Consider the following 57,671-nt stretch of genomic DNA (forward strand, 5'->3'; position numbering starts at 1 on the left):
TTCAAGATTATATTTACCTGAATCAAAAAAAGAGATTAAGCAACATAAAGTTGTCGCTTAATCTCTAATTACAGCATCAGTCCTATTTGACATAGAACCTAAATTATTTAAACATACCTGTGATTGGTCCAAGTGGTAAGTGCACGCCCAATCCAATTGTAATTAGCGCAACTAAAATCACGATGTAGAAGAAGTTTCTTGATGGTTTCTTCTTTTTCTTACGCGCTAAAGTCACTTCCATTAAGCCAATTGTTGCCAAACCTAATAAAAACTTAAACCCATACATCATTGCGTCTGCATTCATTGCTTTGAAGAAGATATAACCTCCACTTGCTAAGGCAAGTAAAGCAAAGATACGTAATAACATCATCAGTGGTTTAAAATATTTGCTTGGTCCTAAACGATCTGAGAAGTTTTCATATGCTGCAAAAAAGACGATTAATGAAACAACCCAACTCATGATGTGTAAATGTAACATACCAGTGATCATCTTTGTTCCCCCCTATCTATAATACATACTCATATAGTTTAACATATAATTAATATTTTCGTTACTAATGCGTTTAGTTTCTTCACTATTATTAAATTTTTCCGTAGAAAAGACAGTCCGTTTTAAAGACTGTCTCTCTAATAAAAATTCTTATTCTCCAACTGTGTTCATTAAAGTACCGATACCATCGATCGTTACTTTAATTTCATCGCCACGTTTTAAGTAAACAGGAGGATTCATACCTGCTCCAACACCACTTGGTGTACCCGTTGCAATAATGTCTCCCGGGTGAAGCGCAACATATTTTGAAATTTCGGCAATTAAATCATCAATCTTTAATACCATATCTTTCGTATTACCATCCTGACGAATTTCATTGTTAACTTTCGTTACGATATTTGCATTCTCAGGCATAGGTAATTCATCTTTCGTAACGATGTATGGTCCCATCGGACAACCACCAATTAAACTTTTTGAAAGAAATGCCTGTGAATGTGCTTTCTGTAAGTCACGTGCTGTAATATCATTGATAATTGTATAACCATATACATAATCCAATGCCATCGCTTTTGGAATTTTGTGTCCATATTTACCGATAACAACACCCAATTCACCTTCGTAATCCAGTGCATTCGTTACGTCACTATGTGAAGGAATTTCGTTACCATCACCGATTAAACTTGATGGTGCTTTAGTAAATACATATAACTGATCTACTTCATTATTTAACTCAGATGCATGTTCTTCATAGTTACGACCAATAGCAATAACATTATTTGTAGGTGTAACAGGTGGTAAGAACTGAATCGCTGTAAATTCATATTTATAATCAGCTTTATTTTCAGAAGCTTCAACTTTTTCAATTGTTGCACGCACTAACTCCTGAAAATCTACTGTATTATTTTGCTGTAAAGCTTCAAGTAACGTTTTAGGATAATCCCCTTCCTTGAAATCAGCAAATACTTTTACTAAATCCCAGGCTGCATCCTCGCGTTTAACTTTAACGCCATATGTTTCTTTATCGCCAATCTTAAATGTTAAAAACTTCATTCTGCTTCCACTCCTCTTCTGTGTTGCCCTCATTATACAGAATATTGTCATAACTTTCATGCTTTTTAGATTTATCTATGATTATTTTTATAAAGTTGGTCACTCCACTTACTTAAAACAATGAATAATATAGCTATAATAAGTGCTACAATCACTGAATACTGCAATAAATTTACGATAGATGGTGCAGGATACGGTAATTTATATATTCCGGTAAATAAACTATAAATGATTAGCTCTATTATACAAATTGTACTGATATATAGTAATGCATGCATTGTCATCTTTTCTGCCTTATACTGCCTCTCAATGTACCTTACACATAAGATAATTAATAACATTAATCCTATTCCCTGTAGGCTTGAACCGAGAATTGTCAGTGAGAATTGCAGAAAGCTATAACTAAATTTAAAGATAAGTAGCTTTACAGCTGTTCCACTAATTAAAAAAATGAGCGCCTGAATGATAATATTAATTGATGCTTCTCTTATATTGCGATGATACATGCCCATTAACAATCCCGGCATCATTCCGATAAATATCACTACGATATAATGTAATAAATGAGAAATAAATAAGGTAATATTTAAACGTATAAAATCAAACAATTGATGTTTATTATAAATCTCTATAAACTGCTGAAATTGATTTACATTTAAAAATGCTTCATAATCTTTAAACAGAATCATTAATGGAATGATGAAAATCAATAAAAATCCAGCATATATACTTCCAGACAACAATAAATATTGTCTGGAAGATATTTGCTTTCTGCTTAAAAACTTTAATATAAGCAACATGACTGCTAGCCCTATTAGCACACTCATTCTTGTGATAAATAATGAAAATAATAAACTAAATAGTATAAATAATAGCATCGATTTATTATTGAGTTTACTTAAAATAGAAAAACGATATGCAATAATAAATCCAAACATACTAAAACTTACAAAAATAATCATCATGATATATAAAGATAAGGTTGGCATCTCCATTTCATTATAATATTCAAACGGATTAATCAGTTCAATCGGCTGATTGATTAAAAATGCCACACTTAATGTATATAATATAAGTGGTATTGCATATAGCACATGTACTAAAGTTTGTTTCATGCTTTCACCTCTACTAATCCACCTTCAAAGAAATACAGATAAGGTTTTACAGGGACATTTAACACCGTTTCCAATGCTGCTTTATAATAAGTCATCTGAACGCGATATTTCTCTGCCATAGCGTGTATTGTTTCCTCAATCGTTCTGCTTAACCTTGGCACAACTTTATCTGTCTTATAATCTAATAGATAATATTCATCATGATATTTAAATACACAGTCGATCATCCCTTGTACAAGTTGATCGGGATGTGCATCGACTAAATATTGTTTGCCGATAACAAATGGCAGTTCATGATAAACTTCTTCTGCCTCTATTAACATACTGAAAATCTCAGATGACATAAATGTCTTGATATGCGCGATGTTAATATATGCCACATCTTCACGAGCAATCAGTTTCTTATCAACTAAACTTTCAATAAAGTCATGTAATGCGCTATCATCCATTCTCTTCTGTGGTAAGTGCTGCATAACGAGATGCATTAATGTTCCGACTTCCTGCGCTGTTTTCTTCTGTTCAGTCATAAACTTAGGTCGATCAAATTGTTTCTTACCAAGTTTATATTGATTGACATACGTCCACATGGTTAAATCATCTTCTAATTCTGCTTTCTTTATATCAGACACACTTTCTTTTGTCGGTAGCGTAAATTCTTCCTCATATGGATAACGATAATTTTCTAAGTCAGTTAACCATTTTAATTCTTCTATATCTGCATCGACTGAAGGTTCAGTAATATCTGGTTCGTTAAATTCAAGTTCAGTAATCATAGTGACCGGAATATGAAGTGGCGCATCAGGCTGTAATATCGCAGGCAGGATAAATGCTAGAGGCGTCGTAGCATTCATACGATAGAAAAGATCAAGTTTATCGTGCATATCAATATTGTGATACTTCTCTAATGCTTCTTCCGTTCGAACAGAACCAAGTAAAATTAATTTCTCACGTGCACGTGTAAATGCTACATACATGAGACGTAATTCCTCAGATACTTGTGACAATCTGAGCTGATGCTTGAATATACCGTTTAACATTAAAGGGAATGATACATTTTCTTTTGCATCGAAATAATTAATTGACAATCCCATACGTTGATCCAGTAATACATCTGAATTCATATCTCTTAAGTTAAATTTTTTATTTAGACCTGCATAGATTACGAATGGAAACTCTAACCCTTTAGAAGCATGGACTGTCATCATTCTTACGACATCCGCTTCATCCGATATGATATTCACTTCACCAAAATCCTTTTGGTTATTTAACATATTATCGATATAACGGATAAACTGGAACACACCGCGATAACTTGATTGCTCAAAGTTATCAGCTAAACTAAGTAGTTTATTTAAATTTGCTTCACGCTGATGCCCACCAGCTAGTAATAAATATTTCTCAATAAAATGTGTATCCTCATAAATATATGACAGTAGCTGACTTACACTCATCGATTGCTGACAGTTACGATAATCTTCAATATCACTTAATACTTTTGTTACTTTTGTTTTTAAAGTATCATTGCTGCCACTCTCTTTATACTGCAATAAGTTTTGATAAAGATAGATTGAAGTATCGATAGACCGAATCGTTGCAAGGTCATCTGCGCTAAACTGATAGATGATGCTACGTAATATACCTGCTAACGGAATATCCTGCAATGGATTATCAATAACGCGTAAAAAACTCATGATAGACTCAATTTCATCTGTCTTAAAATAACCTTCTTTACTGCTTACATGAAACGGTATGTTATATGCTTTCATCACCTGCATATGCGTCACCGCATTACTAAAACCACGTTCAAGAATCGCAATATCTTTATATGTTGCTTTACGGTATTGTTGTGCTTTTACATCATATACCTGCTCATTTTCAATAATTTGCTGAATACGCTGCGCAATATAATGACTTTCGGGATGTTCTAGCGCAATATGCTCTTTATTGATGACTACCATTTCTGTTGATTGTGGTTCATCGTCAAATGGTGCACCGTAATATAGTTTTTGTGCATCATCGTACTCGATATCACCTATCGTCGTGTCCATAATACGTTCAAATATTGCATTCGTATCATCAATAACAGAAAGTCGTGACCTAAAGTTTCTGGAAAGTTCTACAACTTTTCCGGTTTTCTCTGTTTTAAATTCAGCATATTTTTGCAGGAATAACTCAGGTTCAGCTTGTCTAAATTTGTATATCGATTGCTTAACATCACCAACCATAAATAGATTACCTGAAGATTCCGGATGTTTTTTGATTGCCTGAATAATACTTTCCTGCACACGGTTAGTATCCTGATATTCATCGACTAAAATTTCATGATAATGTTCACGTAAATTTTGTGCAATTTCAGTTGGTTTACCGTCAGATAATAATATTTTTAATGCAAAATGCTCATAATCACTGAAATCAATTACTTTACGTTCGCGTTTTAATATTGCGAAACGCTCAATCACTTGAGCTGTTAGTTCAGTTAGTGCTGATACTTCACCGTACATTGCATGTATATCTTCGGCCATTTCTTGTGGGGGCGCATATAACATACTTTGAAGACTGGCAATAATTCCTTTTACTTCAGCTAGATCTTTAGTGATTAAATCATTCATCATCTTCGCTTCAGGATCATCTTTAGTCTTTACAGTTGGTTTACGTCCAAAATTAATATTCTTAATCACTTCATATTGAGCGTCTAATCCACTCGGCATTTCAAGACTTTTATCGATGTTCTGTAAATAATCTAACGTCTTCTCAAACACTTCATCCATGCAGTAACTTTCTGAACGTCTGATAAGATATCGTGCATGTTTCATCGACGTTTCGATAATCTCAGCTAAACGTTTGAAATTTTCATCTTCTGTGTGCGCATTTCTGTATGCTAATCGAATATTTTGTAACCATAGTAGCGGTTCACTATTAGCGATCGTAAAGTAATATAATCTTGATAGTAAGGCGCGTAATTCATTGTCACTGCGTTCATTTGTTAAATGTAGGATTAACTTTAAATAGTCATCATCCAGACGTTCATACGCCTCTTCTAAAACTTCATCAATGGCCTGCATCAATAATAGTGACATTTCTTCATCGTTTCCTGTCCTGAAAGTAGGATCCAGATCAATTGTATAGTAATATTTCTCGATTAAATTCAAACAGAAACGATGAAGGGTTGATATTTCTGCCTGATGAATTTTAATGAGCTGGCTTTTAAGATGTTCCGTCGGATTATCTTTTAATTCGCTTAATATTCTTGCATGAATACGTTCGCGCATTTCTTTGGCACTCGCATTGGTAAAAGTCACAATCAGCATTTCATCGATATTTATTTTCTGATCGATTATTTTTCGAATAATACGTTCAACGAGAACAGCAGTCTTACCACTACCTGCTGCCGCTGATACTAAAGTATCCTGACCGACTGTTTCTATCGCAAGTAACTGGTCTTTAGTCCACGTCATCGCCATCAGTTTGTTCTCCTTTCATTATTTCTTGAATAGCATCTATCTTCTCATTCTTCACACGTATATCCTGTGCATTTAAGATTGGATCGATATGACATACCGGTTTGAAATCACAAAAATCACACGGTAATTTATTATCATAGGATAACGGTGTAATACTGCAATCTCCTGATAATACATTTTGTGCAGTATTTTTAAAGTTGTTACGATTATGTTCAATAAATCGATTAAGCACATCGACAGGTAATACTTTAGATGCAGCAGTAAATTCTCCTGATTTTTTTAAACTAGCAGGTACAATATCTGATTTATTCGATTCACTTATCGCTTCATCAAAATAACTCACCAGGTCTAAATCATCAATAATATAACCGTCCATCTTATATGCCGCAGCTCTTTTCTTTAACAGATCCTGAGACATTTCATTTTTATGATTCAATTTAAGCTTTGGTTCATAAACATGAAAATACAGCATGCCTGCAGGAAGTGTTGTCTCTTTAAGTCCAAGTGCTGATTTATTTTGTAGGACGACATCCATATAGGTCATCATCTGCATCTGAATGCCATAGTAAACTTTACGTAGGTCAAGTGCAGTAGATCCAGATTTATAGTCTATGACAGAGACATAATCCTGATTCATATGATTTAATATATCTATTCTGTCTATCTGACCACTAATTTCGACCTTTTTTCCAGCAGGTAAATTAATCTTTTGACTTTCAAGTTCTCCGCCTTTACCGAATCGTGTTTCAAACTTAGCCATCTTAAATTTACTCTGTTTCTGATGTGACTGAATCATGCTAAATGTATCAGTCAGCATCGCTTCAATCTTAAGCATCATAAAACGATAATGTTGTTTAGAATACATTATTTCAAACTGTACATTCGGTAAATGTTGTGCTAAATATTGACGTACTGCTTGTCTGATATCCTCTTTAGAGACATTAAATAACTGGTCTTTAAACGTTTCTCCTAAATATGCTAATACTTCATGATAAATATTTCCGAGCTGGAAACTTTGCAGTTCATAATTATCACGAGGTCTTAGTCTTAATCCGTGATCAGCGAAATGTTTAAAAGCACACTGATTATAGCTTTCAAATCGTGACACACTCGCTTTTATTACATCACCATACAATGTATCAATATTTATTTCATTTAGCGGTTTTGTCTGGTTACGATATTTACCTAAATCAAATATATCGCTGTAGCCATTGTTATTGTAGAAGTTAATAATAGCCTGCCACTCAGCATCCTGATAATGGTGTGCTGCAACATTAATACCAGTATTTATCGTCGTTATACGTTCGTTTGGTTTAAATTGTGACGTGTTAACTGTATGTGTAAGACTGATGCCTTTAATATCGTTAATATAAGGTGAAGGGCGCATCGCTTCAAAAGACTGATTCATCAAACAATATGATAGGAAAAGCAATTCAGATGCATTGGTCATTGCAATATACGCAACAAAACGCTCATCTTGCGTCAGTAAATCAGTAGTCGGTGCTAATTTTAAGCCACCAATATCTGAGATGTTCCTTTTTTCATAATCGGTAATAATTGCATCTTCTTTGATTCGACGTGGTAAGATTTCATCGTTCAATCCACAAACAAAAATAACTTTTTTATTTTCAACTTTAGCTAAATCTAAGTTCAAAATTTGTATTTGATCCAAGCCTTGTGGCGCAGCACTGTATTCTAAAGCAACAAGCCCAACATCTAAAATTTCTGTCATTACTTGATAAGGTAAATCTTTATCACGTAGTACTTCAACAAAGTCGTCTAACACTTGATTAATACCTGACAATAATTGATCAAACTCAAGCGCCTTATAATTTTGACCCACTTCATGCATCTTATCACGGCTTGCCATCAAATATTCAGGTAACTGAATATTTAACAGGAATTGATATAAGTGTGTAGCAAATTCATTCGCATTCGTAGCATTCATCAAACTGATTCTTAAAGGCTCAATAATTTCCAGTGTTGCTTCTATGTATTGTAAAAACTGCTCCCACACTTCCGTGGAATACATATCATCTTTAATAAATTGAAGCTTTCTTCTTTGAATCAAGTCTTTATATTGCATACCTCGTGTTATCATTACATTTTCAAGCATATCAACAAACTGTATGTCTATACGTTCAACATTTTTCGTGAGTAAACCTGTTTTTAGTGCTCTAAACAGATGATCGATTTGATAAGTATTTTTAAAGAAATCAAGTAATGAACGAATTAATTCTATGCTATGGTGATGATGCATCACTTCTTTTTTATCCGTATGATAAGGGATCTTCAGTTGATTTGCTCTTTTAATCAAAGCATCCGCATAAGATTGATCTCGATATAACACGGCAATATCTTTATACCTGTATTCAGATTTTCCTAAATTATATATTTTATGCATGATTGCATTCACTTCAGACTGAATGTTATCTGATTCTAATATTTCAATTGAAGATTCAGGATAAACATCTACATGAATTGCATCGAAATTTTCTTCTAAATGGTTTAAAGCAGCATTTTTAAAGCGATATTTCGTAATAAATTTTTTGATTTCAAAATCAATATGAGCAATCTTTAAGTATTCTGTAATATCATGATAAGTTTCTTCTGTTTTACGAAATAAATCGCTTCGCTTTTCCGGATCAATCGTTAATGCAATCGTCACAGATTTTGCATGTCTGCACAGCGCTAAAATAACTAAATATTCGATTGTCGTAAAATTATAAAATCCGTCTATATATATATCAGATTGCTTTATTGATGCAGATGATTCTATCAACTGAATTAAATGATAGAGTGTGTCTTCGGATTGCATAAATTCATTGTTCATTTCATTATTTAAATGATCATAAACAAGTGCAATATCATGCAGCTTATCCTGCGTTCTTACTTCTAAGTTAGCAGTCGATAAAGCTTTTAATTGCTCAACTGTTACATTATATTTTTTTAATTCACTGATCGTCTGACTGAGTTTTTGACTAAATCCATAGTACTGGCTCGATGTCTTGAAACGACGTAATTGCGTTTGTTGCTGCAATAATACGTCATACGTCAACATCTCAATGCCCGCTTTTGAAATCAATGATAAATCCGTGCCACCAAGTTCACTTTTCAGACGCCAATATAATCGATCAAAAGAATATATTGCAGTACGCATACTTCCTTTGATTAATTCATCATGACTTAACGCCTGTTCAATTGAAAATGTACTTTGTCTCGGTGCTATCATAATAATTGGATCACCTAATGCTTGCTCTTTAAGTTTATCTTTAATGGATTCGATAATATAATGCGTTTTACCAGTACCACGTCTACCCATCAAAAATTTAACGGACATAAAATTTACCTCCTAAAAAAAATGCACTTCTTATAATAAATTATAAAAAGTGCGGTAGTTTTTATTTTGAATCAAAATTGTAATGAAAACTATTGAATGGCCAATATCGTAATGCAACTTCTCCGACCACCTGATCCTCTTTAATTAAACCAAAATAACGACTATCTTTACTTACTTCACGATTATCACCTAATACTAATAAGCTACCTTCTGGTATCTTATTTTTACCATCAGCGTTTGCTAAATCTTTGACACTAAAATTTTCAGTTAATAAAATATTTGTTTTTGCAACTTTATTTTCTTCTAGATATGGTTCATCTACTTTTTTGCCATTAACATATAATTGATCATCTTTGTACTCAACTGTATCACCAGCATTACCGATAACACGTTTTACATAGTCTGCTTTTTCATCTGCATGGAAAACAATCACATCACCATTGTCTATATTTCCTAATGTATAGCCAATCTTGTTCACAATAACTTTTTCACCGTCTTTTAAAGTGGGATCCATTGAATCTCCTTTAACGGTATACGTTACAAATAAAAATTGATTAATCACAAATATTAGAGCTACTGCAACTGCTATCGCAATCAACCATTCTACGATTTCCTTCTTCAAATTGCCACCTCTTATTTTTTATTCTGCCAATACGTATAAATCACTTTTCCTAACATTTGATTCCGACTGATACATCCATATGTTCTTGAGTCAGTACTATCATCAATATTATCTCCAAGAACTAAATAACAATCCTGCGGAACAGTACGATATTTTCTCATCTTATCATCCAGCAATAGCTGCATCGACGAATCACTGTATCTTGACTTCTTTCCATTAATATAAAGCGTGTTCTTTGATATTTTTATGTAATCACCCGGCGTAGCAATAATACGTTTTACCATAGTTTCATTTTCATTCAGTTTAAAAAAGTAAACATCATCGATCTGGGGTTCAATTACAATATCAATAAATTGATTAACGAGCACACGATCACCATCATGATATGTAGGTTCCATTGAATGGCCAGTAATGATATAGTTAGAAATAAAAAATGAACGCAAAAATATGATAAAAATCAGTGAAAATATTAACGAAAAGATAATACTTTTAATTTTCATCGTCTGGCCTCGTTTTGTGTAATACTTCTTTCAATAAGCTTTCCAATCATCCATAAAATGAATAAAGCTATAGCTACAATTATACTCTTTTTCGGTTCTCTAACAAAGGAATATATATCATTACCGATAAAACTTAATATGAATAGCATTACTGCTTTTCCACTTAAAACAGCGATAAGGTATTGTTTCAATGAGATCGTGCTTAACCCTGCGACAACGTTTATTACACTTGATGGTGTGAAAGGAAAACACAATAAAATGAATAACGGCATGACACCTTTTTCATCAATACGTCTAATCAACTTCAAAGTATGGGGGTGTTTATTAAGATGCCTCAGAAATTTATGTTGCCCATATTTTCTTACTAATAGAAATACGAAATACGCACCACAAAATGCACCCAACCAGGTGATTATAAACCCCAGAACCAGTCCATATGTATTTACATTAACAACTGCAAATAACGCAATCGGTAATATCGGTAAAAATGCTTCTATAAACGGTAATAAAAAAGCGATGATAATACCGAATGATTCAAAAGTATCAAAATATCCTTTGATCGCTTCTTCACTAAAATATTGCATTATAAAATCCATGACACCACCTACTCTCATCTCATTTTATCGAAATTAAAGAAAAAGTGCATTAAAAAAGCTAAGGCAATACGCCTTAGCTCCATTAGACAACAATATTATTTATTTAAACGCGCTTCAAGTTCAGCCTTTTTATCTTCAAATCCTGGTTTTCCTAATAACGCAAACATATTTTGTTTATATGCTTCAACACCAGGTTGGTTAAATGGATTCACACCTAATAAATAGCCGCTCATTGCAACGCTTAATTCGAAGAAATAAACCATATAACCGAATGTAAATGCATCCAGTTGTGGTACTTCAACTACTAAGTTCGGTACACCACCATCACTATGCGCTAAAATTGTACCCTGGAATGCTTTCGTATTAACAAAATCTAATGTTTTACCTGCTAAGAAGTTTAATCCATCTAAATCATTATCATCTGCTTCAATCGTGATATCCGCTCTTGGATTTTGTACTTTCACAACTGTTTCAAAAATATCACGACGACCTTCCTGAACATATTGACCTAATGAATGTAAATCAGTAGAGAAGTTGGCACTTGATGGATAAATACCTTTAAAGTCTTTACCTTCAGATTCACCGAATAATTGTTTCCACCATTCGTTAAAGTATTGAAGGCTCGGCTCATAGTTGATTAACATTTCAATTGTATAACCTTTGTTGTAAAGTACATTACGAATAACAGCATATTGATATGCAATATTTTCTTCTAAGTTATCTGAACTTAAATCGATACGTGCTTGATCTGCACCTTGCATCATCTCTTCAATATCATGACCACTTGCTGCTATCGGTAATAAGCCTACAGCTGTTAATACTGAGAAACGTCCTCCAACATCATCAGGTACAACAAATGTCTCATATCCTTCAGTTGTTGCAAGTGATTTTAAAGCGCCTTTAGCTTTGTCAGTCGTCGCATAAATTCTAGACTTCGCATCTTCTTTACCGTATTTTTCTTCTAATAATTTCTTAAATACACGGAATGCTACAGCAGGTTCTGTTGTAGTTCCTGATTTTGAGATAACGTTAACTGAGAATTCTTTATCTTTTACATATTCGATTAAGTCGCTTAAATAAGAAGAAGATAATTGGTGCCCTGCAAAGATGATTTGAGGTTTACCTTGTTCAGTTTTTAAATGATCAAACGATTTGTTTAACATTTCAATCGCTGCACGCGCTCCTAAATAAGAGCCGCCGATACCGATAACTACCAGCACTTCACTATCAGACTGAATCTTTTTCGCTGCTGCCTGAATGCGTGCAAACTCTTCTTTATCATAATCTTTAGGTAAGTTTACCCATCCTAGAAAGTCGCTACCTGCACCTGTTCCATCATGAATTGTGCTATGTACATTCTTAACGATCGACTTCATTTGCTCTAATTCGTGCTGACCAAAAAAAGTTTCAGCTGTGCTGTAATCAAATTTAATATGTGTCATCATAAATCCTCCTGTTTGTAATTTCACATTTATTGTACTCTATCCAAACATACATCTCAATGGAATCGCATTTTGTAAGCGTATACATATTTATAATATTTAATTTTTTATGACATTTGATTTTTTCATAGAATACTTGCTATAGAGCGCTTAAATAATAATTAAATAAAATTATTATTCTATATTTATGCACTTTTATGAATAAAAAACTTGAATTCAATTTTCTATTCTGCTATCTTTAATTGTATCTTAATTCATAATAATAAATATTTATTACAAAGGGGTTTTTATTTATGACAAAAGAAAAAGTTGTACTCGCATACTCAGGTGGTTTAGATACTAGTGTTGCTATTCAATGGCTTATTGAAAAAGGATATGATGTCATCGCTTGTTGTCTAGACGTTGGGGAAGGTAAAGATCTTCAGACTGTAAAAGAAAAAGCGCTTACAGTTGGAGCAATTGAATCCATTATGTTAGACCAGGTAGAAGTTTATGCACAAGATTATTTAAGTTATGCGATTAAAGGTAATACTTTATATGAAAATACATATCCTTTAATTTCTGCCCTTAGCCGACCACTTATCGCTAAAGAACTTGTAAAAGTTGCACATCAGTTCGATGCCCAATATATCGCACATGGATGTACAGGAAAAGGAAATGATCAGGTACGTTTCGAGGTTGCAATCCATAGTTTAGATCCGAGTATAAAGACGTTAGCACCAGTTCGTGATTGGGGATTTAGTCGTGAAGAAGAAATTGAATACGCTAAAGTTCATAACATCCCGATTCCAATCAATCTTGATTCACCGTATTCTATAGATCAAAATTTATGGGGAAGAAGTAATGAATGTGGCATTTTAGAAAATCCATATATAGAACCACCAGAAGATGCATACGAATTAACAAAGTCACCCGTTGAAGCTCAAGACAATCCAGTTTATCTCGAAATTACGTTTAAAGACGGACTGCCAACTGCAATCGATGGTGAAACATTACCGCTGCATACATTGATTAAACAACTGAATAAAATCGGTGGGGAACACGGCGTCGGTAGAATTGATCATGTTGAAAATAGACTTGTCGGTATTAAATCACGTGAAGTGTATGAAGCACCTGGCGCTATGATTATTATTAATGCCCATCAGGCTTTAGAAACGATAACGCTTACGAAAGATGTGCAACACTTCAAACCATATGTGGAACAACAATTTGCAAATCTCATCTATAATGGACTTTACTTCTCTCCATTATCAGATCATATTAGAAATATGCTGAATGACATGCAGCAATATGTAAATGGAAAAGTTAAAGTTAAACTGTATAAAGGTAATATTACTGTTGTTGGACGTACAAGTGATAACTCATTATATAATGAGAAACTTGCAACATATACGAAAGAAGATGCGTTTAATCAACAAGCAAGTGTCGGCTTTATTGAAATATACGAATTACCTACAAAATTAGCAACAGAAGTTTACAGAGGTGATTTTAATGAGTGATGCATTATGGGGAGGACGCTTTGAAGCATCCATGGATGCGCTCGTTGAGAAATTCAATCAGTCTATCGATGTTGATCAGACTCTATTTTATGAAGATATTGAAGGCAGTATTGCTCATGTGACAATGCTTGGGGATTGTAATATCTTATCACATGATGAAACGAAGCAAATTAAAGAAGGTCTCGAATCACTTAAGCTAGATCATCAAAACAATGCACTTACTTTTTCATCGAAGTATGAAGATATACACTTGAATATAGAACATCTGTTGACTGAAAAAATTGGATCAGTTGCTGGAAAACTGCATACTGGGCGTTCACGTAATGATCAGGTGGCGACAGATATGCATTTATATACCGTGAAAAAAGTAAAGTTAATGATTGAAGCAATAACGAAACTTCAGAATAGTATTATTCATATTGCAGAAGATAATATCGAAGTCATTATACCAGGCTATACGCATCTACAACGTGCACAACCGATACTATTATCACATCATTTAATGAGTTATTTCTGGATGTTACAACGTGATAAGGAAAGATTAGAGGAAAGTCTATCACGTATTAATGTATCGCCGCTTGGTTCGGGTGCATTAGCAGGAACTACTTATCCAATCAATCAGCAACAGACTGCTGAACGATTAAACTTTGATCACATTTACCCAAATAGTATTGATGCAGTAAGTGATCGAGATTATATTCTTGAGACAATGAACAATATCAATCTCATCATGATGCATCTATCCAGATTATCAGAAGAAATCATCATTTGGTGTTCTCATGAATTTAACTTTATTACGTTGAGTGATGCTTATTCTACAGGATCATCAATTATGCCTCAAAAGAAAAATCCTGATATGGCAGAACTCGTACGTGGAAAATCTGGAACAGTCGCTGGCAATTATATCGGTATGCTAATGACACTTAAATCATTACCCCTTGCCTATAATAAAGATTTACAGGAAGATAAGAAATCATTCTTTGACTCAATCGAGACTTGTTTAGATAGTTTAACAATCTATAGCGGCATGATTGATACAATGCAAATTAATAAAGATACTATTTCAAAAACGCTTGAACAAGACTTTTCAAATGCAACTGAACTTGCGGATTACCTCGTAAGTTTCGGAATTCCATTTAGAGAAGCACACGCTATTACAGGTAAACTCGTCGCTGAATGTATAAAAGAGAACATATATTTAAAAGATGTTTCGTTAGAAAGATACAAAGCAATTCATCCTGAAATTAATGATGAAATTTATATAATATTAGCTCCAAAATCTGCCGTTGAACGAAGAACAAATTATAACGGTACGAGCACGCAATCAGTATTAGCACAAATAGAACAAGGCAAGTCTAAGTTAAATTAGACTCGCCTTGTTTTTATTTTTCATTAGAAATACGTTCGTAAACGTCCGGGTAATTTGTGAATACACCATCGACACCATAATCATTTAAACGTCTCATATCTTCTTCTTTATTAACTGTATAAGGATGTATTTCAAAACCAATTGATTTTAGTAATGCTGTATTTTCTTTCGTTAAGTCCTGAAAGCTTGGACCAAAGCCATCAGCATATGTTTTAATTTGACGTAATGTTGCTTCTGTTGCTGAAGACATAAATCCTTTACTTGTTAATTGTACTAAAGGAACATCTGAATTGAGTTGATGCATTTTTAATAAACTCTCGTTTGAGAATGATTGTACTAAAACATGTCCTTGTTTTAAACGCCCTTCTTTAAGTAAACCATGTTGATCTAGCACTGCTAATAAAGCTTCTTCCATTCCAGGGTATACGTCCGGTGACTTCGTTTCAATATAGTAATTAGCATTTTTCCCGTATCTACTGATCACTTCATCCAATGTTGGTACTTGAGCGCCAACATATGCTTCATTTGCATACTCAGGATACTTTTCATTAAACCATGAGCCAGCATCTAGTTGTTTAATTTCAGCTAATGTATGGTCTTTAACTAAACCTGTACCGTTTGTCGTACGATCTAACTTTTCATCATGCAATGCAATTAAATGACCATCTTTCGTCATTTGTAAATCAACCTCAATATAATCTGCACCAATTTCATAATGCCCCTTGTCATATGCAAAGAACGTGTGTTCAGGTGCGTAACCACTAGCTCCACGATGTGCAACATTCATAAATTCTTCGTGTTTCAACGTTTTTGCATTGACTGAAAGTGGTGTAGTTAAGGTAATACCTAATAAAGTAGCAATGATTATTCGATTTGTTTTTCTCATTGTATAACCTCCGCAAATTTAATTAATGTAACAAATAAATTTTAATAGAAGTTAAGCAATAAATGTGAATTAAGAAATAAACTTTAGAATTTTTACATTTAACTTACAAAATTAATCAAAAAAACTAAAAAAAAAGAAAGCCTATATTAGGCTTTCAAAGATTTATAATGCGGCGTGATAAATTGCCATAATATCTTCTTTTTGAAGTTTATAGAAGTTACCGTAAGGTCCATAGATTAAAGTTTTCTCTGCAAATACTTCTAAGTCTTCTTCTTTTACGCCAACTTCGGATAATTTCGTTGGTGCACCAAGAGAAGTCCAGAAATTAGAAATCGCATCAATTCCGAAATTAATTTTCTCTTCATCAGATAAACTACTATCGACATCAAATACATCCTCAGCAAACTTAATGAATCGCGCTGGAGATTTCTTGCTCACATAACGCATCCATTCTGGGAAGATAATTGCTAATCCGACACCGTGTGGGATGTCATATACAGCACTAACTGCATGCTCTAAATTATGTGTCGCCCAGTCCCCAGCATATCCTAATCGCATGAAACCATTTAATGCAACTGTAGCGCCAAGCATTGTTGTCTCACGTGCTTCGTAGTTTTCAGGTTGTTCCATTGCTACAGGACCAGCTTTCATGATTGCTTTCATTACCCCACTGATCATCGCATCTCCAATTTCAGTATTTGATGCTTCATTGAAATATTGCTCCAATAAATGACTCATACTATCGATAATACCATTGGCTGTCTGATTTTTAGGTAATGTATATAGTAATTCTGGATTTAACAAGCTAAATTTAGGAAATACAAGTGGAGAACCCCAACCAAGTTTTTCATTTGTTTCCCAGTTCGTAATTACACTACCTGAATTCATTTCTGAACCAGTAGCTGAGATTGTAAGAATCGTTCCAAAAGGAACTGCACTTTCAACAGTTGCCTTTCTTGTAACGATATCCCACGGATCAACATCACTTGTTGAAGCAGCAGAGATTAACTTAGTACCGTCAATAACTGAACCCCCACCTATTGCAACAATAAAGTCAATATTGTTATCTTTTACTGCCTGCACACCTTTTTTTACAGTTGAAAGACGTGGATTTGGTTCAATACCAGCAAGTTCAAACACATTGTAGCCTTCTAATAATTTGATAACACGATCATAAAGACCTGTTTTCTTAATGCTACCTCCACCATATGTTAATAAGATGTTCTTACCCTCAGTATATTTTTCAATCATTTGTGGTAATTGGTCAGTACTCTCTTTACCAAAGACTAAAGTCGTTGGATTTTGAAATGTAAAATCGTTCATTTTTTATAATCTCCTTTCTATTTGTGTTTATTGTATTAGAAATATTCGATTTTTGGTATTTATTCGACTTAAATATGAATCATTACATAGAATATCAACTTTTGAAATTGGTGATCCCCCAATTTCAGTCCACTTTTGCCATTCGAAATTGGTGATTCCCCAATTTCAGACTACTTTTGACTTTCGAAATTGGTGATTCCCCAATTTCAGACTACTTTTGACTTTCGAAATTGGTGATTCCCCAATTTCAGAACATATTAATAAAAAAGACACACCCATAAAAGAGTGTGTCTCAATAATCTTATGCCCATCCACGGTAACGTGCAGCTTCTGCTGTACGTTTAATACCTACGATGTATGCTGCTAAACGCATATCTACTTTTCTAGCTTCTGCTATTGAATAAACATTATCAAACGCTTTAACTAATTTTTCACGTAATTTTTCATTTACTTCTTCTTCTGTCCAGTAGTAACCTTGGTTATTTTGTACCCACTCGAAGTAAGATACAGTAACACCACCAGCACTTGCTAAAACATCTGGTACAAGTAAGATGCCACGTTCAGTTAATATTTTAGTTGCTTCTGGTGTAGTTGGACCATTTGCTGCTTCAACTACGATTTCAGCTTTAATATCATGTGCGTTATCTTTCGTAATTTGGTTAGAGATTGCTGCTGGTACTAAAATATCACAATCTAACTCAAATAATTCTTTGTTTGTAATTGTATCTTCAAAAAGGTTCGTTACAGTACCGAAGCTGTCACGACGGTCTAATAAATAGTCGATATCTAATCCATTTGGATCATGTAATGCACCATGTGCATCAGAGATACCTACAACTTTAGCACCCATGTCATATAAGAATTTCGCTAAAAAGCTTCCTGCATTACCGAAACCTTGTATAACAACACGTGAGCCTTCAATTTGTTTTCCACGACGTTTCGCCGCTTCTTCAATCGCAATTACAACACCTAATGCAGTAGAACGATCACGTCCTTGTGATCCACCTAATACAATCGGTTTACCTGTAATAAATCCTGGAGAGTTGAATGCATCCATCATGCTATATTCATCCATCATCCAAGCCATGATTTGTGAGTTTGTAAATACATCCGGTGCAGGAATATCTTTTGTTGGTCCAACAATTTGAGAAATTGCACGTACATAGCCACGTGATAAACGTTCTACTTCGTGAATACTCATTTGACGTGGGTCACAAACGATTCCACCTTTACCACCACCATATGGTAGATCAACGATACCGCATTTTAAAGTCATCCACATTGATAAAGCTTTAACTTCATCTTCGTCAACATCTGGATGGAAACGAACGCCACCTTTAGTAGGTCCTACTGCATCGTTATGTTGTGCACGGTAACCTGTAAAAGTTTTTACTGTTCCATCATCCATCTTAACTGGAATACGCACTGTTAATAAACGTAAAGGTTCTTTAACTAGATCGTACATTCCTTCATCGAAACCAAGTTTATCCAATGCTTCATGAATTATATTTTGTGTAGATGATACTAAACTTGTAGTGTTTTCTGACATGTTATTCGCCCTCTTTTTCATTCTTAAGTACTTCAATTTTTATTGTAACATATTTAAAATCTTTTAAAAGCCCTTTTTGAAAACGCTACCATTTATTTTTCGAATACAGATTTTACTTTTTCAATCGCCCAATCTAAATCTTCTTGAGAAATGATTAATGGTGGCGCAAAACGAATTACAGTATCATGTGTTTCTTTACATAATAAACCTAATTCTTTTAATTGTTCACAATATGGACGTGCATTTTCAGTTAATTCAACACCGATAAATAATCCTTTACCACGAACTTCTTTAATAATTGGATTGTCGATTTCTTTTAATTTAGATTGGAAGTATTCCCCTAATTCTAAAGAACGTTCAGATAACTTCTCATCTACCAGAACATCTAAAGCTGCCATTGAAACTGCACAAGCTAATGGGTTACCACCGAATGTAGAACCGTGACTTCCTGCATTGAATACTTCTAGAATTTCTTTATCTGCTAATACACATGAGATAGGGAATACTCCGCCACCTAATGCTTTACCTAAAATATACATGTCTGGCACTACGTTATCCCAATCAGTAGCAAACATTTTACCAGAACGTCCAAGACCAGCTTGAATTTCATCAGCGATAAATAATACATTGTTTTCAGTACAAAGATCACGAACTTCTTTTAAGAATCCGTCTTTTGGAATATTGATTCCTGCTTCACCTTGAATTGGCTCAAGTAATACTGCAGCTGTATTAGGTGTAATTGCTGCTTTGATTTGCTCAATATCACCAAATTCAACTAATTTGAATCCACCTAATAATGGACCGTATCCACGTTGATATTCTGCTTCACTTGATAAAGATACTGCAGCCATCGTACGACCATGGAAATTACCTTTCATTGCGATAATTTCAGCTTGATCCTTCGCTACACCTTTAACATCATATGCCCAGCGACGTGCTGCTTTAATCGCAGTTTCAACCGCTTCAGCACCAGTATTCATAGGCAATACCATTTCTTTACCAGCAAGCTTACAAATCTTTTCATACCAAGGCCCTAATTGATCACTGTGGAATGCACGAGACGTTAAAGTAACACGGTCTGCCTGGTCTTTTAAAGCTTGAATAATTTTAGGATGACGGTGCCCTTGGTTAACTGCTGAATAAGCAGATAACATATCCATGTACTTATTCCCTTCAGGATCCTTTACCCATACTCCTTCAGCTTCAGAGATAACGATCGGAAGTGGGTGATAGTTTGGTGCACCATAATGATTTGTAATTTCAATGATATCTTGTGATTTAGTCATTATTATTCTCCTTTTTTAGAAAAGCAGTAGTGCCTTGCACTACTGCTATATTTATTTGATTATTTTATTTTCATTTATTTATGAAACAAGTGATTCTTATAACATTTCTGATGATGTTTTACCTTGCATATGAAGTACTAAGTAATCAGGTCCACCAGCTTTAGAGTCTGTACCTGACATTTTGAATCCACCAAATGGTTGGTATCCAACAATTGCACCAGTACATCCACGGTTGAAGTATAAGTTACCAACATGGAAGTCACGACGTGCTTCTTCTAAATGTTCACGATTATTTGTAATGACTGCACCAGTTAAACCGTAGTCAGTATCGTTTGCAAATTTGATCGCTTCTTTGAAATCTTTTGCTTTAGCAATACCTACAACAGGTCCAAAAATTTCTTCCTGCATAATACGATCATCATGTTTAACATCTACAAATACTGTTGGATTCACGAAGTTACCAACAGACTCTTCTGTCGTTCCACCAACTAATAATTTACCTTCTTGTTTACCAATTTCAATGTATTCTTTAATTTTGTTTAAAGATTTTTCGTCGATAACAGGTCCCATGAAGTGTTCGTTAGTTTCTGGATTACCTACAGTTAATTTTTCAGTTTTTTCTTTTACTTTTGCAACAACTTCATCATAAACATCTTCTAATACAATTGCACGAGAACATGCAGAACATTTTTGTCCTGAGAATCCGAATGCAGATTTAACAATTGATTCAGCAGCTAACTCTAAATCAGCTTCGCTATCAACAACGATCGTATCTTTTCCACCCATTTCAGCGATAACACGTTTTAAGTTTAATTGACCTTCGTGTACTTTTGCTGCGCGCTCATAAATATGTACACCAACATCACGTGAACCTGTGAATGAAATGAAACGTGTATCAACGTGATCCACAATGAAGTCACCGATATCACGACTTGAACCAGGAATGTAGTTTACTACACCTTTAGGCATACCCGCTTCTTCTAAAACTTCCATAAACTTATATGCAACAACTGAAGTGTTGTGAGAAGGTTTAAGCAGCACAGTATTACCTGTAACTAAAGGCGCTACTGTTGTTCCAGCCATAATCGCTAATGGGAAGTTCCATGGTGAGATAACTACACCAACACCTAAAGCGATATAATCATAGCGGTTGAACTCGCCTGGACGACTTTCAACTTTAACACCATCTTTAAGACGTAACATTTCACGCCCATAGAACTCTAAGAAATCGATACATTCTGCAGTATCTGCATCAGCTTCGTTCCATGGTTTACCTGCTTCTTTAACTAATAATGCAGAGAATTCAAATTTTCTGCGACGAATAATTGCTGCAGCACGGAATAAAATATCTGCACGCATTGCAGGATTAGTTGATCTCCAAGTTTCAAATGTTTCTTTCGCAATAGCCATAGCCTTCTCAGCATGTTCTTGTGTTGCTTGAGATACATGACCAATTGTTTCTTCTCTATTTGCTGGATTGAATGAACGTAATTTGTTATCAGTCATTATACGTTCTCCACCAATTACTAACGGATAATCTTCTCCTAAATATGCATTTACTGTTTCTAAGCCTTTTAACATCGCTTGTTTGTTTTCCTCGATGCTAAAGTCTGTGAATGGTTCGTGTTTGTACGAAATCATTACATTGCCTCCTCTTTGTTTGTTTAATAGAAAACCCTTACATACTATATAATGACTAATTTTAAGAAATACTTCAACCCTTAATACTTAAATTTTGCAAAATAATTTTTTATGCACAAACATGCATAAATTAAAGAAAGAAACCACTGTACTATTGTAGTTTCTTTCCTTTTTCTACCCATTCTGGCAGTTTTTCTCGTAACGATTCGAAACCAATATTTTCTGGTTGCTTAAGTTCTTCAAGTACTGATTTCTTTTCCTTTTTTCGTTCCTGACGTTTAAAATAATCGTTTTCTTTTAAAGATAAATTTAATTTACCATCTTCAGAAATGTCGAGAATTTTCGCTTTAACAATTTGACCCACTGAGAGAAATAAATTTAAGTTGTGGACATAATCATTCATCACTTCAGAAATATGTATTAATCCCTCTGTATGCTGATCAGCCTCAACAAATGCTCCATATGGTTGTATGCCTGTCACTTTAACTTTAATAAACTGTCCCTTTTTGTACTTTTTATTCATCATATTTATCCCTCATTTTTAATATAATTATTTTACCATAAAAATGAGTATAAAAAAATCATGTAGCTAGTAAGTTGCTACACGATTTCACAAGTTGCACGTAATTTATAAATTTCATTTAAAATATCTTTAATTTCTTGTTTATCAGGTGACTGTTCAAAACTATGCATGAAAATTTCTGATATTCTCTGAATTGTTTCGTCAATAGATAATTTTTGATGTACGATATCCATTATTTCGTAATATTCCATATCTCCTTGAGAAGCATCATCAAGCTGCATTGGATTCCAGTTGTTTAAAATTTTGTACATTGCTATATTAAAATCTGGATTCATGGCGTTCATCCTCAAGTTTTCGCATCACTTCAGCTTCAAATATTTTAAACTTTTCTTCTTGTTTCTGTGAATTTCTTTTAAACAATTTAAAAGAAATATAAGCAAGTGTCATAAAGAATATTAATGATAACACTGCCGGGACATATTCCCACTTATTTTCTGGAAAATATAAAAATTCCATCATCATGCATCACCCCTAATCTAATAAATTATTATATCATTAAAAATTCACAAAAAAAGAATAAGTCATGAACATTTCATGACTTATTCCAGGTCGTTGACAAAGCGTTTAGACGCAAGCAAACTGGAAACAATGTTAAAAAATCGCTCTTTGATTTTGAAAGCATTGTTGAAGTTTGCCTAGCGTCTGCTTTGAAGACGCCGTTTATTCCAGGTCGTCGAACTTGCGTTTAGTCCTAAGCAAAATAAAAAACTTTCCTATAAATCGCTCTTTGATTTAAGGAAAGTTTTGTTTTTGTCGAAAGGACTGCAAGTGAGACGCCGTTTATTCCAGGTCGTCGACAAAGCGTTTAGCCCTATGCAACAATTATTTTAATATGTTAATCTTTTCAATTACTACGTCTTCTAAAGGCTTGTCTTGTGGACCAACCTGAACATTAGCGATTGTTTCTAATACATCAAATCCTTCAACGACTTGACCAAATACTGTATGCTTTTGATCTAACCAAGGTGTTCCACCAACTTCAGCATATTTATCAACAATCTCTTCTGGCCATCCACCTTGTTTTAATTGTGATAACATTTGAGCTGGTACTTGTTTCATTTGAACGATGAAGAATTGAGAACCATTAGTATTTGGTCCTGCATTCGCCATAGATAAAGCACCATATAAGTTGAATGCTTCCATAGAAAATTCGTCTTCAAATTTATCTCCGTAAATACTCTCTCCACCCATACCAGTTCCAGTTGGGTCTCCACCCTGAATCATGAAATCATTAATAACACGGTGGAAGATAATACCTTCATAGTATCCTTTTTCAGATAACTGAATAAAGTTTTCAACTGTTTTTGGTGCAACTTCCGGGAATAATTTAATTTTCATTGTTCCTTTTGTTGTTACCATTTCTACTAAACGTTCATTTTCTGAAATTTCTGTATTTAATTGCGGAAAATTAGTCATTTTTAAGCTCCTTCATGATATGATTATTACCATAATATATTAACACAAAAAGGATGAGAAATATGTATTTTAGACTTATGCACAAATCTGGTATTTATATTGTAGAGAAAGTTCAGGAACAGCCAAATGGTGTTTTAGTGAGCATCGAAAGTGTTATCACTCACCCAATGCAGGGAGATTTGCATAATAGAGGAGAAGTTGAAAATGTATTCTTCCATGAACGAAAAGCACTCTCTCATAAAGAAAAACGTATCGTAGATGAAAATTTACTGAAACCTTATACAGATGAAGTACTTCCATATGTCGATTCATTAAAACAGGCAGTATCAAAAATGGAGCAAAAATTAAAGAGTGAAGACACTCCATTTAATAGGAAAGCACTTGATACATTAACAAATTTAAAGCATGATTATGAACGTCAGTATAAGTTTTCTTTCCCGGAATAAAAAAGTGACAATTATATGACGATTTTTTAATTTTAATCTGTTTCTTCTTATTTAAGGAATAGATAATACGTTGTCGCCATATTAAACCATTAGAAATAAATCCGTGTATTTTTCTTGTATAATAAAATACTAAAGGAGGTTTTAAGATGACTTTATGGATAGTATTGCTGCCATTTATAGCAGCGTTATTTCCAATTATTCTACAGAAAAAATTTCGTACTATTCATACGGGTTGGTTTGTACTACCCATTCCTGTAATTGCTTCAATATTCTTTATCAGTAAATTATCTTCATTAGGTCAGACATTATATGAAAAAAATAACTGGATGTCACGTATAGGATTAAATTTAAATTTTAAAATAGATGGCATTAGTCTACTATTTGCATTACTTATTTCTGTGATAGGTATGCTCGTAGTATTCTATTCTATTTCATATCTTAGTAAGCGTGAGGAACTTGGAAAGTTCTATACATATTTATTGTTATTTATGGGTGCAATGTTCGGCGTTGTACTAAGTGATAATATTTTAGCGCTTTATATGTTCTGGGAACTGACGAGTATTTCAAGTTTCTTATTGATTTCATTCTGGTATTTTAAAGAAAAATCAATTCAAGGAGCCTTGAAATCGATGTTAATCACCGTCTTTGGTGGTTTAATGTTACTTGGTGCTATTGCCATCTTAGTAAGTATTACGCACACGACTTCAATAGATGCAATGATACAAAACGCAAATATAATTCAGAATCACAAATTATTTCCGTTAGCTATCGTATTGATCTTATTAGCAGCATTTACTAAATCAGCTCAGTTTCCATTTCATATATGGTTACCAGATGCTATGGAAGCACCAACACCTGTCAGTGCATATCTGCATTCAGCGACAATGGTTAAAGCCGGTATTTATCTTGTAGCAAGATTTACTCCTATTTTTGCAGTCAGTAATATGTGGACAAACAGCTTAATCTTTATCGGCTTATTCACAATGTGTTTTGCATCGATGAAAGCTGTTAATCAAAAAGATTTAAAAGGAATTCTTGCATTCAGTACTATCAGTCAGCTGGGACTCATTATGTCTCTTCTTGGATTTGGCTCATTTGCACTTAAAAATAATCATAATGAACTTTTCATTATTGCAGTTACGGCTAGTGTGTTCCACATTTTAAATCATGCTTCATTTAAAGGTGCGCTATTTATGGCAGTCGGAATTATCGACCATGAAACAGGATCACGTGATATCCGTAAGCTTAATGGATTACTAACATTAATGCCTGTAACGTTTACAATTGCAGTGCTTGGCTTATTAAGTATGGCAGGTGTTCCACCTTTTAATGGTTTCTTAAGTAAAGAAATGTTTATAACATCTGTATTAAATGCAGTAAATAGTAGTTTCTCAGGTCAACCAGTGCTTTCAAGTATTGCATTAATACTCATGTTTATAGGAAGTATGTTTACTTTTATATACTGTATAAAGTTAATCATCGATATATTCTTTGGCTCCCCTAAAGATAATACAACTGAGAAAGCGCCACACGAAGCTCCAAAGTTATTACTCGCTTCACCTATTATATTAATTAGCATCATGGTTGTGATTTCACTTGTTCCAAATATGTTTTTACCATTACTGAGCGCTGCAACAAACAGTATATTAAATCAATCTGTTCATATAGAGCATATCCATCATTTTCATGGATTTAATACACCACTATTTATTACATTAGCTATCATTATTTTTGGTGCACTACTTGTTGCTACATTTAAATATTGGGAAAAAATATATACTATCTTACCTGCTCAATTCAGCCTGAATAGAGGTTATGATATGTTACTTGCACAATCACAAAAGAAAAGTAAGATGATTAATCAGTTTTTAGTGTTAAGAACAATTCGTTTTAGTATGTCTGCAATATTGATTACGCTTATCATCATGACGATCTATGTATTTATTAATAATCCGATTCATATTAATTTTGAGTCGCTCGGTTCAATCCAGCCATATGAGTTGATTCTCGTTGGAATCATATTAATTGCGATTGTTATGATCTTAAAATCAAAATCACGTTTATTTAGTATTATCATGCTTAGTGCTATCGGCTACTCAATTGCTTTATTATTCGTATTCTTCGATGCACCAGACTTAGCGTTAACACAATTAGCAATTGAAACAATTTCAACAGCATTATTTTTAATGTGTTTCTATCATCTGCCACGTCAGTATCGCCATGAAGAAAGTTCAAGATTTAAAATTTCGAATTTTGTAATTGCATTACTTTCTGGTATTTGCGTCACAATCATTGCATTAGCAGCTTATAGTAACAAATTTTATCCATCAATTGCAGAATACTATATTAAAAATGTATATGAACTTGCTGCAGGAAAAAATATGGTTAATGTAATTTTAGTAGATTTCCGTGGATTTGATACATTATTCGAATCAAGTGTACTTGGAATAGCTGGTATAGGTATCTATACTTTAATTCGATTAAGACAGAATAGAGGTGATAATAATGAAAAAGCAAAATAATGATGTTATTTTACAGTTTTGTACACTTGTTGTCTTCTTTATTATTATCACTTTTGCCTTTGCCATATTTATGGGTGGTCATTACACACCAGGCGGAGGGTTTGTAGGAGGACTACTCATATCATCTGCTCTTCTTATTATTTTAATCGCATATGATATTAAAACTTTACAACAGATTATTCCTATTGATTTTAAAAAGGTCATCGCTATCGGTTTAATGTTTTGCTTTGGTACACCGTTAATCAGTGTCTTACAAGATAAGCCGTTTTTCACACATACTTTCGGCGACCTTCATTTACCACTTTTAGGTGAATTGCATTTGCATACTGCAGTATTATTTGATACTGGAGTAATGCTTGCCGTGATTGGAACGACTTTAACGATAATATTAACGATTGGAGAGAATGAATAATGGAAATATTAATCATTATATTAAGTGGCATACTTGTTACTTGTGGTGTTTATTTGATTCTCTCTAAAAGTTTGCTCAGAATTATTATCGGATCATCTATCATTTCTCATGCAGTCAATTTAATATTGCTTACGAGTGGTGGCTTAAAAAAAGGTGCATCACCTATCTATGAAGAGGATCAGCATTTTTATACAGATCCAATTCCACAAGCTTTAATATTAACAGCAATTGTAATTAGTTTTGCTGTTACTGCATTTTTCTTAGTACTAGCTTTTAGAAGTTATAAAGAATTAGGTACTGACAATGTATCTGATTATAAGGGGGTACCTGAAGATGAGTAATTTAATTGTATTCCCTATTATTATTCCTGCAATAACCGCAATAATATTAATTTGTATCGGAAAACAACCTATTATTAAAAGAATGGTAGCTTTTTTTGGTACTTTAATAACATTTTTTGTTGCACTTTATCAGTTTATACAGGTCTTTAAACACGGTACAATATATTTAGAACTCGGAAACTGGAAAGTACCATATAGTATTGTACTCGTTTCTGATATGTTATCTGCAATTTTAGTCCTCACAACAACATTAATTACGTTGATTATGATCTATTATTCTTATCAATCAATTGGACTTGACCGAGAAACATATTATTATTACTCATCAGTGATGTTTATGCTGGCTGGTTTAAATGGTGCATTTACAACTGGAGATATCTTTAACTTATTCGTATTCTTTGAGGTCTTCTTAATCAGTTCATATGTATTAATGATTATCGGAGGAACGAAGATACAATTACAGGAAAGTATAAAATATATCCTTGTAAATGTTACGAGTTCGGCATTTTTCGTATTAGCAATCGGTATGCTGTATTCAGTTATCGGCTCATTAAACATGGCTGATATGAGCAGTAGAATCGATGGCATAGAAAACCAAAATATTATTGTAATCTGTGCGATATTATTTATCTTTGTATTCGCTACAAAAGCAGGTATGTTTCCTTTATATTTCTGGTTACCTGGCGCATATTACGCTCCTCCGATACCAATTCTTGCTTTATTCGGTGCATTACTTACTAAAGTCGGTGTTTATGCATTATACAGAACATATAGTTTATTCTTCAGTCAGTCTGGAGAATTCGTGCACAATATACTGCTCGTATTAGCACTACTGACAATTATATTTGGCTGTATCGGTGCACTTGCATATCGCGATATGAAGAAAATTATCATCTATAATATTATGATTGCCGTTGGTGTGATTATCGTAGGACTTGCGATTTTTACTAAAGAAGCAACAATTGGCGGCATTTATTACTTAATTCATGACATGATTATTAAAGCGAGTTTATTTATGCTTATCGGTATCATTATGAAAATTACGAATGAAACAGACATTAGAAAGATTGGTGGTCTTATAAAAGATTATCCGCTGCTTGGATTCACTTATTTTATTGCAGCGTTATCACTTGCAGGGATCCCACCATTAAGTGGTTTCTACGGAAAATACTTTATCGTAAAAGCAGCGATGAATGAAGGATATGTGATGACTGCTATCATTGTATTACTCAGTAGTTTAATCGTATTGTATTCAGTGATCAATATCTTTTTATATGTCTTCTTTGGTTCTGGTGAAAAATATGTTCAACCAGCTATCAATAAGATGATGTTTGCGGCATTATTAATGACAGTTCTAGCAGTATTATTCGGGGTTATGAGCGACGCTTTATATCCAATCATTGAAAAAGCAGCATTATCAATTCATTCACCAGAAACTTATGTCAAAGCATTAGGGGTGAAATAATGGCGATACAAATGATCATACATACAGGACTTGTCATACTGTGGTGTATCTTAACAGGTTCTGTATCTTTCGGTAATATGTTACTTGGTTATTTATTCGGACTCATAGGGATATATATCATGAGACCATTTTTACCTGGTGGGTTCTATCTCATCCCTTTCTTAAAAGTCCTACGTTTAATCGTTATATTTATTATTGAATTATTTAAAGCAAATATCAGTGTTCTAAAAATCGTTATTGCACCAAAAATCGATATACAGCCTGCATTCTTTATGTACCCAACCGATTTAAGAAAAGATTGGGAAATTAGTTTATTATCTTTACTGATTACGTTAACACCAGGAACAGTCGTCGTAGCAGTGAGTGATGATAAAAGCAAGCTTTATATCCATGCAATTGACTTCAGTGATTTAGATTCAGAAATAGATGGCATTAAGCATTCTTTTGAAGATGCGATAAAGGAGATTGGATTATCATGACAATAGAATTTACCAATATCATCATCATTATCGCATTGATCATCGTCTCTTTATCGATGCTCGGTATATTATATCGCGTCATTAAAGGGCCAAGTTTAGCCGACAGAGTTGTTGCACTTGATGCTTTAGGTATCTCTCTCATGGCTATGATTGCTCTATTCTCAGGGCTGTTAAATACTAAATATTATATCAGCATCATTATGCTACTTGGCGTACTTGCCTTCTTAGGAACAACTGCTTTTGCGAAGTTTATGGAGAAAGGAGAAATCGTTGAATATGATCGACACAATCGTCATCGTCATTAGTATGTTCTTTATTATTATCGGTGCATTGCTGACAGTAATAAGTGCTATCGGTTTAATCCGCTTACCAGACGTGTATACTCGTGCACATGCTGCCAGTAAATCTTCAACGCTTGGTGTTATGTTTATGATGTTCGGCGTATTTCTTTACTTTTTAGGTCGAGATCATCATTTTGAACCGACATTGATTCTCGCAATTCTGTTTATATTCTCTACCGGACCGATTGGTGCTCATTTAATAATGCGTAGTGCCTATTATTCTGGTACAGCTTATACAAATTCAACTGTTAGAGATGAACTTAAGAATGCAGAATAGTAAGGTTAAAAATTTAAAATAAATAAGCTGAGATAAGGATTTCGTCCTTATCTCAGCTTTTTAATTGCAACGGTACATCGTGACGTGGAAATTAATCTATCACTGTCATCATATACTTTTATTTCCCAAACATGAGTCGATTTTCCTTGATGAATAATCAATGCTTTAGCATATACATCGCCTGACTTTGCGCTTGATATATGATTAGCATTAATCTCTAGACCTAATGGAATCTCATCTTTACCAATAAGTAACGATGAGCCATAAGATGCTGCTGTTTCACAAAGTGCAACAGTTGCTCCTCCATGTAGGTAACCAAATGGTTGACGGACAACATCAGTAATTGGCATTTTCATGATGAGTACATCACCATCAAAACTTACTTGTTCAATCTTAAAATGTGTTATTAAACTTGGTACAGATAATAAATTTGAATCCATGATATCCCCCATTACCACTTTTTATCTATAATACCATTGCTGCGATAAATCCGAAAATAATGAGTGGTATATTAAACAATAAGAATGTCGGTACACACGTATCCCAAATATGGTTATGCTGACCATCCATATTAAGACCTGCTGTTGGACCAAGTGTAGAGTCACTAGCCGGACTACCTGCATCACCAAGTGCACCTGCTGTACCAATAATAGCTATAATCGCCATGCTGCTAAGTCCAATAGATTCTCCTAACGGAATAAATAACGCAGCAATGATTGGAATGGTTGCAAATGAAGAGCCGATACCAAGTGTCACAATGAGACCAACGATTAACATAAAAATTATTGTTAATACTTTTGAACCATCAGTGAATGCTACCATGTCCTGAACTAATCGTTCTACATCTCCAGTTGCGCTCATAAGACTCGCAAAACCATTTGCAGTAAGCATCACGACACCAATGTAAGCCATAATCTTAATACCATCTGTTAAAGTGTCATCTAATTCTTTCCATTCATATGCAAATGAAACAAAGAATATTAATATCCCTGCTAATGCACCAAAGATCATTGATTCAGTCATCGTCTGCACAATAAACGTACTTAAAATCGCAAGAATTGTAATAAATATGACATATGGTCTAAGCGGTGGTCTATTCTCAGTCGGTGCTAAAGCTACGGTATGATATGTTCTCGGTTTTCTAAATATAATAAAGGCAAGAATGAGTCCTACAATAAATCCCATAGAAGGTATAATCATCGCTTTATATATGTCACTAAATTCAATCGCATAGTTTGCTTTATCGAATCCTTTTTTAATAATACCGTGGAAGATGTATCCATAACCATAAGGCATCAATACATACGGAAAGTTTAATCCGAAACAAAGTATTACTGCCAACAATCTTCTATCTATCTTTAACTCATTAAATAAACTAAGTAAAGGTGGTATGATAATCGGAATAAATGCGATATGCACCGGAATAATATTTTGAGACATACAAGAAATAATAATTAAAGAACCGAGTAATATTACTTTAGTGTATATTCTCGTATTTTTTTTATTTTCAACCTTTAGTTTATTTATTATTTTTTCAACAAAATAATCTGTAATACCACTATAAGAAATTAATGCTGCAAAGCCTCCAAGTAATGCATAGCTTAATGCAACTTCACTTCCATCCACTATACCTTCAGTGAATATTTTAATGGTTTCTTCAATACCTAGCCCTGCAACAAGACCACCTGTTATTGCACCTATAAATAATGATAGTACAACATTAAGCCTACATAAACTTAATATGACCATCACTAGTACTGCGATTAAAACTGCATTCATAAATAAATAACCTCCAAATACTTTAGTTCGCTAATGTACTAACATAATAAAGGAGTTATTTATTTTCGTCAAGTGCTTCATGCATTAATTTTATAATGTGGGCATAAACATGCTGATTATCAGGATAATTGATTAACTCAACTTCAAGTACATTTGGACTTATAACATTAGGCCCAAATTGTTCAAGTGTATTTATATCCATTACTTCTTTAGTTTCTAACTGATGCTGAAATTGATACGTAAACTCAAAGTCTTCCTGGATAAGTTTCGAAATGAATTGTAAATTATTATGTTTTATATTTATCTGTCTTTTGTCAATTTGGCTCATACTACTTATCAGTTCTACTTCATATTCCTGATTCTTTAAATAGATACAAGCTGTATTTAAACGATATTGTTTTGCATAGAACAACACATCATATAATATATTAAAGTAATTATGATGATGTGTTTTGACAGTCTTACCATTGAATGCAATGCGTGCTTCTCTTTCTTGTATCATTTCACTGTATTGAATATAGATAATTCCAACTGAAGATGCTAATAGTGCTCTTAACAATGATGTGGGTATAGAACTGTCATGCGCTATAACGATAAACAATGTCGTAGAACTTTTGGAAATATATTCATACATCTTAATATTTTCATCTTTCACTAAGCATATCGTTCTTTCTGTAACTTCATCTGGAATTGCTGTTAGTGTATTTACCACGTTGCTATGATGATTATTTATTTTAAATAAGTTATACAACGCTGCTTGTATCATCATCACTTGTTCATGTGACAAATATTTTGCCAGTAATGTCAGATGAATGTCCACATGGATAGCTCGTTTTACTGTTTCTGAATTTTCAAGATATAGATTTTCAATAACTGTAACGAGATCAATAATCTTCTGCATATCAATATGCTTTAAATTTCCGACCGGTATAAATAAAAATAGAGTCTCCTCTGATGAAATAAAATATGGTAATATCTTATCCCTTAGAGGGTACTGTGCTTCAATGATTGCTTTATGATTTTCCAGTAATGGTCTTAACTGACTGATTTGTGATGGTAAAAAACACACATAGCACCTGTCTATGTGTGTCTGTAAATGCTTATTTAGCATATGCCCACTCCTTTAAAACATTGTATATCCGCTGCGTCTTAAATTTCTAATGACAAATCCTGCAGTGATTGCTCCTATCAAGCCACCTGATAACATAATAATGTCTGCAGGTAAAAGGTGAGTTAAGCCTGTCCATAATTTATTAAATGCAAATTTTGGTTTTAATAAATAATCGGCTGTAGAAATTTTATCAACAATTGCAAATACAACAAAAGGATATAGAGCCGTCATTATCCACGTTGATTTCAGTAACATATTTAAAATAAATGCGATACCAAAAAATAAAACAAAAAATAAAAGTGTTGAAATTATCAATTGTATGAGTGCTGTCAAAAATGCCCCTCCTAAGTATATAAGTGATAATGTGTATAATTAAAATGTGCTCCAGGAGACTCAGTACTTGTAAGCGTTATTGCTTCGCTTTTTTCCTGTAAAAGATGATGAATCATCGGTGACACATTTTTGTCCTGTAGAATTGCTTCTGGTGTTTTCCAAGCTACAACTTCAATTTCATCATTTGGAAACTGAATAGTAATATCCGTTGTAAGCGGTTTGACAAGAAATAAAATCATATTATCAGATATTTCACCGTTAATAACACCACTTCTTAGTCCGATTACACCTTGAACTTCTCCTTTAATACCTGTTTCCTCATTTAATTCTCTTAATACAGCCTGATCTGCAGTTTCACCATTATCAATAAAACCTGCAGGTGTACTCCACATGCCACGCATGCCGCTATATTGTTTTTTAAGTAAGAGCCATTCACCTGCATCATTAATTACAATTGCATTGACCCCTAACCAAACTTTATCTCGTGCCATAATCTTCTCCTTACTTATAAAAAAAGTGAGGTAGGCAATCATTATGCCCCGCTCACTTTTTAAGCATTTAATATTGAGACAATATTAAAATTTACCTTTTTTGTATGCAACACCAGCGCCACCAATTTTGAATACTGCACGCGTATCAATTAATTTTTTCATGAATGCTGCTTTCTTACCAGTAATTTCTTTACCGAATACAACACCCACACCATCATGCGAACCTAAAGAACATACAGTTCCTTTATCATCATAAACAAATGCTGATAATTTTTCACCGTTTAATAATTTTTGAATTGCTTTAGCAGTGAATTCACCTTGTTGCATCGCAATTTGAGCAGTCGTTGGTAATGGACGCTCTCCGCTCATAACTGCTGAACAGTCACCGATAACAAAGATATCATCATAGCCGTCAATTCGTAAATCTTCACGTACTACAATACGACCACGTTTAACACCATCAAATGATTCTTCCATTAATTTAGAACCACGAACACCAGCAGCCCAGATTACAGTGTTAGCATATAATTGTTCTTCCTGCTCGTTAACTTTAACAACGAAACCATTTTCGTTAGCAGCAACGATAGGTGTAGCGATTTTGAATTCAACACCACGTTTTTCTAAATAATTCATTACATATTTCACTAAATCTTCAGAGAACATTGGAAGCATTTTTGGTGCCGCTTCAACACATGTTAATTTCACTTTAGATTGATCAATGTTGTATTCCTTACATAATGCAGGTACTTTTTCTACTAATTCCCCTAATAATTCGATACCAGTAAAGCCGGCTCCACCTACTAAGATCGCTAAATCTTTTTCGTCTTTTTCTGTACTGTTTGCATAGTGTGCAAAACGCTCTTCAATATGCGCAGCAATACGACGTGCAGTATTGATATTTTCAATTTGGAAAGCATGTTCTTTCATGCCTGCAATACCAAATGTTTCTGATTCGAAACCTAATGCCACTACTAAAATATCAAACTTATAAGTCCCGTTTGTTGTTTCTACAGTTTTTTCATCTTTATTGATTTTAGTAACTTCGTCAACGACGAAATCTACTTTTGAATGATTTAAAACACTTGCGATAGGATATAAACAATCCTGATATTCACGCGTACCAGCTGAAGCTTCATGTAACCAAGTTGCTTCATAGTGATATTCATTTTTGTTGATTAATGTAATATCACAATCTTGAGTAGAAACTAATTTCTGTAATTTAGTTACAGTTTGTAGACCAGCATATCCTCCACCTAATACAATAACTTTTTTTCTTTCAAATCCCATTTGTATTCACCCATTCTCAATAAATTTTTTAATATATTAATCTTTCAACCAATAAAATGTGATTTTTGTCACAAAGTTATTTTTGAATATTCCAACTTATATATTAAGACTTTTATACTATAAATACAAGTGAATTGTGAATATTATTATGTGGAAGCTTAACAATTTTCTGGTGTACCTGCGACATCTTTTGTTCTAAATGAACTACCACATCCGCAAGATGCGATTGCATTTGGATTTTCAATTGCAAATCCACCACCCATCAATGATTGTTTAAAGTCTACAATCGTTCCATTTAATATTGGCGCATCTGCTTTATCTACCAATACTTTCACACCATAGTAATCTAAAACTTCATCATTTTCATCAGGATTTTCTTCAGCGCTCATACCGTATGATAAACCAGTACATCCGCCACCTTTTACAGAAATTCGTAAGTAACCGTTCGGTAAGCCATTGCTTTCCATCATTGATTTTACTTCATATGCAGCTGCCTCTGTTAAAATTACAGTAGCCATAATAAATTCCTCCTTAAAATAACCATGTTTCTTCGATATGTTTGTAAATATTTTGTTTTAATAATTCTGGTGTGTCGCCTGTAACGATATCCCCGTTAACAAGTGCATAGAGACTATCATTACACTGTCCGCAATATGTTAGACAACCGTAGTCTAATACATCAATATTTGGATCATTAGATAATTCATCAAACACACTTTGACTTCCCTTGGCTAAATTTGAAATACAAAACTCCACAATTGGATTCATTTTCATCTTCCTTAATCATGATAACTTTTACTTATCATTTTATATCAACTTTTATTATCGTTAGTAGTATATAATCGCTATAATTTAATGATAATCTATATTATAATTTAGATTGAGGAAAAACAATAGAACTTTGACTTACGAAGGGGATTAAAACAATGAAAAATTTAGTATTACTTGGTGGGGGCTATGGCAACATGCGTATTATGCAAAGACTCCTGCCGAATACATTACCAGCGGAATACAATATCACATTAATCGATAAGATTCCATTTCATGGTTTAAAGACAGAGTTTTATGCACTAGCTGCCGGAACAGAATCTGATAAAGATGTACGTGTAGAATTTCCACAAGATAAGCGTCTAAATATTGTCTATGGAGAAGTTACACAAATTGACCTTGAAAAACAAATTGTATCTATCGGTGAAAATCATGTGGATTATGATGAGTTAGTAATAGGTCTTGGTTGTGAAGATAAATATCATAACGTTCCTGGTGCAGAAGAATATACATATAGCATTCAGACAATGACAAAAGCACGTAAAACTTATCAGGCGATAGCTGACTTGCCATCTGGCTCTACAGTGGGGATTGTAGGTGCTGGTTTAAGCGGTATCGAACTTGCAAGTGAATTACGTGAATCTAGGAAAGACTTAAAGATCCAACTTTTTGATCGTGGAGAAAGAATTTTACCGGCTTTTCCTGAGAAATTAAGTAATTATGTTAAGAAATGGTTCGATAAAAACGATGTAGAAGTTATTCCTAATTCAAACGTCGTTAAAGTTGAACCTGGTATGCTTTATAATAATGACGTTTCATATTCAGTAGATATTTGTGTATGGACGGCAGGTATACAACCTGTTGAAATTGTACGTAATCTACCTGTTGAAATCGGTGATGGCAATCGTGTTAAATTAAATCAATATCATCAAATTCCGACGCATCCTAATGTTTACGTCGTTGGTGATTGTGCAGCTTTACCGCATGCACCAAGTGCACAACTTGCTGAAGTTCAGGCAGAACAAATCATCGATGTTATGAAAATGATCTGGACAGATAAACCATTACCTGAAGTGATGCCAGAACTTAAATTACAAGGATTTATGGGCTCTTTAGGAGAAAAAGAAGGCTTTGCTTATTTAATGGAGAAAACAGTGACTGGAAGACTCGCACGATTAATGAAATCAGGTGTCTTATGGTTATATAAATATCATAATGGATAAAATAAAACGATTAGGTCATCCTAATCGTTTTATTTTACATAATGTTCTTCTACGAATTTAGTAACCTGTGGTAATTGAATATATCCATCAGCCACTATTTCATCATCCATCGTAATTAACGGATAGAATAACTCATCATTGTTAATCTGCTCAATGATATTTTCATCATGATCTGTTAAGTTTTCAGATTTATTAATGTCAATATAGTTATAGTTAAATTGTAAATCCGGAAACTTTCGATCTAAATTCGGTTGAACCCAGTCATAAATATCTTTAGATGTCGGTGCATTTACACAACTTGCACATACAACATCAGCGCCGTAAATGATAACATTTATCATTTATGATACATCCCCCTTTAAACTATCGTATTTATATGCTATATTGATTATACTAAAAAAGTTAGAGTAAACCACTACATTTACTCGAAAGGAGTTAAAATGACAACTGAACAACAAACAATGTTTGATGCTGTGAATGAAGTATTAGAGAAATTACGTCCATTCTTATTAAGAGATGGTGGCGATTGTGAATTAGTAGATGTTGAAGATGGAATCGTTAAACTTCGCCTTTTAGGTGCATGTGGTACTTGCCCTTCATCAACAATTACATTAAAAGCTGGTATTGAACGCGCGTTACTTGAAGAAGTACCTGGCGTAGTAGAAGTAGAACAAGTATTTTAATGATGATTTGAACCGAGACAACAGTCTCGGTTTTTTATTTTGACTCTTTTAGCGGTATTTTGACGATAGTATTTTCGATTCCGCTATTTCTCACTAGTTTTAGCGGTATTTTGACAATAGTATTATCGATTCCGCTATATCTTTAATACAAAATAAATGAGATTGATTAATAAATAACTTAAATCCATTTTATGACCTACTACTAATTTAATCTCCACCCATTGTAAACCTATGATATAATTTAGTTAACTAATTATTAGGGGGACTAAAATTGAATTATGCAGAAAGTGTCATTAATGGCTATACGTTAACAAAAGAAGAGGCACTCCAAATACTACAAACACCTGACCATCATTTATTATCATTATTAAATGATGCTTACCAAGTACGTTATCACTATTATCAAAACAAGGTAAAACTTAATATGATCTTAAATGCTAAAAGCGGTCTCTGTGCGGAGGACTGTGGCTATTGTGGTCAATCGATTAAAGTAGATAAAAATGAAACAGGCTGTACACCATACGCTTTAGTCGATGAGGATAAGATTATTTGAGGTGCAGATAGTGCAGTTAAAAATAAAGTAGGTACTTATTGCATCGTTATGAGTGGACGTAAACCTACAAACCGTGAAGTAGACCGAGTTACGAACGCTGTTGAAGCAATCAAAGCAAATCATCCACAGCTCAAAATTTGTGCTTGTCTTGGATTAACGAATGATGAACAGGCAAAAAAATTAAAAGCTGCAGGTGTAGATCGATATAATCATAATCTCAATACGAGTGAACGATATCATGAAGAAGTCGTTTCTACACATACATATGAAGATCGCGTAAATACTGTTGAAATTATGAAAGCTAATAATATCTCACCTTGTTCCGGCGTAATTTGCGGTATGGGGGAAACAGATGAAGATATCGTTGATATGGCATTTGCACTTAAAGCAATTGATGCTGATAGTATCCCGGTAAACTTCTTACATGCGATCAAGGGAACAAAGTTTGAAGATAAAGATGAACTGACTCCAAATAAATGCTTAAAAATTTTATCTTTATTCCGTCTTGTTAATCCAACGAAAGAAATTCGCGTTTCAGGTGGCCGTGAAGTCAACCTTCGTTCTTTACAGCCTCTTGCCTTGTATGCTGCTAACTCTATCTTTGTTGGTGATTATTTAGTAACTGAAGGTCAACCGAACAAAGAAGATTATCAGATCATCGAAGATTTAGGTTTTGAAATTGAATCAAATGTCTTTTTACAGTCTCCCGATAAAATAGAAAGTAAAGAGACAAAAATAGAAATAAAATAGTAATAAAAATAGAAAAATATAAAAAAAGAATGATCCTGATAATGGATCATTCTTTTAATTATTTTTTCACTTCACTGATAGGCTTCCTACCTTCAATAATTAACTCAGCATTTTTTATACACAGCTCAATCATTGCATCTCTCGTATCAACTGTTGCACTTCCGATATGCGGAAGCACTGTAATGCGCTTTTCAGATAGGAAAGGATGATCTTTCCCAACAGGTTCGTTATTTAATACATCAACCCCTGCTGCATAAATCTCTTCATTTTGAATGGCTTCCAGTAAGTCATTTTCAACGACATGTCCACCACGACCTATATTTATAAATATCGCACTTGATTTCATCTTTTTAAATGCATCTTTATTAAATATATTTTTTGTTTCATTAGTTAATGGTGCTGTACATATGATAAAGTCACTTGTTTCAAGTAATTTATCAAAAGATACATAATTTGCTCCGAGTGCTTTCGCAGCTTCGCTTTCACTACGGTTATGATATTGAACATGCATGTTTAGTCCGATGCAGCGTTTCGCTAATGCTGTACCGATATTTCCCATACCAAATATTCCGACTGTCTTTTTGTACACATCAAGTCCAGCAAGTAAATAAGGAGACCATCCAACCCAGTTGCCGTCTTTTACTAATTCATTTGCTTCAATGATGCGTCTTGCTGTTACAAGCATTAAAGTAAATGCGAGTTCAGCAGTTGTTTCTATAAGTACATCAGGTGTGTTACATACCACTATATCTTTACTATGTGCATATTCGATATCAATATTGTCATAACCAACGGCAAGATTAATTACTGCTTTAAGGTCAGGATTGTTATCAATAAATTCTTTATCAATAGTATCACTTAGCATTGAAATAACAATAGATTTATCTTTTGATGATTCTAGTAATGCTTCTCTTGGCATTGGTTTAATCGTCTCTGGATAAACTTCTACCTCTGCAATAGATTCTAATTGCTCAACATAACGCTTTGGAATACTTCTTGTAATCAATACTTTCATATTATTCCCCTTCATATATGTCGATTACTTCTAATAGGTTCTTAACACTATATGTCGGTGGTACCGCTTCAGCCATAACCTGTTCATAAGTTGAAACACCTGTCTGAACATGTAGTGTATCGATATCACTATTGATACCACTCATTATATCTGTCATATAAAGGTCACCAATCATGACAAGTTCTGACTTATCCAGACCGATCATTTCAACAGCTTTATTCATTATAGTAGGCATTGGCTTACCGATAAACTTAGGTTCAACACCTGTTGAAACAGTGATAACACTTGTTAATGCACCGTTACCAGGTAAGAAACCACGTTCAGTTGGAATCGATGTATCTGGATTAGTAGAAATAAATTTCGCACCATTTCGTACAGCTAAACAAGCAATCGATAATTTTTCATAGTTGATATCTACATCCAGACCGATTACAACATAATCTACATGTTCATCTTCTTTGATCTCTAAACCTTCATCGTCTAAGGCTTGACGAATACCTGTTCCACCAATAACATAGACCGTTGCCCCTGGTTTTTCATCAGCTATATATGATGCTGTAGCCATCGCGCTTGTGACAACATTATTAGCATGTGCTACAAATCCCATCTTAGAAAGTTTATCTGCTACTTCATCCGGTCTTTTTGATGCGTTATTCGTTACAAATAAATAAGGTAAATTATTATTCGCTAAATATGCAATAAATTCTCTAGCACCTTCAATGACTTCTGTTCCGGCATACATCGTGCCATCTAAATCTAATAAGTATCCACTATATTTTTTCATTTTTACTACCTTTCCCAAATGCTGATACAGGACCAAGTTCATTTGCTATAAACGTATCAACATCGTTTTTGAATTTTTGATAGGCATTGATGTTCTCCATAAAAATGCGCTTTACTTCTGCATGGTTAATATCTGTATAATTTCGAACAAACCATTGACGTGTAGGTAAAGTCTTACTAATTTCATCTTTAGAAATAGATGAAATCACCTTTTCCATTTCTAAAATATCAATGACATCCTGATAACTACCAGGATCACGCATAACAAATCCATCGATAATCATGTTTCCTACATCAACAACTGCTTCTATAAGCATATGACATACACGTTCTAATGCGAATCCTTCAGAATTTACTACTTCTTTTGATAACTTATCAATATACACGAGTTTTTCTTCTAATTCATCTCTATCTACAAAATACATCTGATCGCCTCCACCACTATTCTATCAAATTTTGAAAAGCAATACACAACATGTATAATAAAATTACTGGAGGAATGCTTAATGATAGATATGTTTTTATACGATGATACTGAAAAGGCAAATATACGATTTGTAAGTTTTGTTGGAGAAAATCGCCATGATTTAGCATTGATTCAAACAGATAGACACTATGGTAAGACAATCGTTCTCAATACTCAATCGAATAAATTCGGCATTATTGGTCGTGATGATCTCGATGAAGAAGGTTATATTGCCCATGTGTTTGGTATTAGTGATGCAGATGCTAAAGAAATCACTGAATTTCTTAATGAAGTAATCCATTAAAAAATTCCAGCTTACCGAAGTAAGCTGGAATTTTTTTATTTAATGAAATCACTAAATGTTTTCATATTCTTTTCTTTTGATGCATGATGACTTTCGTCTGCAATTTCATTGTCGGCAGTCGGTTTTGAATCATCAGCAACTTCATCTACAACGCTATCTTCTATTTCTTCTTCAGCTATCACTTCAGTAAGATCATCATGTTCATTTGATTCAATATCTGTTATTAATTCTGGTTGTGTTAATTTTACAACTTCACTTTCAGTTAAACGTTTTAACACGAAATAGGCACATCCAAAATTGCAGTATTCTAGTAAGTAATCCTGAATTGCAGAAAATCTCTTACTAATATCTGCACCTTTTTTCTTATCATCAAAGAATCCTTTTAACCTTAATTGTTCAAATCCGATATCTCCTACGATATATGGATATCGGTCTAAAATTTCTGAGTAACGTCCTTCGAACATTTCCTGATTAAATGCATCTTTATGATTTTCTATAATATGAAAGTAATGTTGATTCACGTTAATAATCATATGTCACCTACTCGCTTGCAGCTTCACCTAGTCTGTGTTTTTCTTTTGCTGCTGCATTAACCTGTTCATCGGCATGGTAAGAACTACGTACCATCGGTCCAGCTTGACAATGTTTAAATCCTTTTTCCATTGCTATTTTACGCAATTTACCGAACTCTAATGGTGAATAATATTTTTGAACTTTTAGATGCTTACGTGAAGGTTGTAAATATTGACCAATTGTCATAATATCAACATCATTTGCACGTAGATCATCCATAACTTCTAAAATTTCTTCCCAAGTTTCACCTAAGCCAACCATTAAGCTTGATTTTGTAGGAATATCTGGTTGCAATTCTTTTGAACGACGTAATACTTCTAATGAACGATCATATTTCGCACGCGCACGAACTCTTGGCGTTAAACGACGCACTGTTTCAATATTATGATTCAAAATATCAGGACGTGCATTCATCAAACGTTCCCAGTTATCAAAACTTCCACCCATATCTGATGGTAAGACTTCTATTGTTGTATAAGGATTTACTTCACGTACTTTACGAATCGTTTCAGCATAAACTTCAGAACCGCCATCTTTTAAGTCATCACGTGCAACTGCAGTAATTACAACGTGTTTAAGATTCATCAGACGAACAGATTCTGCAACTCGTTCTGGTTCGTTTAAATCAAGTTCATTCGGTAAACCTGTCTTAACGGCACAGAAACGACATGCACGCGTACAAACTGCCCCTAAAATCATAATCGTAGCTGTACGACGTTCACCCCAGCATTCATGAATATTAGGACATTTTGCTTCTTCACAAACTGTATTTAAATTATGCTCACGCATCATTTTCTTCAGGCCAGTGTAATTCTTATTTGTATTTAACTTAATTTTAAGCCATTCGGGTTTTCTTAAGATTTCTTCGTTCTTAGTCGCCAATTCAATCCCTCCAATTAATTATTCTACAATTATAACATAAAGTTATTATTTTGAAATTCTAAGATTTTATTGTTCAAAAATTGTACTCATTATTTTCAATTGCTGTTTGCATTAAATCACGCAAAAATTCAGGCATGAAATATTCTTTTTCATTTTGAACAAACTGTGGGAAAAATCGGCCAAAAGTATACATATCTAATGTTGCTAATTTGTAATTCTGATGATTATCAATTTCTTCTGTACCAATAAAATATCTTTGCTGTGATTGTATATATCCGATATTATGTAATACATACATACCAAATAAATCGCCTCTAAAACCAAACCCTTTAACGATCTCATCTTTATATTCATGTTGTTGACTAACATTTATCACTTCTTTTAACTCACGTCCGGTCAAAGTAATTTTTACAGGATTAATCGGATGTGGCAACATTTTATGCAGTTCATATTTTGTAAATTGATTGCCGATATATCCATTAACGATAAGTCCGGAATTGATTAACGCACATTCTCCACCAGTAAATTGCATTAGTTTATCCGCTAATATGTATGTTGTATATGATGCACTGTATAATCTTCTTGGTAAATCAATTTGTCTTTCTGTAATTGGCTCTGATAATAACGTTTTACCTTGTGCATAATAATCATCTTCAGTATTACGAATATCATCTGTATTAATTAATCTTGCTTTTTTATCCACTAGCTTGTTGTCATCAAAAGTCAATGTAACTTCCCCTAGATACTCACCGTATCTTCCTGCAGCTCCGATTAGAACTCCGTTAACTTGCTCACCATGTTCAAAATAATGATGTGTATGCGCACCGAGAATCAAATCGATTTCCGGATGACTTTCAGCAAGTGTTCTATCAAAGAATTTACCTAAATGGCTTAAAACAATAACGACATCAACATTCGGTCGTAATTTTCGTATTTCTTCAGTAATAGCCGTCATCGGATCTGTGACAATCCAACCTAAAGCTTTATAAAATGGCGTGAATTCCGCCGTAGCACCAACGATACCAAATTTAATACCATTCTTTTCATAAATAACAGATTTATCAATATTATTAGGTAAATGTCCAGCTTCATCAAATAAATTACAGCAAGTCACTTTAAAATTTGCATTCTGATAAAGTCGATTGAAATCCTCAAAATTTAAAGTTATTCCTTCATTATTACCAAGCGTTACGACATCCACCTGCGCTTCGTTTAACAACTGAACATTTGCCTGACCAAGCGTTGCTTCTGTAAATGGATGACTTCTATCAACATGATCACCTAAATCTAAATAAAGCATGTTTTGTGATTCTGACTTTATGTCCAGAATATATCGTGTGATTTTCTTATAGTTTGATAAATAACTATGCATATCATTCGTATGAAATATTTTTATATCCATTCAATTGCCTCCTTATCATCCAGTGAAGCTTTTAATAATTAAATATATTCCTAATAGCATTAATATAATACGTAACATCAGTACAACTGTAGTTGATTTCATGCGCTTATTGATCTGCACACCGATCTTTGCACCAATAAAACTAGCAATAATTAGTATAATTGCATATGACCATATAATATTTCCTTGTATGATATGACTTGTTGCGCCACTGACACTTGATACAAATATCATAATCATACTCGTGCCTACTGCAATATGAGGCGGAAATCTAAAGATAATGATCATCAGAGGTGTCATCAAAGCCCCTCCTCCGATTCCAAAAAGGCCTGTTAAACATCCTACCAGAAAGGTTAATAAAACAGCTGGTATCGGTGCAATACTATAATGGTAAGTATCACCTTTTATATCGGTATATGATTTTTCATACTTTTTATTCTGGAAGAATTTAATCGGTTTTATTTTATCTCTTACCATTAAAACAATACTCATAATAATTAAGAAGATACCGAAATAAAGATTAAAGCGGTGAATCGTTAAATACTGACTTAAATGAGCACCTACTAATGCTCCGGGAATAATACCCACCATAAAGATAACAGCATTTTTAAGATCTGCCTGTTTATTTTTAATATAACCAAGAGATGCAGATAAACCCGTTGAAATTAAAATCACAGTAGATGTTCCAATCGCTTTCTGTGGTGTAATACCATCAATCAATCCTATTTCCATACCTAAATATATTAATGCCGGCACAATAATGATACCACCACCGATACCAACGATTGAGCCAATAATACTTGAAAATAAACCTAAAAATATTAAAACAAAAATTGCAGTCATACTCATTTCAACACTTCCTAAAATAGTTTTAGTTGTTTAAAGTTTAAACCTGTATATTCGATATTTAATATTTCACACATTCGTTTCGCATTACCAGCTGCATGACCACCTGAATTATTATTAAATACAACGTAAACATTTCTCGCTTTCTGATTGAGAATTTGAAGCTCTTTCGCTAAAAATTTTAATTCAGTTTCGTTATAATCATAAAGATAGCGTACATCTCGCCATTCCTGATCAGACAAATCTTTTTTCGTCCATCCGGCAATATTTCTCCCGTGAAAGCGAACAAGTGCATCCTCATGTGTGATACGATTTACGAATGGTATACTGCCATGACCCGCTTGTGGTTCATCACATACAGAATGAATTAACTGTTGTTCATATAGAAAATTAAGTGTATGTTCTTTCATGTCAGATGTAAACCAGCTATCATTTCTAAATTCAATACAAATAGGAAATTGTTTAAAATGGTTTTTCAAGTAAATAATATAATTGATATTTACTGTAGTACAATCATACCAAGGTGGAAACTGAATGAGTAAACATCCAAGCTTTCCAGCGTCATATATAGGTTGAAGCATTGTTTTAAATTGTTCAATGAGCTCCATTCTCGATGCAGCAAAATCTTCTACTGCAGCATGTCCTGTGAGTGCTTGATGAATTTTAACGATAAATTTAAAATTATCCGGTGTTTCTTTTATCCATTTTTGAATATTGCGTTCCGGTTGAACAGAATAATACGTAGCATCAAGTTCAACAATCGGAAAATGCGCACCATAATGATAAAGCTTTTCATTTTTATTTGTGAGATCTGCATATAATAAATCATGATCTCCCCAACCTGTCAGTCCTATATAAATCATTTCATCACCTAACTGTTATTTTATCATAAACTTATCAAAATATAGATTGGAGAACTTATGACTACCATTACCCTTAATGATGTAAATTTTTCTGTTAATGATAAACATATTATTAAAAATGTATCGACAAATTTTCATTCCGGCAAGATCACCGCTTTAATCGGTCCCAGTGGTGCCGGCAAAACAACGATTTTAAAAATGATCAACGGATTAATCAGTCCAACTTCTGGTGATATATTAATTGATGATCAATCTATTCAATCACTTGATTTAGTTGAGCTGAAAAAACAAATTGGATTAGCACTTCAAAGTGCACCGATGATTCAAGGTACAGTATACGATAATATCAATCTACCTAAGACGATATTTAATCAGACACTACCGGTTGAAGCAGCTACTAAACTTCTTGATCAGCTCAACTTGGATTCGATTGACCTAAACACAAATGTAAGAAGCCTTTCAGGAGGGCAACGTCAACGTCTATCTATCGCACGAACATTAGTTAACCAGCCTAAAGTCTTATTACTCGATGAAATTACATCGAGCTTAGATCCACGAAGTGTACGTGAAGTAGAAGCATTGATCCATAAAATCAATGAAAGATATAACGTCACAGTGATCTGGATAACGCATGACGTTGATCAGGCGAAACGGGCTGCTGATTACTACTGCATGCTTAAAGATGGTGAAGTTGTTACTACAGGTGAAGCAAGTCAATTATTTGAATCAAATAATGAAACCTTGAATGCTTTTCTGAAAGGAGAAATAGAATGACATTAACACAACTGGCATTAACACTTATATTCGTACTGATACCATTAGTCTTAAGTTATACATTGAAACTTGGGCTTGAAAAAGATATTATCATCGCAACGATTAGAAGTACTATTCAGCTTATTCTCATCGGTTATTTACTAACTTTCGTTTTTGATGGCAATCACCCAATCTATATCCTGCTGATGATATTATTGATGATTACAGCCGCAACACAAAACATTATAAAAAAAGGCAAAGGGATTAAAGGAATCACCTGGAAGATCGTGCTGACGTTAATCACAGTAGAGGTAGTAACGCAAGCCATTCTACTAGGCTTTCATATCATACCATTTGAAGCGCGTTATGTTATACCGATTAGCGGTATGATGATTGGTAATGCAATGGTATTATCACTACTATTTCTCAATCGTTTCATAAGTGAACTTGATCAAAATGAAGAACAAATAGAATTAATTCTCTCACTTGGAGGAAATCCAAAACAAGCCATTCATAGAGTGCTTATGGCATCTATAAAAAATTCGATGATACCGACAATCGAAAGCCAAAAGACAATGGGGCTCGTGCAACTTCCCGGAATGATGAGCGGACAGATTATCGGTGGGGCAGATCCTATAGTTGCTGCACAATTCCAATTACTTATTCTGTTCTTATTATTGACAGCAGCAACATTATCAAGTGTGATGGTCGGCTTTCTAAGTTATCCGACTTTATTTAACGAAAAACAGCAGTTCATTGGTAAATATTACAACACAGAAAAAAATGCCTAAGACATTACGTCTTAGGCATTTTTTTATATTTTAACCAATAGAACCTTCCATTTCAAATTTAATTAAACGGTTCATTTCAACTGCGTATTCCATTGGTAATTCTTTCGTGAATGGCTCGATGAAGCCCATTACGATCATTTCTGTCGCTTCTTCTTCTGATATACCACGGCTCATTAAGTAGAATAACTGTTCTTCTGATACTTTAGAAACTTTCGCTTCATGCTCTAAAGAAATATTATCATTTAACATTTCGTTATATGGAATAGTATCCGAAGTTGATTCATTGTCCATGATTAATGTATCACATTCAATGTTTGAACGAGCACCAGTCGCTTTACGTCCGAAATGAACGATACCACGGTAAACTACTTTACCACCTTGTTTAGAGATCGATTTAGAGACGATAGTTGAAGAAGTGTTTGGTGCCATGTGCATCATTTTTGCACCAGCATCCTGAACTTGTCCTTTACCTGCTAAGGCAATAGATAATGTCATACCACGTGCACCTTCACCTAATAAGTAACATGCAGGGTATTTCATTGTTAATTTAGAACCGATGTTACCGTCAATCCATTCCATTGTTCCATTTTCATAAACGAATGTACGTTTTGTAACTAAGTTGAATACATTATTTGCCCAGTTTTGAATTGTCGTATAACGGCAATATGCATCTTTTTTAACGATGATTTCTACTACAGCTGAGTGTAAAGAATTCGTCGTATAAACTGGAGCTGTACATCCTTCAACGTAGTGTACACTTGCGCCTTCGTCAACGATGATTAATGTTCTTTCAAATTGTCCCATATTCTCAGAGTTAATACGGAAGTACGCTTGTAACGGTGTTTCTAATTTTACACCTTTTGGTACATAGATGAACGATCCACCTGACCAAACTGCAGAGTTTAATGCAGCAAATTTATTATCTGCCGGTGGAATTACTGAAGCAAAATGCTCTTTAAAGATATCTTCATTTTCACGTAATGCTGAATCTGTATCTTTAAAGATAATGCCTTGTTCTTCTAAATCTTCCTGCATATTATGGTATACAACTTCAGATTCATATTGTGCTGATACCCCAGCTAAATATTTTTGTTCCGCTTCAGGGATACCTAATTTATCAAATGTTTGTTTAATCTCTTCAGGAACTTCGTCCCAAGAACGTTCTGTATGTTCAGAAGGTTTTACATAGTACGTAATTTCATCGAAGTTTAATTCTGATAAATCCCCACCCCACATCGGCATAGGCATTTTATAGAATTGTTTTAAAGATTTTAAGCGGAAGTCTAACATCCACTGTGGTTCTTCCTTCATCTTTGAAATTTCTCTTACGATATCTTCAGTTAGTCCACGTTCTGAACGGAAAATAGAAACGTCTTTATCATGGAAACCATATTTGTAATCACCAACATCGGGTGCTTGTTTAACCATTTCATTCACTCCTTTTAGTTTTCATTCTTTGTGCCACGTTCTAATGCTTTCCAGGCAAGTGTTGCACATTTAATACGCGCTGGAAACTTAGCTACACCAGAAAGTGCTTCAATATCTCCAGCTTCTTCATCTATTTCATAATCTTCTCCAAGCATCATCTTAGAGAATTCATCACTCATCTTTAATGCTTCTTCTATTGTCTTACCTTTTATTGCTTCAGTCATCATTGATGCGCTAGACATTGAGATAGAACAACCTTCACCATCAAACTTTGTATCCTGCACAATATCATCAACAATATCAAGTGTAAGACGAATTCTATCTCCACATGTTGGATTGTTCATATCTATTGTTAAGGCACCATCTTCGATAACACCTTTATTGCGGGGATTCTTATAATGATCCATTATGACAGAACGATAAAGTTGATCTAAATTATTAAAACTCATAACTGAAAAACTCCTTTGTTTCTTTCAAGCTTTGAACAAGTTGATCTACTTCTTCTTTTGTGTTGTAAATGTAGAAACTTGCACGTGCTGTAGAGGACTGTCCCAACCATTTCATTAAAGGTTGTGCACAATGATGCCCTGCGCGAATCGCAATACCGTGTGAATCTAATGCAGTTGCTAAATCATGCGGATGTACACCTTCTAAATTAAAAGTGATTAATCCTGCACGTTTATCTGCAGTTGGACCGTAAATTTCTAAACCTTCAATTTCACTCATCTTTTCATAAGCATATGCCGTAAGCTCATGTTCGTATGCTAGTACATTGTCCATGCCAATGTTACTTAAATAATTAATCGCTTCAGCTAAACCTACTGCTTCAGCGATAAGCGGTGTACCCGCTTCAAATTTAGTCGGTAATTCTGTCCATGTAGAGTCCTGTAAACCTACGAAGTCAATCATATCTCCACCAAATTCAATCGGTTCCATTTGATTTAAATATTCTCTTTTACCATATAAAACTCCGATTCCTGTTGGCCCAAGCATCTTGTGTCCACTGAATGCATAGAAGTCACAATTTAAATCAGTCACATCAACATTCATATGAGGTATTGCCTGCGCGCCATCAACTATCATCACAGCTCCATTTTCATGTGCAATTTCAGCGATGCTTTTCACATCATTGATCGTGCCTAGAACATTAGAAACATGTGCCATTGCAACAATTTTTGTCTTGCTTGTAACTGTTGCACGTACATTTTCCAACGTAACCGTGCCATCTGATTCAAGTGGAATATATTTAAGCACTGCTTTCTTACGTTTCGCAAGTTGTTGCCAGGGAACTAAATTTGCATGATGTTCCATTTCAGTAATGACAATCTCGTCACCTTCACTAACCGCAATATCACCATAACTGTGTGCTACAGTATTAATTGCTGTTGTCGTACCGCGTGTGAATATAATCTCTTCAAAATATTTCGCATTGATAAAATTGCGTACTGTTTCGCGTGCATTTTCATATCCATCAGTAGCACGCGTACCTAAAGTATGTACACCACGATGTACATTCGCATTCATATGCTCATAATAATATTTTGTCTTTTCTATTACACTTGATGGTTTCTGACTTGTCGCTGATGAATCTAAATAAATGATATCTTTCCCGTTAACTTGTTCAGTTAGAATCGGAAAATCTTTTCTGATTGCTTCAACATTTAAGCTGGTCATTTTGTATCAAGACCTTTCAAAACTGTATTTTATAATTTCCCCATTACTTTTTCTTCAATAACGTCTGTTAATTGGCGTTTTACCGCTTCAATTGGTAATTCTGTAACAACTGGTGCTAAGAATCCATGAATGACTAAACGTTCTGCTTCCTGTTTAGAAATACCACGACTCATTAAGTAGAATAACTGCATTGGATCCACACGCCCTACAGAAGCTGCGTGTCCTGCTGTAACATCATCTTCATCGATTAACAGAATTGGGTTAGCATCTCCACGTGCTTTCTCTGATAACATTAATACACGTGATTCTTGTTGGGCATCTGCTTTTGTTCCACCATGTTTAATGTGGCCGATACCGTTGAAGATTGAAGATGCTGAATCTTTCATAACACCGTGTTTTAAGATATGACCTTCACTTGATTTACCATATTGAATGATTTGAGTTGTGAAGTTAAGTTTTTGTTCCCCACGACCTACTACAACAATTTTCAAGTCACTCTTAGAATTGTCACCATTTAAATAAGTCGTATTATCATTGATTGTATCTCCATCATTCATTAATCCTAAAGCCCAGTCAATCGTTGCATCTTTTGCTGCCATACCACGACGGATCACATGTCCTGTAAATCCTTTGTTTAAGAAATCAACAGCACCGTAAGTGATTTTAGCATTATCTTTTGCGATCACTTCAGAAACTAAATTTAACTGTGCATCTTTTGTTTCTACTGTTGATAAATAATTCTCAACATATGTTACTTCAGCACTTTCTTCAGCAACAATGATTAAATGATTGATGATATTTACATCTGCATTATCATGTAATACAACATATTGAATTGGATTTTCAACGACTACATTACGTGGAATGTATACGAATAGTCCACCATTCATCATAGCAGCATGCAATGCAGTCAGACGGTGTTCATCTACTTTTACAGCTTCAGTCATATAGTATTGTTTTACTAAATCACTGTTTTCAATTAATGCAGTTTCAATATCTTTTACGATAACACCTTGATCAATTAATGATTGTTCAACTTTTACGAGCGCCGGCGTATTGTTATGTTGCACGATTAAGTTTTCAACATTATCCATATCTAATAAATTTTTAACTGCTTCAGGTAAAGCATCAGTTGAAGCATAGACATCACTTTTGATTTCTTTATGGTGGACGTCAAAGACCCATTTATCAAGTTTCGTTTTATCTGGTTTTGGCATTGCTATTGTATTTAATCTATTAAAAGCGTCAGCACGTAATTCTGCCATCCATGTTGGTTCATTGCGCGATGCTGAGAAATTTTTAATTATATCGTTTGTTACATCGATTGTACTCATCACATTTTCCTCCTATTTAATTATCAGGTATTACGCATTAATCGTTTCATCTTGAATGTTTAATTCTTGTTTGATCCAGTCGTAACCTTCAGCTTCAAGACGTTTCGCTAACTCTTCTCCACCTGATTTAACAACTTTACCTTGCATCATAACGTGTACGAAGTCAGGTGTAATGTAGTTTAATAAACGTTGGTAATGCGTGATAATTAAGCAACCGAAATTTTCTCCGCGCATTTCGTTAATTCCTTTAGATACAACTTTTAATGCATCGATATCTAACCCTGAGTCAATTTCATCTAAAATCGCAAACTTAGGCTCTAACATCATTAACTGAAGAATTTCATTACGTTTCTTTTCTCCACCAGAGAATCCTTCGTTTAAATAACGTTGCGCCATATCAAGATCCATTTCTAAGAACTCCATGTTCTTATCTAATTTCTTGATAAACTGCATTAAGTTGATTTCGTTACCTTCTTCACGTTTCGCATTGATTGCTGAACGTAAGAAGTCTGCATTCGTAACACCAGAAATTTCTGATGGATATTGCATCGCTAAGAAAAGACCAGCTTGTGCGCGTTCATCAACTTCCATTTCTAATACATTTTCGCCATCAAGTAAAACTTCACCTTGCGTAACTTCATATTTAGGGTGTCCCATAATCGCTGCTGATAAAGTTGATTTACCAGTACCATTAGGTCCCATGATTGCATGAACTTCATTTTGTTTAATCGTTAAATTTACACCTTTTAAAATTTCTTTCCCTTCAATTGAAACGTGCAAATCTTTAATTTCTAAAACTGATACCATATTGAATTCCCTCCGATATATATAATAATTTCATCTTATCTAGTTTATAATAATTTTAATCTGAGGTCAAAGACCTATGACTTAAATCACAGTACTTATTATAACCTAAATAAGGTGTTAGTTAAATTAATCGGACTAAATATTTTAAATTCAGTGAGAAAATAAGACATTTTATTGAAAATAAAGAAACATGAATACAATCTTAATCTTCAATATAGTTTAAAAATCTCTTCCAAACAAACTCTTCATTCTATATCATCTTCACTTAATAAAAAAAGAGATTAAGACAAATGTCCCAATCTCAAATGTCTTAATCTCTTTTTTACTATTTTGCTGGAATTACAGCACCATCATACTTTTTATTGATGAAATCCTGAATTTCTTTTGATTGTAATACTTTAACTAATGCTTTGATTTTAGCATCATCTTTATGTCCCTCTTGCACTGCAATTAAGTTTGCGTATGGAGAATCTTTATCTTCAATTGCAATTGAATCTTTAACTGGATTTAATTTATTTTCTAATGCGAAGTTCGAGTTGATAATTGTCGCATCTCCTTCACCATTGTTATACGTTTTTGGTACAAATTCACCAGCTTGTTTATTGTTGAATTGAATATTCTTTTTGTTTTCAACGATGTCTTTAAATGTTGCTTTTACAGGATCTACTCCGTCTTTAAGCTCGATTAAACCTGCTTTTGTAAAGAATGATAAGAAACGTCCTTCTTCAGCTGGGTTATTAGAAACATATACTGTTGCGTTTTTCGGTAATTCTTCTAATGATTTATATTTTTTTGAATATACAGCCATAGGTTCAATATGAACATTTCCTGCTGATTCAATTTTGTATCCTTTAGCTTTTTTCTCAGTTTCTAAATACGGTGTATGCTGGAAGTAGTTCGCATCGATGTCACCTTCTGATAACATGCGGTTTGGTGTTGTATAGTCATTGATGATTTTAATTTTTAAATCATAACCTTCTTTTTTAAGTGCTGCTTTTGCTTCTTCTAAAATTTCTGCGTGTGGTGCGGGTGAAGCCCCTACTGTGATTGTTTTGTCATCTGACTTTGAAGTTTTGTTGTCGTCAGATTTATCATTACCACAAGCTGCAAGAATTAATATTAATGATGCAGTAAGAAATACGTAAAATAATTTTTTCATTTTTAACGCTCCTCTTTTTTGTATTATTTTTATAAAAATCCAATATGGATAATTAACGTTTATCAACTTTCTTCGTAATAATGTCACCGACGAATTGAATGAGGAATACAATAATTAAAATAATTACTGTAGAAACAAAAATTACGTCATTTTGTCCTCTTGTGAATCCAACTAAGTAAGCTAAGTTACCTAAACCACCGGCACCAATAACGCCAGCGATTGCTGTAGAACCAACGAGTGCAATCGTTGTGACTGTAATACCTGATACAATTGCTGGTAAACTTTCAGGAATTAATACTTTTTTAATTAATGTCCATGTATTTGCGCCCATTGATTCAACAGCTTCAATTACACCTTTATCTATCTCTTTCAATCCAATTTCAACAAGTCGCGCGTAGAAAGGTGCCGCACCGATAATTAAAGCTGGTAGCGCTCCTTTTACACCACTGATGGTCTGCATGATTAAATTTGTAAATGGAAATAGTAATAAAATCAAGATAATAAATGGGATTGCTCGGAATAAATTGACGATAAAAGCTGTAACACTATAAAATACACGTGCTCCTTTTGACTTACTGCGAGAAGTTAAGAACAATATAATACCGATAATTAACCCAAATATAAATGTGAATATTGCAGAAATAAAAGTCATTGATAAAGTTTCAACGGTTGCAGTCCATACATCTGCCCATACCACATTTTTCATGCTTAACATATCTGTCAATGTTTTAATAAAATTATCCATGTCTTTCTACCTCCATCTCAACACCATGGCTTTTTAATTCTTCAGCGATAGGTTGAAGTGATCCGTTAACTTCTTTAACATGAACAATTAAATTACCGAAAGATCCTGATTGAGTATGTTTAACATTTCCTGCTAAGATGTTCATTTCGATGCCGTACTTCTTAATTACTTTACTTACGATAGGCTGGCCAGTTGAAGAGCCAACAAATTTTAATTTCAGGATACTTCCATGTGGATATGCTTGTTTAATCTCTTCGATTGAAGTCTCAGTTTCATTATCCTGGATATCATCACGTACAAAACGTTTTGTGATATTTGTTTTTGGATTATTAAATACTTCTATCACTGATCCTTCTTCAACCACTTTTCCTAACTCCATTACAGCTACTTTGTGACAGATCTTGCGAATAACTTCCATCTCATGAGTGATTAAAATTATCGTTAAGTTCAACGTTTTATTGATATCAACTAATAGTTCTAGAATTTCATCTGTCGTCTGTGGATCTAAAGCACTCGTTGCTTCATCACAAAGTAAAACGTCAGGATCATTACTTAATGCACGGGCAATACCTACACGTTGTTTTTGCCCTCCTGACAATTCTGAAGGATAAGCATTTTCTCTGCCTTCTAATCCAACAAGTTTAATCAAAGATTTCACTTTAGGACTAATGTCGCTCTTTTTAACGCCGGCTATTTCAAGAGGTAATGCAATATTGTCATAAACCGTTCTACTCCAAAGTAGGTTAAAATGCTGGAATATCATTGATATTTTTTGACGTTCTTTATTCAGTTGCTGCTTTGACAGTTTATTGATGGTACTGCCATTTACAATCACGTCACCACTCGTCGGTAATTCTAATCCGTTAAACATTCGAATTAATGTACTTTTCCCGGCACCACTGAAACCAATAATACCGTAGATCTCACCGCTTTGAATTTCAAGATTTACGTTATCGACAGCTTGTATATTTCCTTTTTTTGTTGTAAATGTCTTTACAACATTGTTTAATGTAATCAAATTTGGCCTCCTAACAAAAAACGTCTTTCCTATGTGAACATAAGAAAGACGATAATTATCTATTTTCGACTCTCTCATCTTCTAAAGTTAATATAACTTTATGTGAATTGGCACCATGTCATTATTGACGGTTGCCGGGTTTCATAGGGCACATCCCTCCACCACTCTGGATAAGAGTTTATTTAGTTGTTTTATGAATATGTTCTTTATCTTAAGTCAATTTGAAGTATTCGTCAACAGTAAAGTTAAATTTTCATACAAAGTTGTTACGGACTCAAATTGATAAGAAATATTTTCGACTATCCCATTACGAATAAACAATAGCACAGGTACACTTTTTATTTCATAATACTGACTTAAATTTTCATAGTAATTTAAATCAATTTTTGTAACTGGTATGTTTAGAGATGCAGCAGTTATATCTAACATCTTTTCTGCAAGCTTACATGTACCACAAAACGGGGTATATCCAAATAGAATAAATGGTTGATCTGAAATTTCAAATTGCAAAAGCTGATTTAAGTTCATATTGCGCGGGCTTACCTTTCCAGACAAATTGTTGTTTTACATCAAACTGATGTTTCATCATCGTTCTTGCTAAATAATCTAGTGGACAATTACCCACTTCACCGTATTTCGGATCAATATGAATATGATTACTTTCACTCAAATGGCGTTTAAACCAAGATCTAATTTTACGTCCAGCTTTATCACTATCGGTCATAATATAAACTTTATGATGATACAAATCTTCAATCATATCATCCAGTTTTCCGATACCCATCGTGCCATTGGTGCAAATAATATGTACAGGTTCCGTTAATACTTCTTGTAATCTTAGTTTGTCACGCTTTCCTTCTACAACGATAACTTTAGTAATTACAGACATGTCCATCACCTTTTTATCATATTGTATTCAGTTTTAGCAATTTGATAATAAAAAAATTCCTTGATAAATTATTATCAAGGAAATTATACCATTTATGCGTTAATCATTTCATCATATTGTGCTTGATCCATTAATTCTTCAAGTCCAGCATCGTCAGCTTCAACTTTAATCATCCAAGCTTGATCCATTGCTGATTCGTTTACTAATTCAGGAGAATCTTCTAATTCAGAGTTAACTTCAATAACTTTGCCTGAGATAGGAGCATATAATTCAGATACAGTTTTTACTGACTCAACGCTACCAAAAGGAGCACCAACTTCGATTTCATCTCCAACTTCTGGTAATTCAACGAATACGATATCCCCTAATTCAGATTGTGCGAAATCTGTAATACCGATTGTTTTAACATTATCTTCTGATTTTACCCATTCATGATCTTTTGAAAATTTTAAGTTTGACATTATAAACCCTCCGTTTAATTAAAGTACTATCACTATAATAATGACACAT

The 57,671-nt window shown here is 33.8% G+C and carries 60 protein-coding genes, 2 pseudogenes and 1 riboswitch; of the genes and pseudogenes, 16 read left to right on the forward strand and 46 right to left on the reverse strand.

Features of this window, described 5'->3' with window-relative positions; all coding sequences use genetic code 11:
* Positions 1–103: 103 nt before the first annotated feature.
* From BFS35_RS07920 to BFS35_RS07960, 9 genes are all read right to left on the reverse strand, one after another.
* Positions 104–490, reverse strand: a complete 387-nt coding sequence (locus tag BFS35_RS07920) for a YisL family protein (protein WP_240628419.1) — start codon at positions 488–490, stop codon at positions 104–106.
* A 150-nt stretch (positions 491–640) separates the two neighbouring features.
* Positions 641–1,540, reverse strand: coding sequence for a fumarylacetoacetate hydrolase family protein (locus tag BFS35_RS07925; RefSeq protein WP_099580491.1), 900 nt, complete (start codon positions 1,538–1,540; stop codon positions 641–643).
* A gap of 71 nt (positions 1,541–1,611) precedes the next feature.
* A complete protein-coding gene (locus BFS35_RS07930; RefSeq protein WP_099580489.1) occupies positions 1,612–2,655 on the reverse strand; it encodes a hypothetical protein in 1,044 nt (347 codons plus the stop codon).
* On the reverse strand, positions 2,652–6,116 hold the full coding sequence (gene addA / locus BFS35_RS07935; protein ID WP_099580487.1) for a helicase-exonuclease AddAB subunit AddA: 3,465 nt from the start codon (positions 6,114–6,116) through the stop codon (positions 2,652–2,654). The genes BFS35_RS07930 and addA overlap by 4 nt, the downstream gene beginning before the upstream one ends.
* Positions 6,097–9,456 (reverse strand): helicase-exonuclease AddAB subunit AddB, encoded by a 3,360-nt coding sequence (gene addB / locus BFS35_RS07940; RefSeq protein WP_099580485.1) that lies wholly within the window; start codon positions 9,454–9,456, stop codon positions 6,097–6,099. Before addB ends, addA begins: the two co-directional genes overlap by 20 nt.
* Before the next feature lie 61 nt (positions 9,457–9,517).
* Positions 9,518–10,078, reverse strand: a complete 561-nt coding sequence (gene lepB, locus BFS35_RS07945; protein WP_099580483.1) for a signal peptidase I — start codon at positions 10,076–10,078, stop codon at positions 9,518–9,520.
* 11 nt (positions 10,079–10,089) lie between these two features.
* Positions 10,090–10,578 (reverse strand): signal peptidase I, encoded by a 489-nt coding sequence (gene lepB, locus BFS35_RS07950; protein WP_099580481.1) that lies wholly within the window; start codon positions 10,576–10,578, stop codon positions 10,090–10,092.
* Entirely contained in the window at positions 10,575–11,174 is a 600-nt protein-coding gene (locus tag BFS35_RS07955) for a TVP38/TMEM64 family protein (protein WP_099580479.1), read from the reverse strand. The genes lepB (BFS35_RS07950) and BFS35_RS07955 overlap by 4 nt, the downstream gene beginning before the upstream one ends.
* Before the next feature lie 95 nt (positions 11,175–11,269).
* A complete protein-coding gene (locus BFS35_RS07960; protein ID WP_099580478.1) occupies positions 11,270–12,616 on the reverse strand; it encodes a glucose-6-phosphate isomerase in 1,347 nt (448 codons plus the stop codon).
* Positions 12,617–12,909: 293 nt separating this feature from the next.
* Between BFS35_RS07960 and BFS35_RS07965 the strand changes: the two genes are divergently transcribed.
* On the forward strand, positions 12,910–14,115 hold the full coding sequence (locus BFS35_RS07965) for an argininosuccinate synthase (protein WP_099580476.1): 1,206 nt from the start codon (positions 12,910–12,912) through the stop codon (positions 14,113–14,115).
* A complete protein-coding gene (argH, locus tag BFS35_RS07970) occupies positions 14,108–15,484 on the forward strand; it encodes an argininosuccinate lyase (RefSeq protein ID WP_099580474.1) in 1,377 nt (458 codons plus the stop codon). The genes BFS35_RS07965 and argH overlap by 8 nt, the downstream gene beginning before the upstream one ends.
* 13 nt (positions 15,485–15,497) lie before the next feature.
* On the opposite strand, the gene BFS35_RS07975 is transcribed toward argH, so the two are convergent.
* From BFS35_RS07975 to BFS35_RS08015, 9 genes are all read right to left on the reverse strand, one after another.
* Positions 15,498–16,370, reverse strand: coding sequence for a glycerophosphodiester phosphodiesterase (locus BFS35_RS07975; protein WP_099580472.1), 873 nt, complete (start codon positions 16,368–16,370; stop codon positions 15,498–15,500).
* Between the two features lie 162 nt (positions 16,371–16,532).
* Positions 16,533–17,693 (reverse strand): iron-containing alcohol dehydrogenase, encoded by a 1,161-nt coding sequence (locus BFS35_RS07980; protein ID WP_099580470.1) that lies wholly within the window; start codon positions 17,691–17,693, stop codon positions 16,533–16,535.
* 301 nt (positions 17,694–17,994) lie between these two features.
* Positions 17,995–19,242, reverse strand: coding sequence for a Glu/Leu/Phe/Val family dehydrogenase (locus BFS35_RS07985; protein ID WP_099580468.1), 1,248 nt, complete (start codon positions 19,240–19,242; stop codon positions 17,995–17,997).
* 92 nt (positions 19,243–19,334) lie between these two features.
* On the reverse strand, positions 19,335–20,528 hold the full coding sequence (locus BFS35_RS07990) for an ornithine--oxo-acid transaminase (protein WP_099580466.1): 1,194 nt from the start codon (positions 20,526–20,528) through the stop codon (positions 19,335–19,337).
* Between the two features lie 96 nt (positions 20,529–20,624).
* Complete coding sequence (gene pruA, locus BFS35_RS07995; protein WP_099580464.1) at positions 20,625–22,169, reverse strand: L-glutamate gamma-semialdehyde dehydrogenase; 1,545 nt, start codon at positions 22,167–22,169, stop codon at positions 20,625–20,627.
* 151 nt (positions 22,170–22,320) lie between these two features.
* Positions 22,321–22,692: a S1 domain-containing post-transcriptional regulator Ygs gene (gene ygs / locus BFS35_RS08000; RefSeq protein ID WP_099580508.1), complete on the reverse strand. Its 372-nt coding sequence runs from the start codon at positions 22,690–22,692 to the stop codon at positions 22,321–22,323.
* A 77-nt stretch (positions 22,693–22,769) separates the two neighbouring features.
* Complete coding sequence (locus BFS35_RS08005) at positions 22,770–23,027, reverse strand: DUF1871 family protein (RefSeq protein WP_205757154.1); 258 nt, start codon at positions 23,025–23,027, stop codon at positions 22,770–22,772.
* Entirely contained in the window at positions 23,011–23,211 is a 201-nt protein-coding gene (locus BFS35_RS08010) for a hypothetical protein (protein WP_099580506.1), read from the reverse strand. Before BFS35_RS08010 ends, BFS35_RS08005 begins: the two co-directional genes overlap by 17 nt.
* Positions 23,212–23,574: 363 nt before the next feature.
* The gene (locus tag BFS35_RS08015) at positions 23,575–24,168 is read right to left on the reverse strand and encodes a peptidylprolyl isomerase (RefSeq protein ID WP_099580460.1); all 594 of its coding nucleotides are present in this window, start codon (positions 24,166–24,168) and stop codon (positions 23,575–23,577) included.
* Positions 24,169–24,230: 62 nt separating this feature from the next.
* Here BFS35_RS08015 and kapB point away from each other — a divergent pair, with 62 nt between their 5' ends.
* The 8 genes from kapB to mnhG all read left to right on the forward strand — a co-directional run bounded on the left by kapB (position 24,231) and on the right by mnhG (position 30,451).
* Positions 24,231–24,614, forward strand: a complete 384-nt coding sequence (kapB, locus tag BFS35_RS08020) for a sporulation phosphorelay system protein KapB (RefSeq protein ID WP_099580458.1) — start codon at positions 24,231–24,233, stop codon at positions 24,612–24,614.
* A gap of 146 nt (positions 24,615–24,760) precedes the next feature.
* Positions 24,761–27,136, forward strand: a complete 2,376-nt coding sequence (locus BFS35_RS08025) for a Na+/H+ antiporter subunit A (protein ID WP_099580456.1) — start codon at positions 24,761–24,763, stop codon at positions 27,134–27,136.
* Positions 27,120–27,548, forward strand: coding sequence for a Na(+)/H(+) antiporter subunit B (locus BFS35_RS08030; RefSeq protein ID WP_099580454.1), 429 nt, complete (start codon positions 27,120–27,122; stop codon positions 27,546–27,548). The genes BFS35_RS08025 and BFS35_RS08030 overlap by 17 nt, the downstream gene beginning before the upstream one ends.
* Entirely contained in the window at positions 27,548–27,889 is a 342-nt protein-coding gene (locus BFS35_RS08035; RefSeq protein ID WP_096077027.1) for a Na(+)/H(+) antiporter subunit C, read from the forward strand. Before BFS35_RS08030 ends, BFS35_RS08035 begins: the two co-directional genes overlap by 1 nt.
* Positions 27,882–29,354, forward strand: coding sequence for a Na+/H+ antiporter subunit D (locus tag BFS35_RS08040; RefSeq protein WP_099580452.1), 1,473 nt, complete (start codon positions 27,882–27,884; stop codon positions 29,352–29,354). The genes BFS35_RS08035 and BFS35_RS08040 overlap by 8 nt, the downstream gene beginning before the upstream one ends.
* On the forward strand, positions 29,354–29,833 hold the full coding sequence (locus BFS35_RS08045) for a Na+/H+ antiporter subunit E (protein WP_099580450.1): 480 nt from the start codon (positions 29,354–29,356) through the stop codon (positions 29,831–29,833). Before BFS35_RS08040 ends, BFS35_RS08045 begins: the two co-directional genes overlap by 1 nt.
* The gene (locus BFS35_RS08050) at positions 29,830–30,138 is read left to right on the forward strand and encodes a Na(+)/H(+) antiporter subunit F1 (RefSeq protein WP_099580448.1); all 309 of its coding nucleotides are present in this window, start codon (positions 29,830–29,832) and stop codon (positions 30,136–30,138) included. The genes BFS35_RS08045 and BFS35_RS08050 overlap by 4 nt, the downstream gene beginning before the upstream one ends.
* Positions 30,110–30,451, forward strand: a complete 342-nt coding sequence (mnhG, locus tag BFS35_RS08055; protein WP_099580446.1) for a monovalent cation/H(+) antiporter subunit G — start codon at positions 30,110–30,112, stop codon at positions 30,449–30,451. The genes BFS35_RS08050 and mnhG overlap by 29 nt, the downstream gene beginning before the upstream one ends.
* Positions 30,452–30,498: 47 nt before the next feature.
* Here the strand turns inward: mnhG and BFS35_RS08060 are convergent, their stop codons facing one another.
* The 8 genes from BFS35_RS08060 to BFS35_RS08095 form a co-directional block, all read right to left on the reverse strand.
* The gene (locus BFS35_RS08060; protein WP_099580444.1) at positions 30,499–30,891 is read right to left on the reverse strand and encodes a PaaI family thioesterase; all 393 of its coding nucleotides are present in this window, start codon (positions 30,889–30,891) and stop codon (positions 30,499–30,501) included.
* A 25-nt stretch (positions 30,892–30,916) separates the two neighbouring features.
* The gene (locus BFS35_RS08065; RefSeq protein ID WP_099580442.1) at positions 30,917–32,230 is read right to left on the reverse strand and encodes a Na+/H+ antiporter family protein; all 1,314 of its coding nucleotides are present in this window, start codon (positions 32,228–32,230) and stop codon (positions 30,917–30,919) included.
* A gap of 55 nt (positions 32,231–32,285) precedes the next feature.
* The gene (locus tag BFS35_RS08070; protein ID WP_099580440.1) at positions 32,286–33,341 is read right to left on the reverse strand and encodes a hypothetical protein; all 1,056 of its coding nucleotides are present in this window, start codon (positions 33,339–33,341) and stop codon (positions 32,286–32,288) included.
* Positions 33,342–33,353: 12 nt separating this feature from the next.
* Entirely contained in the window at positions 33,354–33,674 is a 321-nt protein-coding gene (locus BFS35_RS08075; RefSeq protein ID WP_099580438.1) for a YuiB family protein, read from the reverse strand.
* Between the two features lie 11 nt (positions 33,675–33,685).
* Complete coding sequence (locus tag BFS35_RS08080; RefSeq protein ID WP_240628420.1) at positions 33,686–34,165, reverse strand: NUDIX domain-containing protein; 480 nt, start codon at positions 34,163–34,165, stop codon at positions 33,686–33,688.
* Positions 34,166–34,249: 84 nt separating this feature from the next.
* On the reverse strand, positions 34,250–35,452 hold the full coding sequence (locus BFS35_RS08085) for an NAD(P)/FAD-dependent oxidoreductase (RefSeq protein ID WP_099580436.1): 1,203 nt from the start codon (positions 35,450–35,452) through the stop codon (positions 34,250–34,252).
* A gap of 158 nt (positions 35,453–35,610) precedes the next feature.
* Entirely contained in the window at positions 35,611–35,970 is a 360-nt protein-coding gene (locus tag BFS35_RS08090; protein ID WP_099580434.1) for a HesB/IscA family protein, read from the reverse strand.
* A gap of 13 nt (positions 35,971–35,983) precedes the next feature.
* Positions 35,984–36,220, reverse strand: coding sequence for a YuzB family protein (locus BFS35_RS08095; RefSeq protein WP_099580433.1), 237 nt, complete (start codon positions 36,218–36,220; stop codon positions 35,984–35,986).
* A gap of 158 nt (positions 36,221–36,378) precedes the next feature.
* Here BFS35_RS08095 and BFS35_RS08100 point away from each other — a divergent pair, with 158 nt between their 5' ends.
* The gene (locus BFS35_RS08100) at positions 36,379–37,443 is read left to right on the forward strand and encodes an NAD(P)/FAD-dependent oxidoreductase (protein WP_099580431.1); all 1,065 of its coding nucleotides are present in this window, start codon (positions 36,379–36,381) and stop codon (positions 37,441–37,443) included.
* Between the two features lie 29 nt (positions 37,444–37,472).
* Here BFS35_RS08100 and BFS35_RS08105 read toward each other — a convergent pair whose 3' ends face one another.
* Entirely contained in the window at positions 37,473–37,784 is a 312-nt protein-coding gene (locus BFS35_RS08105; RefSeq protein WP_096077041.1) for a YuzD family protein, read from the reverse strand.
* Positions 37,785–37,808: 24 nt separating this feature from the next.
* Here BFS35_RS08105 and BFS35_RS08110 point away from each other — a divergent pair, with 24 nt between their 5' ends.
* The gene (locus BFS35_RS08110) at positions 37,809–38,126 is read left to right on the forward strand and encodes a NifU family protein (protein ID WP_372486722.1); all 318 of its coding nucleotides are present in this window, start codon (positions 37,809–37,811) and stop codon (positions 38,124–38,126) included.
* A gap of 271 nt (positions 38,127–38,397) precedes the next feature.
* A pseudogene (gene bioB, locus BFS35_RS08115) lies at positions 38,398–39,429 on the forward strand (biotin synthase BioB).
* Between the two features lie 58 nt (positions 39,430–39,487).
* Here the strand turns inward: bioB and BFS35_RS08120 are convergent.
* Genes BFS35_RS08120 through BFS35_RS08130 form a run of 3 tightly spaced genes read right to left on the reverse strand, consistent with a single transcriptional unit; the run spans position 39,488 to position 41,652 of the window.
* Complete coding sequence (locus BFS35_RS08120) at positions 39,488–40,444, reverse strand: 2-hydroxyacid dehydrogenase (RefSeq protein ID WP_099580429.1); 957 nt, start codon at positions 40,442–40,444, stop codon at positions 39,488–39,490.
* A gap of 1 nt (position 40,445) precedes the next feature.
* On the reverse strand, positions 40,446–41,228 hold the full coding sequence (locus BFS35_RS08125; protein ID WP_099580427.1) for a TIGR01457 family HAD-type hydrolase: 783 nt from the start codon (positions 41,226–41,228) through the stop codon (positions 40,446–40,448).
* Entirely contained in the window at positions 41,215–41,652 is a 438-nt protein-coding gene (locus BFS35_RS08130; protein ID WP_099580425.1) for a DUF86 domain-containing protein, read from the reverse strand. Before BFS35_RS08130 ends, BFS35_RS08125 begins: the two co-directional genes overlap by 14 nt.
* An 81-nt stretch (positions 41,653–41,733) precedes the next feature.
* Between BFS35_RS08130 and BFS35_RS08135 the strand changes: the two genes are divergently transcribed.
* Complete coding sequence (locus BFS35_RS08135; protein ID WP_099580424.1) at positions 41,734–41,997, forward strand: DUF3055 domain-containing protein; 264 nt, start codon at positions 41,734–41,736, stop codon at positions 41,995–41,997.
* Positions 41,998–42,149: 152 nt separating this feature from the next.
* Here the strand turns inward: BFS35_RS08135 and BFS35_RS14000 are convergent.
* From BFS35_RS14000 to BFS35_RS08160, 5 genes and pseudogenes are all read right to left on the reverse strand, one after another.
* Positions 42,150–42,527, reverse strand: a pseudogene (locus BFS35_RS14000) (YutD family protein); the annotation flags it as partial.
* Between the two features lie 10 nt (positions 42,528–42,537).
* A complete protein-coding gene (gene lipA, locus BFS35_RS08145; protein ID WP_099580423.1) occupies positions 42,538–43,452 on the reverse strand; it encodes a lipoyl synthase in 915 nt (304 codons plus the stop codon).
* A 73-nt stretch (positions 43,453–43,525) separates the two neighbouring features.
* Positions 43,526–44,854 carry a bifunctional metallophosphatase/5'-nucleotidase gene (locus tag BFS35_RS08150; protein WP_099580421.1) on the reverse strand — a complete coding sequence of 443 codons (1,329 nt, stop codon included), beginning with the start codon at positions 44,852–44,854 and terminating at the stop codon, positions 43,526–43,528.
* Positions 44,855–44,869: 15 nt separating this feature from the next.
* On the reverse strand, positions 44,870–45,703 hold the full coding sequence (locus BFS35_RS08155; RefSeq protein ID WP_099580419.1) for a sulfite exporter TauE/SafE family protein: 834 nt from the start codon (positions 45,701–45,703) through the stop codon (positions 44,870–44,872).
* A gap of 11 nt (positions 45,704–45,714) precedes the next feature.
* The gene (locus BFS35_RS08160; protein WP_099580417.1) at positions 45,715–46,563 is read right to left on the reverse strand and encodes a DUF72 domain-containing protein; all 849 of its coding nucleotides are present in this window, start codon (positions 46,561–46,563) and stop codon (positions 45,715–45,717) included.
* Positions 46,564–46,620: 57 nt separating this feature from the next.
* Here BFS35_RS08160 and BFS35_RS08165 point away from each other — a divergent pair, with 57 nt between their 5' ends.
* Entirely contained in the window at positions 46,621–47,337 is a 717-nt protein-coding gene (locus tag BFS35_RS08165) for an ABC transporter ATP-binding protein (RefSeq protein WP_099580415.1), read from the forward strand.
* Complete coding sequence (locus BFS35_RS08170) at positions 47,334–48,107, forward strand: ABC transporter permease (protein ID WP_099580413.1); 774 nt, start codon at positions 47,334–47,336, stop codon at positions 48,105–48,107. Before BFS35_RS08165 ends, BFS35_RS08170 begins: the two co-directional genes overlap by 4 nt.
* Before the next feature lie 30 nt (positions 48,108–48,137).
* Here the strand turns inward: BFS35_RS08170 and sufB are convergent, their stop codons facing one another.
* The 11 genes from sufB to gcvH form a co-directional block, all read right to left on the reverse strand.
* Positions 48,138–49,535 carry a Fe-S cluster assembly protein SufB gene (gene sufB / locus BFS35_RS08175; RefSeq protein WP_111714332.1) on the reverse strand — a complete coding sequence of 466 codons (1,398 nt, stop codon included), beginning with the start codon at positions 49,533–49,535 and terminating at the stop codon, positions 48,138–48,140.
* 14 nt (positions 49,536–49,549) lie between these two features.
* The gene (gene sufU, locus BFS35_RS08180; RefSeq protein ID WP_099580411.1) at positions 49,550–49,984 is read right to left on the reverse strand and encodes a Fe-S cluster assembly sulfur transfer protein SufU; all 435 of its coding nucleotides are present in this window, start codon (positions 49,982–49,984) and stop codon (positions 49,550–49,552) included.
* Positions 49,974–51,209 carry a cysteine desulfurase gene (locus BFS35_RS08185; RefSeq protein WP_099580409.1) on the reverse strand — a complete coding sequence of 412 codons (1,236 nt, stop codon included), beginning with the start codon at positions 51,207–51,209 and terminating at the stop codon, positions 49,974–49,976. The genes sufU and BFS35_RS08185 overlap by 11 nt, the downstream gene beginning before the upstream one ends.
* A 29-nt stretch (positions 51,210–51,238) precedes the next feature.
* Positions 51,239–52,543, reverse strand: coding sequence for a Fe-S cluster assembly protein SufD (sufD, locus tag BFS35_RS08190; protein ID WP_099580407.1), 1,305 nt, complete (start codon positions 52,541–52,543; stop codon positions 51,239–51,241).
* A gap of 30 nt (positions 52,544–52,573) precedes the next feature.
* Positions 52,574–53,350, reverse strand: coding sequence for a Fe-S cluster assembly ATPase SufC (gene sufC, locus BFS35_RS08195; RefSeq protein ID WP_096077056.1), 777 nt, complete (start codon positions 53,348–53,350; stop codon positions 52,574–52,576).
* A gap of 325 nt (positions 53,351–53,675) precedes the next feature.
* Positions 53,676–54,509 (reverse strand): MetQ/NlpA family ABC transporter substrate-binding protein, encoded by an 834-nt coding sequence (locus BFS35_RS08200; RefSeq protein WP_099580405.1) that lies wholly within the window; start codon positions 54,507–54,509, stop codon positions 53,676–53,678.
* A 52-nt stretch (positions 54,510–54,561) separates the two neighbouring features.
* The gene (locus BFS35_RS08205) at positions 54,562–55,254 is read right to left on the reverse strand and encodes a methionine ABC transporter permease (protein WP_099580403.1); all 693 of its coding nucleotides are present in this window, start codon (positions 55,252–55,254) and stop codon (positions 54,562–54,564) included.
* A complete protein-coding gene (locus tag BFS35_RS08210; RefSeq protein WP_099580401.1) occupies positions 55,247–56,272 on the reverse strand; it encodes a methionine ABC transporter ATP-binding protein in 1,026 nt (341 codons plus the stop codon). Before BFS35_RS08210 ends, BFS35_RS08205 begins: the two co-directional genes overlap by 8 nt.
* A 71-nt stretch (positions 56,273–56,343) precedes the next feature.
* Positions 56,344–56,449: riboswitch (SAM riboswitch) on the reverse strand.
* Positions 56,450–56,488: 39 nt separating this feature from the next.
* Positions 56,489–56,800 carry a thioredoxin family protein gene (locus BFS35_RS08215; protein ID WP_099580399.1) on the reverse strand — a complete coding sequence of 104 codons (312 nt, stop codon included), beginning with the start codon at positions 56,798–56,800 and terminating at the stop codon, positions 56,489–56,491.
* The gene (locus BFS35_RS08220; RefSeq protein ID WP_099580397.1) at positions 56,772–57,161 is read right to left on the reverse strand and encodes a toprim domain-containing protein; all 390 of its coding nucleotides are present in this window, start codon (positions 57,159–57,161) and stop codon (positions 56,772–56,774) included. Before BFS35_RS08220 ends, BFS35_RS08215 begins: the two co-directional genes overlap by 29 nt.
* A 92-nt stretch (positions 57,162–57,253) precedes the next feature.
* Positions 57,254–57,622: a glycine cleavage system protein GcvH gene (gcvH, locus tag BFS35_RS08225; RefSeq protein ID WP_099580395.1), complete on the reverse strand. Its 369-nt coding sequence runs from the start codon at positions 57,620–57,622 to the stop codon at positions 57,254–57,256.
* Positions 57,623–57,671 lie beyond the last annotated feature (49 nt).

The organism is Macrococcoides goetzii, assembly GCF_002742385.2.
GTDB classification, from domain to species: Bacteria; Bacillota; Bacilli; order Staphylococcales; family Staphylococcaceae; genus Macrococcoides; species Macrococcoides goetzii.

Bases quoted from the DNA above. Each gene is read 5' to 3' on its own strand.
- BFS35_RS07920 (WP_240628419.1), bottom strand. From the start codon at position 490: ATGATCACTGGTATGTTACATTTACACATCATGAGTTGGGTTGTTTCA.
- BFS35_RS07925 (WP_099580491.1), bottom strand. From the start codon at position 1,540: ATGAAGTTTTTAACATTTAAGATTGGCGATAAAGAAACATATGGCGTT.
- BFS35_RS07930 (WP_099580489.1), bottom strand. From the start codon at position 2,655: ATGAAACAAACTTTAGTACATGTGCTATATGCAATACCACTTATATTA.
- addA (WP_099580487.1), bottom strand. From the start codon at position 6,116: ATGGCGATGACGTGGACTAAAGACCAGTTACTTGCGATAGAAACAGTC.
- addB (WP_099580485.1), bottom strand. From the start codon at position 9,456: ATGTCCGTTAAATTTTTGATGGGTAGACGTGGTACTGGTAAAACGCAT.
- lepB (WP_099580481.1), bottom strand. From the start codon at position 10,578: ATGAAAATTAAAAGTATTATCTTTTCGTTAATATTTTCACTGATTTTT.
- BFS35_RS07955 (WP_099580479.1), bottom strand. From the start codon at position 11,174: ATGGATTTTATAATGCAATATTTTAGTGAAGAAGCGATCAAAGGATAT.
- BFS35_RS07960 (WP_099580478.1), bottom strand. From the start codon at position 12,616: ATGACACATATTAAATTTGATTACAGCACAGCTGAAACTTTTTTTGGT.
- BFS35_RS07965 (WP_099580476.1), top strand. From the start codon at position 12,910: ATGACAAAAGAAAAAGTTGTACTCGCATACTCAGGTGGTTTAGATACT.
- argH (WP_099580474.1), top strand. From the start codon at position 14,108: ATGAGTGATGCATTATGGGGAGGACGCTTTGAAGCATCCATGGATGCG.
- BFS35_RS07975 (WP_099580472.1), bottom strand. From the start codon at position 16,370: ATGAGAAAAACAAATCGAATAATCATTGCTACTTTATTAGGTATTACC.
- BFS35_RS07980 (WP_099580470.1), bottom strand. From the start codon at position 17,693: ATGAACGATTTTACATTTCAAAATCCAACGACTTTAGTCTTTGGTAAA.
- BFS35_RS07985 (WP_099580468.1), bottom strand. From the start codon at position 19,242: ATGTCAGAAAACACTACAAGTTTAGTATCATCTACACAAAATATAATT.
- BFS35_RS07990 (WP_099580466.1), bottom strand. From the start codon at position 20,528: ATGACTAAATCACAAGATATCATTGAAATTACAAATCATTATGGTGCA.
- pruA (WP_099580464.1), bottom strand. From the start codon at position 22,169: ATGATTTCGTACAAACACGAACCATTCACAGACTTTAGCATCGAGGAA.
- ygs (WP_099580508.1), bottom strand. From the start codon at position 22,692: ATGAATAAAAAGTACAAAAAGGGACAGTTTATTAAAGTTAAAGTGACA.
- BFS35_RS08005 (WP_205757154.1), bottom strand. From the start codon at position 23,027: ATGAATCCAGATTTTAATATAGCAATGTACAAAATTTTAAACAACTGG.
- BFS35_RS08010 (WP_099580506.1), bottom strand. From the start codon at position 23,211: ATGATGGAATTTTTATATTTTCCAGAAAATAAGTGGGAATATGTCCCG.
- BFS35_RS08015 (WP_099580460.1), bottom strand. From the start codon at position 24,168: ATGACTAATTTTCCGCAATTAAATACAGAAATTTCAGAAAATGAACGT.
- kapB (WP_099580458.1), top strand. From the start codon at position 24,231: ATGTATTTTAGACTTATGCACAAATCTGGTATTTATATTGTAGAGAAA.
- BFS35_RS08025 (WP_099580456.1), top strand. From the start codon at position 24,761: ATGACTTTATGGATAGTATTGCTGCCATTTATAGCAGCGTTATTTCCA.
- BFS35_RS08030 (WP_099580454.1), top strand. From the start codon at position 27,120: ATGAAAAAGCAAAATAATGATGTTATTTTACAGTTTTGTACACTTGTT.
- BFS35_RS08035 (WP_096077027.1), top strand. From the start codon at position 27,548: ATGGAAATATTAATCATTATATTAAGTGGCATACTTGTTACTTGTGGT.
- BFS35_RS08040 (WP_099580452.1), top strand. From the start codon at position 27,882: ATGAGTAATTTAATTGTATTCCCTATTATTATTCCTGCAATAACCGCA.
- BFS35_RS08045 (WP_099580450.1), top strand. From the start codon at position 29,354: ATGGCGATACAAATGATCATACATACAGGACTTGTCATACTGTGGTGT.
- BFS35_RS08050 (WP_099580448.1), top strand. From the start codon at position 29,830: ATGACAATAGAATTTACCAATATCATCATCATTATCGCATTGATCATC.
- mnhG (WP_099580446.1), top strand. From the start codon at position 30,110: ATGATCGACACAATCGTCATCGTCATTAGTATGTTCTTTATTATTATC.
- BFS35_RS08060 (WP_099580444.1), bottom strand. From the start codon at position 30,891: ATGGATTCAAATTTATTATCTGTACCAAGTTTAATAACACATTTTAAG.
- BFS35_RS08065 (WP_099580442.1), bottom strand. From the start codon at position 32,230: ATGAATGCAGTTTTAATCGCAGTACTAGTGATGGTCATATTAAGTTTA.
- BFS35_RS08070 (WP_099580440.1), bottom strand. From the start codon at position 33,341: ATGCTAAATAAGCATTTACAGACACACATAGACAGGTGCTATGTGTGT.
- BFS35_RS08080 (WP_240628420.1), bottom strand. From the start codon at position 34,165: ATGGCACGAGATAAAGTTTGGTTAGGGGTCAATGCAATTGTAATTAAT.
- BFS35_RS08085 (WP_099580436.1), bottom strand. From the start codon at position 35,452: ATGGGATTTGAAAGAAAAAAAGTTATTGTATTAGGTGGAGGATATGCT.
- BFS35_RS08090 (WP_099580434.1), bottom strand. From the start codon at position 35,970: ATGGCTACTGTAATTTTAACAGAGGCAGCTGCATATGAAGTAAAATCA.
- BFS35_RS08095 (WP_099580433.1), bottom strand. From the start codon at position 36,220: ATGAATCCAATTGTGGAGTTTTGTATTTCAAATTTAGCCAAGGGAAGT.
- BFS35_RS08100 (WP_099580431.1), top strand. From the start codon at position 36,379: ATGAAAAATTTAGTATTACTTGGTGGGGGCTATGGCAACATGCGTATT.
- BFS35_RS08105 (WP_096077041.1), bottom strand. From the start codon at position 37,784: ATGATAAATGTTATCATTTACGGCGCTGATGTTGTATGTGCAAGTTGT.
- BFS35_RS08120 (WP_099580429.1), bottom strand. From the start codon at position 40,444: ATGAAAGTATTGATTACAAGAAGTATTCCAAAGCGTTATGTTGAGCAA.
- BFS35_RS08125 (WP_099580427.1), bottom strand. From the start codon at position 41,228: ATGAAAAAATATAGTGGATACTTATTAGATTTAGATGGCACGATGTAT.
- BFS35_RS08130 (WP_099580425.1), bottom strand. From the start codon at position 41,652: ATGTATTTTGTAGATAGAGATGAATTAGAAGAAAAACTCGTGTATATT.
- BFS35_RS08135 (WP_099580424.1), top strand. From the start codon at position 41,734: ATGATAGATATGTTTTTATACGATGATACTGAAAAGGCAAATATACGA.
- BFS35_RS08150 (WP_099580421.1), bottom strand. From the start codon at position 44,854: ATGGATATAAAAATATTTCATACGAATGATATGCATAGTTATTTATCA.
- BFS35_RS08155 (WP_099580419.1), bottom strand. From the start codon at position 45,703: ATGAGTATGACTGCAATTTTTGTTTTAATATTTTTAGGTTTATTTTCA.
- BFS35_RS08160 (WP_099580417.1), bottom strand. From the start codon at position 46,563: ATGATTTATATAGGACTGACAGGTTGGGGAGATCATGATTTATTATAT.
- BFS35_RS08165 (WP_099580415.1), top strand. From the start codon at position 46,621: ATGACTACCATTACCCTTAATGATGTAAATTTTTCTGTTAATGATAAA.
- BFS35_RS08170 (WP_099580413.1), top strand. From the start codon at position 47,334: ATGACATTAACACAACTGGCATTAACACTTATATTCGTACTGATACCA.
- sufB (WP_111714332.1), bottom strand. From the start codon at position 49,535: ATGGTTAAACAAGCACCCGATGTTGGTGATTACAAATATGGTTTCCAT.
- sufU (WP_099580411.1), bottom strand. From the start codon at position 49,984: ATGAGTTTTAATAATTTAGATCAACTTTATCGTTCTGTCATAATGGAT.
- BFS35_RS08185 (WP_099580409.1), bottom strand. From the start codon at position 51,209: ATGACCAGCTTAAATGTTGAAGCAATCAGAAAAGATTTTCCGATTCTA.
- sufD (WP_099580407.1), bottom strand. From the start codon at position 52,543: ATGAGTACAATCGATGTAACAAACGATATAATTAAAAATTTCTCAGCA.
- sufC (WP_096077056.1), bottom strand. From the start codon at position 53,350: ATGGTATCAGTTTTAGAAATTAAAGATTTGCACGTTTCAATTGAAGGG.
- BFS35_RS08200 (WP_099580405.1), bottom strand. From the start codon at position 54,509: ATGAAAAAATTATTTTACGTATTTCTTACTGCATCATTAATATTAATT.
- BFS35_RS08205 (WP_099580403.1), bottom strand. From the start codon at position 55,254: ATGGATAATTTTATTAAAACATTGACAGATATGTTAAGCATGAAAAAT.
- BFS35_RS08215 (WP_099580399.1), bottom strand. From the start codon at position 56,800: ATGAACTTAAATCAGCTTTTGCAATTTGAAATTTCAGATCAACCATTT.
- BFS35_RS08220 (WP_099580397.1), bottom strand. From the start codon at position 57,161: ATGTCTGTAATTACTAAAGTTATCGTTGTAGAAGGAAAGCGTGACAAA.
- gcvH (WP_099580395.1), bottom strand. From the start codon at position 57,622: ATGTCAAACTTAAAATTTTCAAAAGATCATGAATGGGTAAAATCAGAA.